At 74.0% G+C, this 45,275-nt stretch carries 38 protein-coding genes (1 of these 38 cut by a window edge); 22 read left to right on the forward strand and 16 right to left on the reverse strand.

Annotation, left to right across the window (positions count from 1 at the left end; translation table 11 throughout):
• On the forward strand, positions 1-1,126 hold the 3' portion of the coding sequence (thiC, locus tag CRP51_RS17985) for a phosphomethylpyrimidine synthase ThiC (RefSeq protein ID WP_097232262.1). 527 nt of this gene lie to the left of the window's left edge; the window shows 1,126 of its 1,653 coding nt (coding positions 528-1,653); its start codon lies beyond the left edge, outside the window; it ends in the stop codon at positions 1,124-1,126.
• Positions 1,127-1,211: 85 nt separating this feature from the next.
• Here the strand turns inward: thiC and CRP51_RS17990 are convergent, their stop codons facing one another.
• A complete protein-coding gene (locus CRP51_RS17990) occupies positions 1,212-2,798 on the reverse strand; it encodes an alpha/beta hydrolase (protein WP_097232263.1) in 1,587 nt (528 codons plus the stop codon).
• A gap of 481 nt (positions 2,799-3,279) precedes the next feature.
• Here CRP51_RS17990 and CRP51_RS17995 point away from each other — a divergent pair, with 481 nt between their 5' ends.
• The 3 genes from CRP51_RS17995 (at position 3,280) to CRP51_RS18005 (ending at position 6,676) form a co-directional block, all read left to right on the forward strand.
• Positions 3,280-5,199 carry an NAD(P)-binding protein gene (locus CRP51_RS17995; protein WP_097232299.1) on the forward strand — a complete coding sequence of 640 codons (1,920 nt, stop codon included), beginning with the start codon at positions 3,280-3,282 and terminating at the stop codon, positions 5,197-5,199.
• A 68-nt stretch (positions 5,200-5,267) separates the two neighbouring features.
• A complete protein-coding gene (locus CRP51_RS18000) occupies positions 5,268-6,065 on the forward strand; it encodes a helix-turn-helix domain-containing protein (RefSeq protein ID WP_097232264.1) in 798 nt (265 codons plus the stop codon).
• Entirely contained in the window at positions 6,062-6,676 is a 615-nt protein-coding gene (locus CRP51_RS18005; RefSeq protein ID WP_097232265.1) for a hypothetical protein, read from the forward strand. The genes CRP51_RS18000 and CRP51_RS18005 overlap by 4 nt, the downstream gene beginning before the upstream one ends.
• A 12-nt stretch (positions 6,677-6,688) precedes the next feature.
• Here CRP51_RS18005 and CRP51_RS18010 read toward each other — a convergent pair whose 3' ends face one another.
• Complete coding sequence (locus CRP51_RS18010) at positions 6,689-7,063, reverse strand: cupin domain-containing protein (RefSeq protein WP_097232266.1); 375 nt, start codon at positions 7,061-7,063, stop codon at positions 6,689-6,691.
• A gap of 151 nt (positions 7,064-7,214) precedes the next feature.
• Here CRP51_RS18010 and CRP51_RS18015 point away from each other — a divergent pair, with 151 nt between their 5' ends.
• From CRP51_RS18015 to CRP51_RS18025, 3 genes are all read left to right on the forward strand, one after another.
• On the forward strand, positions 7,215-7,637 hold the full coding sequence (locus tag CRP51_RS18015) for a MarR family winged helix-turn-helix transcriptional regulator (protein WP_439333184.1): 423 nt from the start codon (positions 7,215-7,217) through the stop codon (positions 7,635-7,637).
• A gap of 264 nt (positions 7,638-7,901) precedes the next feature.
• Positions 7,902-8,498, forward strand: a complete 597-nt coding sequence (locus CRP51_RS18020; RefSeq protein ID WP_245880651.1) for a DUF1707 and DUF4190 domain-containing protein — start codon at positions 7,902-7,904, stop codon at positions 8,496-8,498.
• A 45-nt stretch (positions 8,499-8,543) separates the two neighbouring features.
• On the forward strand, positions 8,544-9,347 hold the full coding sequence (locus CRP51_RS18025) for an Fpg/Nei family DNA glycosylase (protein ID WP_097232268.1): 804 nt from the start codon (positions 8,544-8,546) through the stop codon (positions 9,345-9,347).
• A 55-nt stretch (positions 9,348-9,402) separates the two neighbouring features.
• Here the strand turns inward: CRP51_RS18025 and CRP51_RS18030 are convergent, their stop codons facing one another.
• Positions 9,403-9,762 carry a hypothetical protein gene (locus tag CRP51_RS18030; RefSeq protein WP_097232269.1) on the reverse strand — a complete coding sequence of 120 codons (360 nt, stop codon included), beginning with the start codon at positions 9,760-9,762 and terminating at the stop codon, positions 9,403-9,405.
• A gap of 168 nt (positions 9,763-9,930) precedes the next feature.
• Here CRP51_RS18030 and CRP51_RS18035 point away from each other — a divergent pair, with 168 nt between their 5' ends.
• The 4 genes from CRP51_RS18035 (at position 9,931) to CRP51_RS18050 (ending at position 14,478) form a co-directional block, all read left to right on the forward strand.
• On the forward strand, positions 9,931-10,632 hold the full coding sequence (locus tag CRP51_RS18035) for a response regulator transcription factor (RefSeq protein ID WP_097232270.1): 702 nt from the start codon (positions 9,931-9,933) through the stop codon (positions 10,630-10,632).
• Positions 10,629-11,867 carry an ATP-binding protein gene (locus tag CRP51_RS18040; RefSeq protein ID WP_245880652.1) on the forward strand — a complete coding sequence of 413 codons (1,239 nt, stop codon included), beginning with the start codon at positions 10,629-10,631 and terminating at the stop codon, positions 11,865-11,867. The genes CRP51_RS18035 and CRP51_RS18040 overlap by 4 nt, the downstream gene beginning before the upstream one ends.
• Positions 11,868-12,136: 269 nt before the next feature.
• Positions 12,137-13,111, forward strand: coding sequence for a glycosyltransferase family 2 protein (locus tag CRP51_RS18045; RefSeq protein ID WP_097232271.1), 975 nt, complete (start codon positions 12,137-12,139; stop codon positions 13,109-13,111).
• Positions 13,108-14,478, forward strand: coding sequence for a polysialyltransferase family glycosyltransferase (locus CRP51_RS18050; RefSeq protein ID WP_097232272.1), 1,371 nt, complete (start codon positions 13,108-13,110; stop codon positions 14,476-14,478). The genes CRP51_RS18045 and CRP51_RS18050 overlap by 4 nt, the downstream gene beginning before the upstream one ends.
• A gap of 203 nt (positions 14,479-14,681) precedes the next feature.
• Here the strand turns inward: CRP51_RS18050 and CRP51_RS18055 are convergent, their stop codons facing one another.
• Positions 14,682-15,875: an acyltransferase gene (locus tag CRP51_RS18055; RefSeq protein WP_097232273.1), complete on the reverse strand. Its 1,194-nt coding sequence runs from the start codon at positions 15,873-15,875 to the stop codon at positions 14,682-14,684.
• A gap of 349 nt (positions 15,876-16,224) precedes the next feature.
• On the opposite strand from CRP51_RS18055, the gene CRP51_RS18060 reads away from it, so the two are divergent.
• Positions 16,225-16,965 (forward strand): sulfite exporter TauE/SafE family protein, encoded by a 741-nt coding sequence (locus tag CRP51_RS18060; protein ID WP_245880653.1) that lies wholly within the window; start codon positions 16,225-16,227, stop codon positions 16,963-16,965.
• A gap of 104 nt (positions 16,966-17,069) precedes the next feature.
• Here CRP51_RS18060 and CRP51_RS18065 read toward each other — a convergent pair whose 3' ends face one another.
• Entirely contained in the window at positions 17,070-18,632 is a 1,563-nt protein-coding gene (locus tag CRP51_RS18065) for a DUF6297 family protein (protein ID WP_097232274.1), read from the reverse strand.
• A complete protein-coding gene (locus tag CRP51_RS18070) occupies positions 18,629-19,279 on the reverse strand; it encodes an ABC transporter ATP-binding protein (RefSeq protein ID WP_097232275.1) in 651 nt (216 codons plus the stop codon). The genes CRP51_RS18065 and CRP51_RS18070 overlap by 4 nt, the downstream gene beginning before the upstream one ends.
• A 124-nt stretch (positions 19,280-19,403) precedes the next feature.
• On the opposite strand from CRP51_RS18070, the gene map reads away from it, so the two are divergent.
• The 4 genes from map (at position 19,404) to CRP51_RS18090 (ending at position 24,148) form a co-directional block, all read left to right on the forward strand.
• Entirely contained in the window at positions 19,404-20,177 is a 774-nt protein-coding gene (gene map, locus CRP51_RS18075; protein ID WP_097232276.1) for a type I methionyl aminopeptidase, read from the forward strand.
• Between the two features lie 70 nt (positions 20,178-20,247).
• Positions 20,248-21,783: an ATP-dependent DNA ligase gene (locus tag CRP51_RS18080; RefSeq protein WP_097232303.1), complete on the forward strand. Its 1,536-nt coding sequence runs from the start codon at positions 20,248-20,250 to the stop codon at positions 21,781-21,783.
• Positions 21,784-21,940: 157 nt separating this feature from the next.
• Positions 21,941-23,035 carry a L,D-transpeptidase family protein gene (locus tag CRP51_RS30100; protein ID WP_097232277.1) on the forward strand — a complete coding sequence of 365 codons (1,095 nt, stop codon included), beginning with the start codon at positions 21,941-21,943 and terminating at the stop codon, positions 23,033-23,035.
• A gap of 96 nt (positions 23,036-23,131) precedes the next feature.
• Positions 23,132-24,148: a ketopantoate reductase family protein gene (locus CRP51_RS18090; RefSeq protein ID WP_097232278.1), complete on the forward strand. Its 1,017-nt coding sequence runs from the start codon at positions 23,132-23,134 to the stop codon at positions 24,146-24,148.
• A gap of 94 nt (positions 24,149-24,242) precedes the next feature.
• Here the strand turns inward: CRP51_RS18090 and CRP51_RS18095 are convergent, their stop codons facing one another.
• The 3 genes from CRP51_RS18095 to CRP51_RS18105 form a co-directional block, all read right to left on the reverse strand.
• Positions 24,243-24,653, reverse strand: a complete 411-nt coding sequence (locus CRP51_RS18095) for a DNA-binding protein (protein ID WP_097232279.1) — start codon at positions 24,651-24,653, stop codon at positions 24,243-24,245.
• Positions 24,654-24,747: 94 nt separating this feature from the next.
• Positions 24,748-27,972 (reverse strand): substrate-binding domain-containing protein, encoded by a 3,225-nt coding sequence (locus CRP51_RS18100; protein WP_097232280.1) that lies wholly within the window; start codon positions 27,970-27,972, stop codon positions 24,748-24,750.
• Positions 27,973-28,175: 203 nt separating this feature from the next.
• Entirely contained in the window at positions 28,176-29,147 is a 972-nt protein-coding gene (locus tag CRP51_RS18105) for a pectate lyase family protein (protein WP_097232281.1), read from the reverse strand.
• 197 nt (positions 29,148-29,344) lie between these two features.
• Between CRP51_RS18105 and CRP51_RS18110 the strand changes: the two genes are divergently transcribed.
• Positions 29,345-29,557: a DUF2277 domain-containing protein gene (locus CRP51_RS18110; protein WP_097232282.1), complete on the forward strand. Its 213-nt coding sequence runs from the start codon at positions 29,345-29,347 to the stop codon at positions 29,555-29,557.
• 130 nt (positions 29,558-29,687) lie between these two features.
• Here the strand turns inward: CRP51_RS18110 and CRP51_RS18115 are convergent, their stop codons facing one another.
• The gene (locus tag CRP51_RS18115) at positions 29,688-31,364 is read right to left on the reverse strand and encodes a DUF885 domain-containing protein (RefSeq protein WP_097232283.1); all 1,677 of its coding nucleotides are present in this window, start codon (positions 31,362-31,364) and stop codon (positions 29,688-29,690) included.
• A gap of 42 nt (positions 31,365-31,406) precedes the next feature.
• On the opposite strand from CRP51_RS18115, the gene CRP51_RS18120 reads away from it, so the two are divergent.
• Positions 31,407-34,619, forward strand: a complete 3,213-nt coding sequence (locus tag CRP51_RS18120; protein WP_097232284.1) for an ATP-binding protein — start codon at positions 31,407-31,409, stop codon at positions 34,617-34,619.
• Positions 34,620-34,684: 65 nt separating this feature from the next.
• On the opposite strand, the gene CRP51_RS18125 is transcribed toward CRP51_RS18120, so the two are convergent.
• The 5 genes from CRP51_RS18125 to CRP51_RS28910 form a co-directional block, all read right to left on the reverse strand.
• The gene (locus CRP51_RS18125) at positions 34,685-35,569 is read right to left on the reverse strand and encodes an ABC transporter permease (RefSeq protein WP_097232285.1); all 885 of its coding nucleotides are present in this window, start codon (positions 35,567-35,569) and stop codon (positions 34,685-34,687) included.
• A complete protein-coding gene (locus CRP51_RS18130; RefSeq protein ID WP_097232286.1) occupies positions 35,566-36,621 on the reverse strand; it encodes an ATP-binding cassette domain-containing protein in 1,056 nt (351 codons plus the stop codon). Before CRP51_RS18130 ends, CRP51_RS18125 begins: the two co-directional genes overlap by 4 nt.
• 175 nt (positions 36,622-36,796) lie before the next feature.
• Complete coding sequence (locus tag CRP51_RS18135; RefSeq protein WP_097232287.1) at positions 36,797-37,363, reverse strand: NADPH-dependent FMN reductase; 567 nt, start codon at positions 37,361-37,363, stop codon at positions 36,797-36,799.
• A 137-nt stretch (positions 37,364-37,500) separates the two neighbouring features.
• Positions 37,501-40,119 (reverse strand): ATP-dependent Clp protease ATP-binding subunit, encoded by a 2,619-nt coding sequence (locus CRP51_RS30000; protein WP_170970593.1) that lies wholly within the window; start codon positions 40,117-40,119, stop codon positions 37,501-37,503.
• Positions 40,120-40,345: 226 nt separating this feature from the next.
• Positions 40,346-40,483 (reverse strand): hypothetical protein, encoded by a 138-nt coding sequence (locus CRP51_RS28910; protein ID WP_170970594.1) that lies wholly within the window; start codon positions 40,481-40,483, stop codon positions 40,346-40,348.
• 209 nt (positions 40,484-40,692) lie between these two features.
• On the opposite strand from CRP51_RS28910, the gene CRP51_RS18145 reads away from it, so the two are divergent.
• The 3 genes from CRP51_RS18145 (at position 40,693) to CRP51_RS18155 (ending at position 43,432) form a co-directional block, all read left to right on the forward strand.
• A complete protein-coding gene (locus CRP51_RS18145) occupies positions 40,693-41,643 on the forward strand; it encodes a 1-aminocyclopropane-1-carboxylate deaminase/D-cysteine desulfhydrase (RefSeq protein ID WP_097232288.1) in 951 nt (316 codons plus the stop codon).
• Positions 41,644-41,710: 67 nt separating this feature from the next.
• On the forward strand, positions 41,711-42,556 hold the full coding sequence (locus tag CRP51_RS18150; RefSeq protein WP_097232289.1) for an alpha/beta fold hydrolase: 846 nt from the start codon (positions 41,711-41,713) through the stop codon (positions 42,554-42,556).
• Positions 42,557-42,856: 300 nt separating this feature from the next.
• Positions 42,857-43,432: a DUF5919 domain-containing protein gene (locus CRP51_RS18155; protein ID WP_097232290.1), complete on the forward strand. Its 576-nt coding sequence runs from the start codon at positions 42,857-42,859 to the stop codon at positions 43,430-43,432.
• Between the two features lie 61 nt (positions 43,433-43,493).
• On the opposite strand, the gene CRP51_RS18160 is transcribed toward CRP51_RS18155, so the two are convergent.
• Positions 43,494-43,868, reverse strand: a complete 375-nt coding sequence (locus CRP51_RS18160; RefSeq protein ID WP_097232291.1) for a hypothetical protein — start codon at positions 43,866-43,868, stop codon at positions 43,494-43,496.
• A 761-nt stretch (positions 43,869-44,629) separates the two neighbouring features.
• Here CRP51_RS18160 and CRP51_RS18165 point away from each other — a divergent pair.
• Complete coding sequence (locus tag CRP51_RS18165; protein WP_245880654.1) at positions 44,630-45,058, forward strand: tellurite resistance TerB family protein; 429 nt, start codon at positions 44,630-44,632, stop codon at positions 45,056-45,058.
• The last annotated feature ends 217 nt before the right edge of the window (positions 45,059-45,275 follow it).

Consider the following 45,275-nt stretch of genomic DNA (forward strand, 5'->3'; position numbering starts at 1 on the left):
CGTGATGGACCTCTCCACCGGCCGGGAGATCCACACCACCCGCGAGTGGGTGCTGCGCAACTCACCGGTGCCGATCGGCACCGTTCCGCTCTACCAGGCCCTGGAGAAGGTCGGCGGCAAGGCCGAGGAACTCAGCTGGGAGGTCTACCGCGACACCGTCGTGGAACAGGCCGAGCAGGGCGTGGACTACATGACCGTGCACGCCGGTGTGCTGCTGCGCCATGTGCCGCTGACCGCGCGGCGAAAGACCGGCATCGTCTCCCGGGGCGGCTCGATCATGGCCGCCTGGTGTCTGGCGCACCACCGGGAGAGCTTTCTGTACACGCACTTCGCGGAGCTGTGCGAGATCCTCGCCGCCTACGACGTCACCTTCTCCCTCGGCGACGGGCTGCGCCCCGGCTGTGTCGCGGACGCCAACGACGCGGCGCAGTTCGCCGAGTTGCGCACGCTCGGCGAGCTCTGCCGGGTCGCGCGCGAACACGACGTGCAGACCATGGTCGAGGGCCCGGGGCATGTCCCGATGGACCTGATCAAGGAGAACGTGGAGCTGCAACAGGAGCTCTGCCAGGAGGCGCCGTTCTACACCCTCGGCCCGTTGACCACCGACATCGCGCCCGCCTACGACCACATCACCTCGGCCATCGGCGCGGCGATGATCGCCTGGTGGGGTACCGCGATGCTCTGCTACGTGACGCCCAAGGAGCATCTGGGGCTGCCCGACCGGGACGACGTGAAGGCCGGGGTGATCGCGTACAAGATCGCGGCGCACGCGGCGGACGTGGCCAAGGGGCACCCGGGCGCGCGGGACTGGGACGACGCGCTGTCGGAGGCGCGCTTCGAGTTCCGCTGGGAGGACCAGTTCAACCTCTCCCTCGACCCGGAGACGGCCCGCGCCTACCACGACGAGACGCTGCCGGCGGAGCCGGCCAAGACCGCTCAGTTCTGCTCGATGTGCGGACCGAAGTTCTGCTCGATGAGCATCAGCAAAACCGTCATGGACAAGTACGGCCCGGGAGGGCAGGAGGAGCTGACCGAGGAGGAGATCCAGCAGGCCATGCTCGTCAAGTCCCGGGAGTTCGCGGAGGCGCAGGGCCGCAGGGACCTGCCGTTGACCGAGGGGGAGTAGCCGGGGACGGGGGAGCCGTCCGCACGGACGGCTCCCCCCGACTCGTGTAGTCGAGCACCGTTCCGCACCGGCCGGCGCGGCGCGGTCATTCGAGGACGCAACGGGCGTCCGCGGGCGGGGAGGTGAGGTCTATGAGGTAGTCGGCAACGGTGTCGTCGACGCACGCGTTGCCGGCCAGCAGGGCGGCGCCGTGCTGCTCGCCCTCGACGGTGAGCAGGCTGCCTTCCAGCGCCTCGGCCAGGCGGCTGCCCTCCTCGTACGGGGTCACGGGGTCGCCGGTGACGGCGACGGTCAACGTGTCGGGCAGGCCCTCGATGTCCGTGGCGTAGGGGTAGCCCAGGGTCGGCTCCACCGGCCACGCCTCACACATGTTCCGGGTGTCGTCCAGCGGCCGGCCGGGGTCGAAGAACGGGGCGTCCCCGATCATCGTGTGCCTGAGCCGCGACTCCTGCTCCGGGGTGAGCCGATCCTCGTCCAGGCAGTTGATGACCTCGGTGGCTTCGAGGGCGTCGCTGTAGGTGCCGTCGGCATACCGCTGGTAGTAGGCGTCGTGCAGTCCGATCAGGGCGTCCCCGCGCCCGTCCCGCACCTCGCGGATGCCCTCGACGACCGCGGGCCAGCTCGCCTCCGAGTACAGCCCGGCGACGACCCCGTCGATCGCGTCGGAGAAGCTGAGGACTCGTCCGTCCCCGGCCGGGACCGGCTCGTCGATCAGGGGCCGGACGATCTCCTGGAATCGTTCGGTCACCGCCTCGGGGTCGGAACCGAGCGGGCAGTCCGGCAACTCCGTACACGCTGCGCCCATCAGCTCGAACGAGCGCCGCAGGCCGAGGTACTGCTGCTCACGCCGCTCCATGGTGCCCGCGTAGGGGTCCATCGGCGCGTCGAGAACGAGCGCGCGGACGTTCTCGGGGAACATCTCGGCGTAGACCGCGCCCAGCCGCGTGCCGTAACTCGTGCCGAGGTAGCTCAGCTTGTCGTCGCCCAGCACCGCCCGCAGCACGTCCATGTCACGCGCGGCGTCCCGGGTGCCCACGTGGGAGAGGAACTCCTCACTCCCGGTGCGCTCGGCGCACTGCCGCACCCACTGCCGCGTCTCCTCCTCCGTCCAGCTGCCGACGATCAGCTTCTCCGACATCTCGTCGTTCTCGCGTTCGGCGTCGGTGTAGCAGTCCAGCGCGGGGGTGGACGCGCCGACGCCGCGCGGGTCGATGCCGATCAGGTCGAACCGCTCCAGGACCGGGCTGTCGGGCGCCATCGCGGCGATCAGCGGGGCGAAGCTCATGCCCGCGAACCCCGGGCCGCCCGGGTTGGTCATCAACGACCCGATCGGCTCCCCGTCCTTCGCCGGCACCCGCAGCAGCGCGATCGACACCGTCTCGCCACCCGGGTCCTCATAGTCCATCGGCGCCTCCATGCGGGCGCACTCGAACCGCTCGTCGGCGAACAGCTCCGCATCGGTCTCGTTGCTCGCGTAGGGCTCGCACGGCTCGAAGGCCAGCTCCTGCTCGTAGAAACGCCGCAGCTCCTCCGAGGACTCCCGCGAGGACTCCTGCGACGACTCCTCCTGGGACTCGTCCGCGTTCGATGACGTGCAGGCACCGAGCATTCCCACCATCAGCAGCGGCACACCGAGCGCTGCCGTCCGACGGACGCGGGCAAGGGTACGCATACTTCTCCTTAAACGGCGAGTGCGGGCGAACGGCCCCCGCTCGCCGAGGGGTTACGTAAAAATCCATGATCCGCAGGCCCCGGGACCGTGACGAGTGACGTCCGTCATCAGTGCGAGTGACGGATGTAATGGGGAAGCGATGGGACAACGCGCCGCCGGGGCGAACGTCCGGAGCGTGTGCGAGAGGTGCCGTGCCGGTGGGGTGCTCGGCTGCCGCCGCCACCGCGAACGGGCCCGGGCGAGGGGCGGTTGCCGGCACGGCCCCGTCGGCCCGCCCTGGCTGTCTGGCGGGTCGACGGCCGCGGCACGGCGGCCGCGGCTTGACGCGATCATGGACATTGCCTTGCCCCGGGAGGGGCAGTAAGTGCGGGGGCGCCGCGCCCCGTCCCTCCCGTCGAGCCGAAGGGAATGCCACCCCGCCGTGACCGCGCTTCCTCCCCAGCCCTCCACCCCCGGCCTCAGGACCGTGGGCACCGAGCACATGATCGTCTGCGGCGACGACGCGTTAGCCGTGCGGCTCGCCGAGGAGCTGCACGACGTCTACCGGGAGCGCGTGACCCTGGTCATGCCGCCGGCGACCACCGCGGGCGAGCCCGTCGGCGGGGCCAGGCCGCGGGTCTCCGCGCTGATCGGCCGCATGTCGGCGGCCATCAACCGGCCGTCGCCCGCCCCCGCGGCCGACGACACCACCGGCGGCGGGATCCGCGTGCCGATAGGGGAGATGACCGCCGCCGAGCCGACCGACGAGGTGCTGCGCCGCGCGGGCGTCGCGCACGCCACCGCGCTCGCCCTCGTCTACGACGACGACGAGACCAACCTGCGCGGCGCCCTCGCCGCCCGCCGGCTCAACCCGCACCTGCGGCTGGTCGTGCGGCACTACAACCGCCGCCTCGGCCAGCATCTCGCCCAACTCCTCGACCAGGCCGCCGCGGTGGCGTTGCCCGACATCGACCCGAGGGAGCTGGACGCCACCACCACCGTGCTCTCCGACGCCGACACCGCCGCCCCCGCGCTGGCCGCCACGGCGGTCGCCGGCACCCGCAAGGTGGTGAGCGCCGACGGGCTGCTGCTGCGCGCCGTCGAGCGCAACCCGCCGGCCGACGGCGAGATCGCCGACCCCGGCCTGTGCACCCTGGCGCTGCTCTCGGCGACGGTCAACGACCCGGCCGGCACCGAGGGTTCGGACAACAGCGGCGGCGAGGGCCCCCAACTGCTGCCCGACGACCGGGAGGTGGGGCAGGCGACCGGACGCGGCACGGTGGTGCTGGAGACGGTCACCCACGCCGGCCCCCCGCTGCCGCCACGCCGGCTGGCGCGGCGGATGGCGCCGCTGGCGGAGATCTTCTCCCGGCGGCTGCGGCTCTCGCTGCTGGGCATCGCGCTCGCCGTGCTCGCGCTGGCGCTGGCGCTGTGGCGGGCCACCGGGGGCGACGTGGTGAACGCGGCCTATCTGACGCTGCTCGACATCTTCTCCATCGGCGACCCGGCCGTGGACGAGCCCGTGGCCCGGCAGTCCATCCAACTGGTCTCCGGGCTTGTCGGGTTGGCGCTGCTGCCGATCCTGATCGCGGCGGCGCTCCAGGCGCTGGGCGCGTTCCGCGGCACGGCGAACCTGCCGCGCCCCCCGCGCGGGCTCTCCGGCCACGTGGTGCTGCTCGGCCTCGGCAAGGTCGGCACCCGGGTGCTGGCGCAGCTGCGGGAGATGGACATCCCGGTGGTCTGCGTGGAGGAGGACCCGGAGGCCAGGGGCATCCCGCTGGCCCGGCGGCTGGGCGTGCCGGTGGTGCTCGGCGACGTCACCCAGGAGGACGTGCTGGAGTCGGCCAAGGTCCACCGGGCGCGCGCCCTGCTCGCGTTGACCAGCGTGGACGCCACCAACCTGGAGGCGGCGCTGCACGCCAGGACCGTCAAGCCGGAGCTGCGGGTGGCGCTGCGGCTGTACGACGACGACTTCGCCACCGTCGTGTACCGCACCCTGAAGGCGGCGCACCCCGAGGCGCTGACGCGGAGCCGCAGCGTCTCCACGCTCGCGGCGCCCGCGTTCGCCAGCGCGATGATGGGGCGGCAGATTCTGGGGGCGATACCCGTCGAACGGAAGGTGCTGCTCTTCGCGGCGCTGGAGGTGGACGACTTCCCCCACCTCGGCGGCCGGACGGTCGCGGAGGCCTCCCGGCCCGGCGCGTGGCGGGTGCTGGCGCTGGACCTGTCGGCGCCCGCCGAGCGGGAGCGGGACCTGGCGGCGGTCCGCGCCTCGGGCGAGGGCGTCTCCGGGGGGCTGCTGTGGGACGTGCACCCGGGGTACGTGCTGCGGGGCGGGGACCGGGTGGTGGTGGCGGCGACCCGGCGGGGGCTCGCCGAGCTGCTGGGACGCGGAACGGGCGGGGCGGGGGGCCGCCGCTGACCGGGGCCGCCGGCGCGGCGCGACGCGGCGCTTGACCCTGACGTCGCGGCAAGCTCTTCACTGGGGTCATGCGAATCGGAGAGCTGGCCGCGTTGACCGGGGTCACCCCCAGGACGGTGCGGCACTACCACCACATCGGGCTGCTGCCCGAGCCCCACCGGACCCCCGGCGGGTACCGGGTGTACGGCCTGCGCGACGCGTACCGGGTGGTGCGGGTGCGGAGGCTGACCGCGCTGGGGCTCAGCCTCGACGAGGCGCGGGACGTGCTCGACGACGAGAGCGGCGTCGAGCTGCGCGAGGTGCTCGGCGAGCTCGACGCCGAGCTGGCCCGGCAGGAGGAGGCCGTCAGGGCGCGCCGCGCGCGGGTCGCCGAGCTGCTGGCCGAGGCCGAGGGGCACCCGGGGCTGCCGACGGAGGGCCCGGTCTCGCCGGAGCTGACCGCGCTCTTCCGCCGGATGCGGGAGACGGCGGACACGCTGGGCGGGCCGGAACCGGACGCGGCGGTCAGGGAGCGCGAGCTGATGGCGCTGCTGGAGGGTGCGGCGCCGCAGGGGGGCGACCAGGGGGCCTGGCTCTCGTCGCTGGTCTCGGCGTTCGGGGACGACCCGGAGGCGATGGCGGCGGCCTACGGGGTCTACGCGGAACTGGACGCGCTCGCCGACGCCGACGCGGACGACCCCCGGGTGGGGCCGCTGGCGGCGCGCGTCGTGGAAAGCCTGCCGGAGGAGGTGGCGCGGCTGGCCGCCGGGGTCGGGCCGGGCGACCTCACCGGCGCGTTCGCCGACGCCTTCTTCGCCGACCACGGGCCGGCGCAGCTCGCGGTGGTGCGCCGGGTCGTGGAGCTGCTCGGGGAGCGTTCCCGATGAGCACCGCGGCGCGCGTCGTCCGGCGGCTGGTCGTCCATGAGCTCGTCCTGTTCGGCTGCCTGCTGCGGTGGCTGGCGCGGCGGGGCCCGCACGGCCTGGAGGCGGGGGACCGGGCGTTCGGTTACGTCGCGGGCCAGGCGGCCGTGTTCTGGATCATGCTGACCGTCTCGGTCGTGGAGACGGTGGTGCTGGCGCTGATCATCCCGTGGCCGCTGGTCCATCTGGTGCTGCTGGTGCTGGGGATCTGGGGGACGCTCTTCGCGGTCGAATTCCAGCTCTCCTGCGTGACCCGGCCCCATCTGGTCGGGGTGGACGGCTCGTTGCGGCTGCGCTACGGCGCGCTGGTCGACATCCCGCTGCCGGCGCCGCTGGTCCGCGAGGTGCGGGTCGACCGGCGCTTCCGGGACGGCGGTCTGCTGAAGGTGGACGCCGAGAGCGGCACCGTCGACCTGGGCGTGGCCGGCCAGACCAGCCTGACCGTGGAGCTCTCCGCGCCCGTCACCTTCCGCCGTCCGCTGGGCCGCGAGGCGACGGCCCGCGTCATCCACTGCCACGCGGACGACGCGGCGGCGTTCGCCGCGCACTGGCGGGCGGCCAGGGCGGAGGCGTGAGGCCGGCCCGGGTCAGCGCGCCCAGGGCAACGGGCGGGGCTCCGGGTCCGCCGGCGTGGTGACGCGACCCGCGGCGGCCATCGCGACCAGGGCGCCGGCCGGTTCCCCGCCCGGGCAGCGGATTTCGCGGGGCGTGCCGGCGCGGAGCGCCGCGCTCCGCCCCGCGGAGACGGTCAGGGTCCCGGTGTCGGCCGCGATCTCCAGGGCGCCGTGGGTCACGGTCCAGATCTGCTCGCGGTCGACGGTGTGCTCGGGGCCGACGGCGCCGGGGGCCATCTCCACGCGCCAGACGCTGAGTTCCTCGGTGCCGAGGCTGGGCGCGGCGAGCGGGGTCATGGTGGCGTTGGGGGTGGTCACCGGTTCCGGGGTGGTGGCGACGAGGCGCATCAGCGGGTCTCCCTGCGGGGTCGGGTGAGTAAAGGCGCTTTACTCGATGGGGTGAGTAAAGCACCTTTACTCGCCCCGTGTCACCATGGTCCGCGTGGAACGCGAGGGAACGGACCGGCCACCGGCGGGAGAGCTGACCTTTCTGCTGGGCATGGGGTTCCAACTGGTGGTCGCCGAGTTCGACCGCCGGGTCGCCGAGGCCGGCTACCCCGGGCTGCGCCCGCTGCACGGCATGGCCTTCCAGGCGCTGCGCGGCCCCGGCGCCACCAGCAGCGAGCTGGCCGAACGGCTCGGCGTGACCAAGCAGGCCGCCGGCCAACTGGTGAAGGAGTTGGAGCAGCGCGGCTATGTCGCGCGCCGCCCCCACCCCGCCGGCGGGCGGCGCCGGCTGGTCGTCCTCACCGACAGCGCCGAACGCCATCTGGAGGTGGCCGGCCGCGTCATCGCCGAGCTGGAGGCGGAGCTGGCCCTGCGCACCGGGCAGGCCGACCTCGGCGTGCTGCGCGCGGAGTTGACCGCCCTCGTCCACGCGATGAGCGACGGCTCGCCGCCCCCGCTGCGCCCCGTCTGGTAGCGCCGCGCGCGCCCACGCGCGCCGGTGAACACCGTGGACGCCCGGCCCCTGGTGCGCCACCATGGAGGGGACCGGGCCGGCCGCAAGCGAACGAGATCGACCGAAACCGACCGAATCTTCCGCCGCGGGGAACTTCGGTGACGACTCAGACGTCTCCCCTGGGGGGAACGGCTGGCTCCCGGCCCGTGGAGCACCGCCGGGACGCACCGTCGCCGGGGCGAAGCGGTGCCAGCGAGGTCGGGCGTGACGTGGGGAGGGTGCACGATGACGACGCAGCACTGGCAGGGCGGGGGGCCCGTCCATCCGGTTCAGATGCGCGCCTCGGACAGCGACCGGGAGCGCGCGGCCGACGTGCTCAAGGCCGGATTCGCCGAGGGCCGGCTGTCCAAGGACGAGTTGGACGACCGGGTCAGGCGCCTCCACGAGACGACGACCTACGCGCAGATCCAGCCGCTGATCGCCGACCTTCCCCAGGGCCCCGTCCCCGCGCCCGCCACCAGCCCCTACGCACCGGGCGCGCCCGGCACCTTCGGCCCCCCGGCCGTGGTGATCCAGCGCCCGCCGACCTTCGGCCCGGTCCCCGGCCCCCCGCCGCGCACGCTCCACCCCCGGCCGATGCCGTTCCCGCCGCCGCCCCAGACCAACGGCGCCGCGGTGGCCGCCATGGTCTGCGGCATCGCCTGCTTCTTCACCTACGGGCTGACCGCCATCCCCGCCGTCATCCTCGGCCACCGGGCCAAGGCCACGATCCGCCGCACCGGCGAGTCGGGCGACGGCATGGCCACCGGCGGCCTGGTCATGGGGTATCTCGCGCTGGCGCTGATGGCGGTCGGCGTCACGCTGCTGGTGATGCTCGTCTGACCGCCTCCCGTTTCGCCCCGACGGCGGCGGCTCCATGATGGAGGGGTGCCCGAGGGAGACACGGTCTGGCTGACCGCCAGCCGGCTGGACGCCGCGCTGGCCGGCCGCCGGCTGACCCGTTCCGACCTGCGCGTGCCCCGGCTGGCCACGGTCGACCTGCGGGGACGGACGGTGGCCGGGGTGGTGTCCAGGGGCAAGCACCTGCTGACCCGCGTCGAGGGCGGCCTCACGCTGCACTCGCACCTCGGGATGGAGGGAGCGTGGCGGCTCTTCGCGCCGGGCGAGCGCTGGCGCGGGGGCCCGGGACACCAGATCAGGGCCGTGCTCGCCACGGACGAGACCTCCGCCGTCGGATACCGGCTCCCCAAGCTGGAACTGCTGTGCACCGACCGGGAGTCCACGGCCGTCGGCCATCTCGGACCCGACCTGCTCGGACCCGACTGGGACCCCGCCGAGGCCCTGGCCCGGCTGACCGCCTCCCCTGCCCGCCCACTCGGCGACGCGCTGCTCGACCAGCGCAACCTGGCCGGGATCGGCAACGTCTACATGGCCGAACTGTGCTTCCTCGCGGGGGTCTCCCCCTGGACGCCGGTCGGCGAGCTGGCCGAGGGGGAGACGCTGCCCCGGCTGCTGGACCACGCCGCCCGCCTGCTGGCGCGGAACCGCGACCGCTACGACCGCACCACGACCGCGCCGGGCGACCGGCGCGCGCGGCTCCACGTCTACGGCCGGGCGCGGCGGCCGTGCCTGGTCTGCGGCACGGCGATCCGCGTCACCGCGGACCACCACGGCGAGCCGGGACGCGAACGCCCCACCTACTGGTGCCCCCACTGCCAGCCCCGGCCCTGACCCCGCGGCGGCACGAGCCCCGCCCCGGGCCCGGCGGCCCGGGGCGGGGGCGGGGTTACTCGGCGTCGGCCTCGGCGGGGACGCCGGGCTCGGCGGGGGCCGGGACGAACGAGCCCGGGGGCAGGTCCTCGACCGGGACGGTGGGCAGGGCGGGCAGTTCCTCGATCGGGTGCCCCGGAACGGAGGGGGTGCCCTCGGGGAGCTCGATGGTCTCGCCGGGCGGCAGCTCCTCGATCGGGTGCCCCGGAACGGAGGGGGTGCCCTCGGGCAGTTCGATGGTCTCGCCCGGGTGGTGGTCGGTGTCGGACCCCGTACGGGAGTCGGCCGACGCGGTGCCGGCGCCGAGCAGGGTCAGCGCCGCGACGGCGCCCACCGCCGTCATCGCGGCGCGGGTGGCGAAACGGGTCACCTTCATGGTCGGTTCCTTCCAGTCGGGAGGCGGGCAGGACGGCCCGCCTCTGGTTGTCCGGCCGGCCTGCGCGCCGGGCCGGCTGCGGACGGTTTCCGTTGTACGCGGGCCCGGCCTTTCGTTTCCTTATCGCGATGCGCCGGCCGGCCCTCGGCCCTGCGGTAGGAAGGGGACATGCGGGTACTGCTGGTTGAGGACCAGATATTCCTGGCCGAGATGGTCGCCGAAGGACTGCGGCGCGACGCCGTCCCGGTGGACGTGGCCCACGACGGGGTCGAGGCCCTCAGGAGACTCGAACTGCGTGACTACGACGTGCTGATCCTGGACCGCGACCTGCCGGGCCTGCACGGCGACGAGGTCTGCCGCCGCGTCGTGGCCCAGTCGTTGCCCACGCGGGTCCTGATGCTCACCGCCTCAGGTTCGGTGCGCGACCGGGTGGACGGGCTCGGCCTGGGGGCGGACGACTACCTGACGAAGCCGTTCGCCTACGCCGAACTCCTGGCCAGGGTCCTCGCCCTGGGCCGCCGCTCCGGCCCCGCGCTGCCGCCGGCGATCCGGCGTGGCGCTCTGCTGCTGGACAGCAGCCGCCGCAGCGTCACCCGCCACGGTCGGGCACTGGCGCTGTCGCGCAAGGAGTTCGGGGTTCTGGAGACGCTGCTGCGGGCGGACGGCGCGGTGGTGAGCAACGAGGACCTGATCGAGACGGTGTGGGAGGAGAACACCAGCTACCGCACCAACGCCGTTCGCATCACCATCAGCAAACTCCGCGCGAAGCTCGGCGATCCGCCGCTCATCGAGACCGTCACCGGCGCCGGCTACCGCGTCCTCGCCGACGCCGACGCCGACGCCGACGCCGACGGGCCGGGCGTCCCGTGAACGGCGCGGGGCTCAGGAGTCGGCTGTCCGGGGAACGGGCCCGGCTGACCGCTCTCTACGGCGGGTTGCTCGTCGCCGTCTCCGGAGTCGTCATCGCCCTGGTCTACGAGATGGCGCGGCAGAACCTCGGGGCCAGCATGACCCGGGCGGTCGTCGGCGCCCCGCTGGAACGACCCAGCCCGCTCATCGACGGCACGACGCCGAGGTACGACGAGACGACGTACCTCGGGTCCAGCGACACGCAGGCCGTCACCGATCTGGTCGACGTGGCGTCCGAGGCCGCGCTCGACCGGCTGCTGGTGATCTCGCTGATCGCGTTGGCCTGCTGCGCCGGGCTCTCGATGCTGGTGTCCTGGTGGATGGCCGGGCGGGTGCTGCGCCCGCTGCGCGTCATCACGTCCACCGCCCGCCGGCTGTCGGGGCACAGCCTGCACGAGCGCATCGCCCTGAAGGCGCCGCCCGGCGAACTGAAGGAACTGGCCGACACCTTCGACGCCATGCTCGACCGCATCGAGACGCTGCTCACCGCCCAGCAGCGTTTCACCGCCAACGCCGCGCACGAACTGCGCACCAGCCTCGCCACCCAGCGGGCCGCGGCCGAGATCGGTCTGGCCGACCCCGACCCCCACCAGGTCGAACGGATCCGCCGCAAACTCGTCGACGTGGCGGACGACAACGAGCGGCTCATCGAGGCCCTGCTGCTCCTCTCGGTGACCGACCAGGGGCTCCAGCACGCCGAACCCGTCCGGCTGGACACCGTCGCCGCCGCCGTGGCGGCCGAGTTCGAGGAGAGCGAGGAGCTGGAGGCGGAGGACGGCCGGCGGATCTCCCTGCGCACCGAGGCGCTGCCGCTGACGGTCACCGGCGAGGCCATCCTGCTGGAGCATCTCGTCCGCAACCTGGTGGGCAACGCCGTGCGTTACAACACGCCCGGCGGGAAGGTCGAGGTCCGCACCGGGGCCGAGGGGCTGCGGGTCACCAACACGGGTCCGCCGGTGCCGCCCGGCGTGGTCACCCAGTTGTTCGAGCCGTTCCGCCGGCTCCAGGCGCGGCAGCACGCGCCGGGGGAGGGCGCGGGCCTGGGGCTGTCCATCGTCGCCTCGATCGCGCGGGCGCACGGCGCGATCGTCACGGCCGAGGCCAATCCGGACGGCGGCCTCACCGTCCGCGTCGTCTTCCCGCCACCCACCGCCGCCCCCGGGCCCGCTGGAGTGAGGGGCGGTGCGGCGCGGTGATCGGCTCGTGAGCTGCCGACCGGGAAGCCGACCGCGGCATCAGCCGTCCCCGGACGGCACAGGCCCGTGCCGTGGCGACCCGGTGCGACGAACCCGCGGACCGGCGCGGGCGACCGCGGCACCGCGACAGCACACCGCTGACCAGGGGAAACGCCGGGGCTCATCGAGCGTACACACATGGTTCACCACCGGGTCATCTCCCCTTACCCTGGACCGCTGATCAGGTGTTTACCGTCGCATGGACTCTGCCTACGGCTTCTGGAAACCTGGTGCCAAAACTCTCTGTCATCGTCGCCTGCCACAACGTGCAGGACTTCTTGCCCACCACCCTGCGCGGACTAGCCAGGAACGCCGGCCCGGAGACGGAGTTCATCCTGGTGGATGACCGTTCCGTCGACGCCACGGGGGAGATCCTCGGCCGGGCGGAGGGGGAGTTGGCACGTTCCCGAGTGATCAGGCACGAGACCAACAGGGGGATCTCCCAGGCCCGCAACACGGGCATCGACGCCGCCAACGGCGAGTACCTCACCTTCCTGGACGGCGACGACTGGTACGCGCCCGGCTATCTCGACGAACTGGTCGACGCCATCGAGGAGTTGGACTGCGACGTGGTGCGCACCGACCATGTGCAGTCCACCGCCCGCCGGCGGACCGTCGTGCGCGCGCCCTCGCCCACCCGCGACCGGGCGTTCGACCCGAGGGACGCGATCGGTCCCGCCGACCGCAAGACCATGGTCGACTACCCGTTCGTCTGGGCCGGGATCTACCGGCGTGCGCTGCTGGAAGAGCGCGGGCTGCGCTTCGAGACCGGGTTGCGCACCGCCGAGGACCGGCTCTTCACCTGGCAGTTGCACCTGCGCGCCCGCACCATGGCCACCGTCGGGCTGCTCGGGGTCTTCTACCGGCGCGGCGTCACCACCTCGCTGACGCAGATCAAGGACGAGCGGCAGCTCGACTTCCTCCCGGCCCACGACCGGATACTCGCCGAGGTGGTGGACGACCCGGACGCGGACCGCTTCCTGCCGAAGATCGTCCGCACCTACTGCGCGATGATCGCCTTCCACGCCGCCAACGCCGACGGCTACGAGCCGGCGGCCGCCAGGCGGCTGAAGCGCGAGGCCGCCGCCGCCCTCCAGAGCTTTCCGCCCGAGCTGTTGGAACGCACCCTGACGGCCATGGGCGACGAACGCGGTCGGGTGCTGCGGCGCCTGGCCGGCCGGAACCGGAAGGCGGTCGTGGCGTGAGCGGCGGCACGGGACGCAGGACCCAGCTCTTCGAGGTCTCCACCCTCTACGGCGCCGCCACCCTGGCCGCCGCCCTCGACGCCGGCCTCTTCGGCGCGCGCGGCGAGACCACCCGTGTCCTGCTGGTATCCAACAACGCGGCCATCCCCGAGACCGCGACCGGCCTGCCCGAGATGGCCGGTTGGGAGGCGGTCTCCGCCCGCTTCGACCGGGTGCTGGACTGGAACGACGCGATCCGCCCGTTCCACCCCGGCGACTGGCGCCCGCTGGACCGCGACGCCCCGCTCTGGGACCGGCTGCTGCGCCGCTACTGGAACCTGGGCGAGGGCCCGGTCGAGCTGGTCGTGGAGTCGGTGCACGCGACGCCGGCCGCCGCGCTGGCCACGATCTTCGCGGACGCGGACATCCACGTGTACGCGGACGGGCTGATGAGCTACGGGCCCACCCGCGACCGGCTGCCGGTCAACACGGCCTGCCGCGTGCGGCGGTTGCTCCACCTCGACCTGGTGCCGGGACTGCGTCCGCTGCTGCTCTCCGAGTACGGGGTGCCGTCCGAGACGGTGCCCAACGGGGCCTTCCGCGCGGTGCTCGACGAGGTCACCGCCGCGGCGCCGAAGCCCCCGCACGAGCTGGGGGTGGAGCGCCCGGCCGTGCTGCTCGGCCAGTACCTGGCGGCGCTCGACATCCTCACGCAGGCCGAGGAGGAGGCGCTGCACGTGCGGATGTTGCGGGGGGCGGCCGTCGCCGGCTTCCGCGCCGTCGTCTTCAAGCCGCACCCGACGGCGCCCGCGCAGTACTCCAAGGCACTGGAGAAGGCGGCGGCCGAGGCCGGCGTCCGGCTGACCGTGCTGGACGCGCCGGTGCTGGCCGAGTCGGTCTTCGCGGGCCGGAAGCCGGGCCTGGTCGTGGGCTGCTTCTCGACGGCGTTGCTCACCGCCTCCGTCTACTACGGGCTGCCGGTCGCCCGCGTCGGCACCGAGCCGCTGCTGGAGCGGATCACGCCCTACCAGAACAGCAACCGCATCCCGCTGACCCTGGTCGACGCGCTGCTGCCCGACCTGGAGGTGGCGCAGAAGGGCGAAGTGGTCACCGACAGGCCGGAGTTGGCCGAGAGCGTGGCCCCGCTGATGCGGACCGTCGGCTTCTGTATGCAGGCCAAGGCCAACCCGGAGCTCCGGGAGCACGCGGAACGCTGGCTCGCCGCCGAGCTGGGGCCCGACACCCAGCGGTACTTCAAGCGCGCGCGGCTGACGGCGCTCGCGCTGCCCGGCGGCTTCGGCTCGCACATCGCCCGGCAACTGCCCGGCAGCGCCGCCGCGATCCGGGTGGCCAGGCGCGTCCGCAAGGCGACCCGCGCCAAGCGCTGAGGCCTCCAGGCCCACGGCGCCGGGCACACCGCGCCGAGCACTGAGGGGACCCGCGCCAAGCGCTGAGGTGACCCGCGCCGAGCGCCGGAGCACCGCCGCGACGAGAGACGCGCGCCCGCGTTCACGCCCCCGAGCGGGGAGGTGAACGCGGGCGCGCGTTGACCTTCGCGTGCGCCCGCCCGGGCGGGCGCACGCGCGGGGGGTCAGCCGAGGTAGCGGCGCAGCCCGAGGCGGCCCCAGAGCAGGCTCGCCGCGTAGGAGAGGGCGAGCGTCATCAGCAGCACGCCCGGCAGGAAGAACGCGACCTGGACGGCGGAGAAGTCCGGCTCCACGAAGCGGTCGACCAGTTCCTCGACGAAGATCACATGGATCAGATAGGCGCCGAGCGCGGCGTTGGCCAGCCGGCCGATCAGGGCGCGGCGGCGCTCCGGTACCCGGACGCGGACCAGCAGCAGGATCACGCAGACGCTCAGCACCCCGACGAACGGGTGGGCGTTGGGGATCACGTAGTGGATGTCGGTGTTGTACCAGACGATGCCGAGCACCGAGACGAGCGCGAGGCCCACCAGCGGCCAGCGCCAGCGCGCCGGCACCGGACGGGCCGCGGCCAGCAGGAAGGCGCCGCCGATCGCGTAGATCACCGAGTAGGTGCCGAAGCCCCAGCCGACGCGGGGCGTCTCCCAGCCGGTGACCTCGTGGAGCGTGGACAGCGCGGGGGCGAGCCCGGCCAGGCCGAGCAGCAGCAGCCCGAGCCCCCAGGGGCGCTGCCCGGCGCGCAGCAGCACCACGAAGCCCAGCATCACGATGATGGGCAGGTAGGCGTACATGAACCACAGGTGGTACGCGGGCTGCACGGAGTCGAAGAGCGAGTCGACGGCGAGGTCGGCGATCGGGTCCTCGTTGCGGTCCCGGGTGAAGGCCCAGACCAGGTAGATCGCGGTCCAGACGAACATCGGCAGCGTGTTGCGCGCGAGCCGCTGCCACAGCCGGCCGCTGTCCTTGGGCGGGGCGCCGACGACGACCGCCCAGCCGGCTATCGCGAAGAACACCGGCACGGCGAAGGAGGTGGAGGAGTCGCCCACGAAGCCGGCCCAGTAGACGGCCTCGCCGTTCGCGCGCTGCTGGTCGACGGCGTGGATCAGGGCGGCCGAGACATGGGTGATGATCACCGCGCAGGAGGCGACCAGCCGCAACAGGTCCACGTCGAAACGGTGCTCCCGCTCCTTCGGCCTGGGCGCCGCGTCGCCGCTCGTGGCGGCGCCGGCGGGCGGCTCCTGCCCTCGTTCGGACGCGGGCTCCGGCGTGGCTCCCGGGGCGGCTTCGGGCGCGGGCGGCCCGCCTCTCCCGTCGTCCCGCGCGGTGGTGGATGCGGTCTCGGTGGACGTGTTGGTCGGCATGTCGCTCGGATGGTTCCCATTCGTCGGTTCTCGGGGCTGCCTGGGGGGACGCCTGCCGGCGCCGGCGGTGGGCCACCGGTCCGGGGTCCCGGCGCGTGGGCCGAGAGAGCACGAAAGGCCGGAAACCGCCCGTGGTCGGCGGGGGCTGGGGCTGAAGGACACGCCCCAGGGCGGAGGCGACCGTAGCCCCGGCGCGCCAACTCCCCGCCGCGACAGGGGATACGCGAAGTGAACTCCGGGCCAAGGCACGACAACCGTCCGTTCGCGCCCCGTTCACGGCGCCGTGGGGCGCGTGACCGGGGAACGGACGGGAGGGGGCGACGGACGGGGGCTTTGCGAGGATGGTCCGATGGTCATGGGACTGGGTGGCGCGGAGCTGGCGGCATTGGTGGTGGCCGCCGTGCTGGTGGGGGTGGCGAAGACGGCGATCGGCGGCGTCGCCTCGCTCACCGTGGCGCTCTTCGCCATGGCGCTGCCGGCCAAGGAGTCCAGCGGCGCGCTGCTGCCGCTGCTGATCGTCGGCGATCTGCTGGCCGTCGCCGCCTACCGGCGCCACGCCGACTGGGGCGCGCTGCTGCGGCTCTTCCCCTCCGTGGCCGCCGGCATCCTGGTCGGGACGTGGTTCGTCTCCCAGGTCGACGACGCGGTGATGCGCCGCACCATCGGCGGGGTGCTGCTGGCCGTGGTCGTCGTCCACCTCTGGCAGCGACGCCGGGGCGAGGGCGCGGCGAAGCCGCCCGCGCTGCTCTTCGGGCTGCTCGCCGGCTTCGCCACCATGGTCGCGAACGCGGGCGGCGCGGTGATGGCCGTCTACCTGCTGGCGGCGGGCTTCCCGATGCTCACCTTCCTGGGGACGGCGGCCTGGTTCTTCCTGATCGTCAACCTCTTCAAGGTCCCGTTCAGCGCCGGGCTGGGGCTGATCACGGTCGACTCCCTCTCCCTCAACGCCCTGCTCGTCCCCGGCGTCCTGCTCGGCGCGCTGCTGGGGCGCCTGCTGATCCGCTGGCTGCAACGGGGCGACCGCCAGCGGCTCTTCCAGCGTCTGATCATCGGCTTCACGATGTTCTCCGCGGTGAATCTGCTGCGGTAGCGGGTGGTCGCCGTCGCGCCGCAGCCCGTGCCCCCTTCTATGCCGGGGACGGCTTCGGGGGCGCGGGGAACCGCGCGGTGCGGCACCGGCCAGGTGGATGGTCGTCAGGCGGACCGCGAAGCGCTGGCGCGGGTCCAGGTCAGGGCGGCGGCCCCCACCGCGAGGGACCACGCGACGGCCGGCGCGGTGGAGACACCGGACAGCAGCGTGGGCACCAGCGCGGGCAGCACCAGCAGCGGGGCCCTGGCCAGCCAGAAGGCCGCCTGGATCGGGCCCGTGTCGCCCAGCGGGGTCTGGGTGCCGAGCAGCACGGACGCCGGCATCGCCCCCCGCCGCGCGGAGACCGAGGCCGCGCCGAGCAACGCCGGCACCCACGCCGGGGCCAGGGGCGCGAACGCGACCAGGGGAGCGCTCGACAACAGCAGCAGCGCTCCGGGAAGCAGCGCGTGGCGCAACGCGAGCGCCCCACGCGGCCACGGCAGGGCGGCGCCCCGTTCGTGGTTCTCGCTCTCCAGCCGTGCGGGTTCGACCAGTTGGGCCGCCGCGAGATAGCCGGTGACCAGGGCGGCCACCCCCGCCGCCGGATGCCCGGCGGCCAGCAGTGCCACCGTCACGCCCCACAGCGCGACCCCGCTCCCGGTGCGCAGCGGCGCGCGCAGCAGCCCGAGCAGATCCCGCCAGGGCACCAGCAGCCAGCGGGCGCGCGGCACCCTCACCGTGCGCCCCGTCGCACGGCGCGTACGCCTCGGAGCGCTCAGCGCGGCCCGCGCCACCCGTGGGTCGGCCCCGTAGAGCGCCGCCGTGAACACCCCCGCGATCCGGGTCTGTTGCCGCAGCACCCGGGCCGGCAGCGCCAGCGTCGCCCGCCGGGCGACGAGCAGCGCGCCCGCCACGGCGAGCGCGGCCAACACCCCGCCGCACGCCCCCTCGGCGGCCGACACCCGGCCCGCCGTCGCCGCCCACGGCAGCGCGGCCCAGCCCCACGGCCCCGACCAGAGCGCCGCCCGCGCCCACCCGGCGCTCGACGACGCCCACGCGCTCCAGGCGTGCGCCAGCAGCGCGACCGCGAGCAGCGTCAACACCGGCCGGAGCCACGTCCGTCCGAACCACGGGTGGTGCCGCTGGGTCCACACCGCGGCGGCGACCCCCATCAGCCCGACCGCCGCCCCGCCGCCCGCCCCCGCGAGCGTCGCCGCCCAGGCCGCGCCGCCCCCGCCGACCGCGTGCACCGCCAGGGCCGCCACGGCGCCCGACAGCGCGCCGCCGACCCCGTTGACCAGCCAGGCCAGCCGCAGCCTCGGCAGCAGCAGGGCCGCGCGCGGCACCGGATGCGGCAGCAGCCAGTGCACCGCCGCCGCCGGCAGTCGCACCGGCCCGCGCCAGACGGCGAGTTGGGCCGCGCCCAGCAGCGCGAGCGCCGCCAGGGCCGGCAGCGCCGCCGGCGCCGCTTCCCGCGCCCGCTCGGCCGTGGGCCCGCGCCAGCGCTGCCCGGCCGCCGCGTCGACCAGCGCCGCGAGGTAGGGAACGGCGTAGATCGCGGTCAGCAGCAGCACGCAGTAGGCCACGTAGAGCGCCTGGCGGCGGCGCGCCGCGCGCCCCCTGGCGCGGAACCCGGCCAGCCTGACCAGCACCTCGGGCGCGGCGCCCCGGCCCGCGGACAGCCTCACTCCGCCGCCCGCAGCCGGCCGTCCACCAGCTCCAGCGGACGGGCGCCCGACCGTTCACCCAGCGTCGGGTCGTGGGTGGCCAGCAGCACGGCGCCGCCGCCGGCCGCCGTCGCGGCCAGCCGCGCCGCCAGCGCGGCGCGGGCCTCGGCGTCCAGGTGCGCCTCCGGCTCGTCCAGGATCAGCAGCGTGTGCGGCCGGACCCGGGTGGCGGCCAGCGAGAGCAGTTGGCCGAGGCCGGCGGAGAGCGCGGCGGGGAACTGCTCGGCGTGGTCGGCGAGTCGGTGCTCCCCGAGCGCCTCCGCCACCCGGGTCTCCGCCTCGGGCACCCGGTGCGCGAGCGCGACCAGCAGCAGGTGTTCGCGGACGGTCAGGTCGGGGTAGTGCGCGCCGGGCCCCAGGGCGCAGGCCACGTCGGTGCGGAACGCCGCGTCGTCCTCGTCGGCCGGCCGCCCGCGCAGGGTGACCGTTCCCGAGTCGGGCTCCTCCCGGCCGGCCGCGATCCGCAGCAGCGTCGACTTGCCGGCCCCGTTGGCCCCGAGCACGGCCACCGCGTCGCCGGCCCGCAGGGTCAACGAGACGTCCTCGAGCACCGGCCGGTCGCCGTATCCGTGCCGCACCCCGGTGAGGCGGAGGAGTTCGGTGTCCATCGGATCATCCGAACACGCCCCCTCTCCGGGCCGCCGCGCGGGTGGGCCCCGGGCCTCGGCTCCAATTCTCATACCGGTAAAGTAAGACCGGTATTGTTATTGGTCGCGTTGAGAAGGGCGCCGCATGATCGAGATCCTCAACCCCCCGCTCCTCGCCCGCGCGAGGGAGACGGGCGCCCTGGTCGCCGACATCCTCGGGACGATGCGCTCCCGCAGCACCGTCGGCACGAACCTGCTGGACATCGACCGCTGGACCCGGGAGATGATCGTCGAGGCGGGGGCGCGGTCCTGTTATGTCGACTACGCGCCGTCCTTCGGGCGGGGCCCGTTCGGCCACTACATCTGCACGGCCGTCAACGACGCGGTGCTGCACGGCCGCCCCCACGACTACCGGCTCGCCGACGGCGATCTGCTCACGCTGGACCTCGCGGTCGAGAGGGGCGGCGTCGCGGCCGACGCCGCGATCAGCTTCCTCGTGGGGCAGGCGCGGCCGGCGGCGGACGTCGCGATGATCGAGACCACGGAACGGGCGCTGGCCGCGGGCATCGCCGCCGCCGGCCCCGGCGCCCGGATCGGCGACATCTCGCACGCGATCGGCACGGTGCTCGGCGAGGCCGGCTACCCGATCAACACGGAGTTCGGCGGCCACGGCATCGGCTCGACGATGCACCAGGACCCGCACGTCTCCAACAACGGCCGCCCGGGGCGGGGTTACCAGCTGCGGCCGGGGCTGCTGCTGGCGCTGGAGCCGTGGGTGATGGCGGACACCGCGGAACTGCGCGTCGACGCGGACGGCTGGACGCTGCGCAGCGCGACGGGGTGCCGCACGGCGCACAGCGAGCACACGATCGCCATCACGGACGACGGCGCGGAGATCCTGACCCGCCCCGCCGCGTGAGGCCGCCGCCGACCACCCGGTCGGCCCTCCCGGGGCGCGGCCGCCGCCTCGGGCGAGCAGCATGGACACCATGCTGCTGGCAGAGGTGGCGGCCACCTGGCGGGAGGTCGCGGCGAGGGCGGGGCGTTCGGCGAAGGTGGCCGCGTTGGCCGGGTTGCTCCGCGCGACCGAACCGACCCTGGCCCCCGTCGTGGCGACCTGGCTGTCCGGCCGGCTGCCGCAGCGCCGACTCGGCGTCGGCCGGGGCGCGTTGGCCGACGCGCCGCCGCCGGCGGCCACCGCGGCCCTGACGGTCGCGGCGACCGACGCCACCCTCGGCGCCGTCGCCCGCGAGGCGGGCACGGGCGCCGGCGCGCGCCGGCGCGCACTGATGCGGGGCCTGCTGGCCCAGGCCACCGAGGAGGAACAGCGCTTCCTCACCGCGCTGGTCGGCGGCGAACTGCGGCAGGGCGCGCTGGACGCGCTCGTCGTCGAGGGCCTGGCCTCGGCCGTCGACACCCCGCCCGACGCGGTGCGCCGGGCGGTCATGCTGGGCGGCTCCCTCGGCGCGGTCGCCGAGGCCGTGCTGGCGCGCGGCCCGGCCGCGTTGGGCGAGTTCCGGCTGCGCGTCGGGAGCCCGGTGCTGCCGATGCTGGCGAGCGGCGCCCGCACGCTGGCCGACGCGCTGGAGAAGCTCGGGCCCTGCGCCGTCGAGGAGAAGCTGGACGGCATCCGGGTCCAGGTGCACCGGGACGGCGAGCGGGTCCGGATCTACACCAGGACGTTGGAGGAGATCACCGAGCGGCTGCCCGAGGTGCGCCGCGCCGCGCGGGAGTTGGCGGTGGAGAGCGCGGTGCTGGACGGCGAGGTGATCGCGCTGGACGCGGACGGCGTGCCGCGCCCGTTCCAGGAGACGGCCGGCCGGGTCGGCTCCCGGCTGGACGTGGCCGGGGCGCACGCGGCGCTGCCGCTCTCGCCGGTCTTCTTCGACCTGCTGGCGGTGGACGGCCGGGAGCTGCTCGACCGGCCCACCGAGGAGCGCCACGCCGAGCTGGTGCGGGTCGCGCCCGACGAACGCCGGGTGCGCCGCCGGCTGGTCGAGGACCCGGGCGACCCGGAACAGCGGGCGGCCGCCGAGGCGTTCACCCGCGAGACGCTGGCGCGCGGCCACGAGGGCGTGCTGGTCAAGGCGTTGGACGCGCCCTACAGCGCGGGCCGCAGGGGCGCGGCCTGGGTGAAGGTGAAGCCCGTGTACACCCTGGACCTGCTGGTGCTGGCCGCGGAGTGGGGCCACGGCCGGCGCGCCGGGCTGCTCTCCAACCTGCATCTGGGGGCGCGCGGCGAGGACGGCGAGCCGGTGATGGTGGGCAAGACGTTCAAGGGGCTGACCGACGCGCTGCTGGCCTGGGGGACCGAACGGCTGCGCGCCCTCGCGGTGGCCGAGGAGCCGTGGGGGGTGCGGGTGCGGCCCGAGCTGGTGGTGGAGGTCGCCGTCGACGGGGTGCAGCGTTCGACGCGGTACCCGGCCGGGGTCACGCTGCGGTTCGCCAGGGTGGTGCGCTATCGGGAGGACAAGCCCGCGGCGGCGGCCGACCCGGTGGCGGCGGTTCGTGCGCTTCTGCGGTAGTTTCCTCCCTGTTGGCGCCGCCGCGTCCCCTCGGCGGTGACAGAACCGCGACACACGTGGCCGCATTGTTATGGCCTCGCACGCAACAAAGCGCCCGGTTTCGCGCATCTTTACCTGTGAGGTCCGATGAGGTCCCGTACGTTCAGGGGGAATTCTGATGCGCTCCGCGCTCGTTCGCACGTCCGCCCGCCGAGGCCCGCGTGGCGTGCTGCTCTCCGCCGCCGCCGCGTTGACGGCCGGCGGACTGCTGTTGACCGGCTGCGCCGCCCAGGCCGACGAGACCTCGGACGAGCCGTCCGCCTCCCAGGAGGAGTCCGCGCCCGAGGAGTCCGACGACGGCTCGGGCGGTGAGTCGGAGGAGCCGGCCGAGGAGATCCTCATGGCCTTCGGCGACGACACCGACCAGGTCCGGGAGCTCCAGGCCAGGCTGGCGCAGCTGGGCCACTTCACCGCCCAGCCCACCGGGTACTACGGCGACGTGACGGTCGGCGCGGTCTCGGAGTACCAGCGGGCGGCCGACCTGGAGGTCTCCGGCGAGGTGGGCGAGTCCACCTGGGCCGCGCTGACCGAGGCCACCACCGACCCGACCGAGGACGAGCTCTTCCCGCCCCAGCAGGTCATGGGGTACGGGGACAACTCGGACCAGGTCCGGGAGTTGCAGGCCAGGCTGGCCCAGCTGGGCCACTTCGAGGAGAACCCGACGGGTTACTACGGGGACGTCACCGCGACCGCCGTCAGCGCCTTCCAGACGGCGGCCGGCCTGGAGGCCAGCGGCACGGTCTTCGACGACACCTGGGCGGCGCTCACCGGCAGCACCACCCAGCCCACCGAGGAGGAGATGTACCCGCCGCTGGAGGTGCCGGACGCCGAGCCGGAGTCGGACCTCGACGAGCGGTGCCTTGAGGGCCGCGTGCTCTGCGTCTCCAAGACGAGCAACACGCTCTCCTGGGTCGTCGACGGCGACGTTCAGCTGACCCTCGACGTGCGCTTCGGCGCCGAGGAGACCCCGACCCGCGAGGGCGAGTTCGAGGTCTACTGGAAGTCACGGAACCACCACTCGACGCTGTACGACTCCCCGATGCCCTACGCGATGTTCTTCGACGGCGGCCAGGCGGTGCACTACTCGGAGGACTTCGCCGCCAACGGGTACAACGGCGCCTCCCACGGCTGTGTCAACGTCCGCGACGAGGACGCCATCGCGGGCCTGTTCGACGAGGTGAACGAGGGCGACAAGGTCGTCGTCTACTGGTGACCCCGGTCCCCTGACGCCGGGTACCCCCGCCGCTCGTTCGTCCCGCCGGCCGACCCGCGAGGGTCGGTCTGCGGGCCCCGGGGCGAGAATGCGCCCATGAGGTACATCGTGATCGGAGCGGGCGCCGTCGGCGGCGCCATCGGCGGACGGCTGGCGCAGAGCGGAAACCAGGTGGTGCTGGTCGCCCGGGGGGCGCACGCAAGGGCGTTGCGCGCGGACGGCCTGCGCCTCGACACCCCCGACGAGTCGCTGCGGCTGCCGGTGCCGGTGGCCGAGACCCCGGACGAGGTCGAACTCACCCCGGACGACGTGCTGCTGCTGGCCGTGAAGGTCCAGGACAGTGTGGCCGCGCTCGACGCGTGGGCGCACCGCCCGGTCGCCGGCGGCGGCACGGCGGGCGAACGCCTTCCCCTGCTCTGCGTGCAGAACGGCGTGGCGGGCGACGACCTGGCGCTGCGCCGCTTCCGCCGGGTGTACTCGGTCTGCCTCTGGCTGCCCGCCCAGTACCTCACGCCCGGCCGGGTGGTCGCCCCCTGCGCCCCGCTCACCGGGATGCTCCACCTCGGCGACCACCCCGCCCGCGCGGACGGCACGCTGGACGCGGCGACGCTGCGGCCCATCGCCGAGGACCTCGCACGTTCCCGCTTTCTCGCACCGCTGGTGCCGGACGTCGCCCGCTGGAAGTACGCCAAGCTGCTGGGCAATCTCGCCAACGCGCTGGAGGCGCTGTGCGGCCCGATGGCCGACGACCCCCGGGTGGCCGAGGTCTACGGCCGGGTCCGCGCGGAGGGCGAGGCGGTGCTGCGCGCGGCCGGCATCCCCTGGACCAGCCCCGAGGACGAGGAGGCGCTGCGCGCCGACCGGATGACGATGCGCCCGGTCGCGGACGCGGAGACCGGCGGCAACTCCTCCTGGCAGAGCCTCCGCCGCGGCACCGGCTCCATCGAGGCGGACTATCTCAACGGCGAGATCGTGCTGTTGGGGCGGCGCCACGGGGTGGCCACGCCGTGGAACGAGACCCTCCAGCGCCTCGCCAACCGCGCGGCGGCCGAGGGCCACGCCCCCGGCTCCCTGCCCGTCGAGTCCCTGACCCGGTCCGTCCGCGACAACTGACCCGGACCCACCGCGCGGGGCGAGCGTCCGCCGGGGCGCGGACGACGACCCACCGGGGTGCCCGGGGCCGCGGCCCCGGGCACCCCGCTACCCGCTACGGAGTCCGTTCGCTGAGCCTCGCGTGGCGTTGCCTGGCCGCCTGGGGGGTGGCCAGGCCCAGGCCGAACGCGACCTCCTGCCAGGTCAGGCCGCGCCCCCTGGCCATCTCCAGCAGGCCCCGCTCCAACTCGTCGAACTCCGCCCGCGCGCGCGGCACCAGACTCAGCGCCGCCATGACGTCGGCGCGGTCCACCTCCGGCTCGTCCGGCTCGGCGTGCGCCGCGCCGCTCAGCAGGAACGCCACCAGCCGCACCGCCTCGTGGGGCGCGAGCACGGCGGGGTGCGCGCCCCGCGCACGTTGCTCCGGGGTGGCGGCATGGCGCTCGGCGATGCGGAAGAGCGCGGTGTACGCCCGCTGCGCCGCCTGCGCGGCGGGGTCGGGCTGGGTGAAGGGATCGTCGGTCATGCCCTCAACCCTCCGCCCCGCACCATCCATTGTCAACGAAATAAAGAAAACACATAAGATTGAACATCTTGTTCCTCCCGCCGCTCGCCCCCGCTCACTCCGCGTCCCGGAAGGCGTGCGGCGCCACCCCCGTCAGCCGGCGGAAGACCCTGCTGAAGTAGGCACGGTCGTGGAAGCCCACCGCCCGCGCCACCGTCTGCACGCTGTCGTCGCTGGCCGTCAGCCGCTCCTTGGCGCGCTGGATGCGCAGCCGCGTCAGGTACTCCCAGAGCGTCAGCCCCAGTTCGCGGTGGAAGAGCCGCCCCAGGTGGTCCTCGCTGACGCCGGCCGCCTGCGCCACCTGCCAGCGGGAGAAACGGTGCCGGTAGTGCTGCTCCAGGTAGGCCAGCGCGTACCGCACCGGCGCCGCCGCGCGCTGCGCCGCCGGGTCCTCGCGTTCCAGCATCAGCGCGAGCAGCCGCGCGGTCTCCTCCTCGGTGAGGATGTCCCGGCCGAGCAGCAGCAGTGCCGGATGCGGCTCGGCCCGCCGCGCGTCCGCGACCGTGAACCCCCGGTCGCTCAGCAGCAACGCCGGCACGCCGGGGAGCCGTTCCACCAGGTCGAGGCCGGCCATGTCGGGCAGCGCGCGCTCCACCACCACCAGCCCCGGCGCCTCGTCGGCGAGCAGCGCCAGCGCGCTGGCGCCGTCGGCCGCCGCCCGCACCGGCCGGCCGGGCAGGGTCTCGGTGAGCGTGGTCCTGGCGCGTTCCCTGCGTTCCGCCGAACCGTCCACGATCAGCACCGACTTGGCCAGCTCCGTGGGCCGCAGCGCGTGCAGCGCCTGATGCAGGTCGTCGCCGCCGAGCCGGCCGTAGAGCAGGAACGGCGTGTGCCGCAGCGCCGGGTGGTCGTGTAAGCGGCGCGCGGTCGCCCACAGCCGGGCGGCGCCTGGCGCGTCGGCGTCCCACACCACGGCGGCCGGGGCCGGCGGGCCGAGCAGCGAGGCCAGCTCCTCGTCCGGGTCGGGCACCCTCGGGACCAGCTGGTGGCGGCGGGCCAACGCGACTCCCTCCGGTGGGAGTTGTTCCCGGTCGACGGCGAGCAGCAGCAGCTCGTTCCCCGCCACCGGCTGCCCCGGCGCGTCGGCCGGGGTCGGCAGCGGGAGCGTGAGACGGAACCCCGCGCGCCCGCGCACGCGGTCCACGTTCACCGAGCCGCCGTGCAGCACCGCGAGCCGGCGCGCGATCGCCAGCCCGAGCCGGGAGCCGCGCGCCCCGCTGGCGAACGGTTGGAAGAGCCGTTCCTCCTCGCCCTCCGCCACGGTCAGCCCCGGCCGGCCCACCCGCACGTCCAGTTGGCGCGGCCCGGTGCGCGCGGTCAGCCCGAGCCCGGGGCCGGCCGCGGCGACCAGCAGGTTGAGCACGATCTGGGTGAGCCGCCCCTCGTCCGCCCGCACCACGGGCAGCCGGGGCGGCAGCCGCAGGTTCTCGGGGTGTCCCCCGGCTATTCGAAACGTTTCACTGAGAATCCGCAGCGGGTCCACCAGATGGCGCGAGAGATCAAGCGCGTCGATCTCGGAGCGCGACAGGTCCAACAGGTCGTCGATCAGCCGCAGCAGCAGGTTGGCGTGCTCGTGGGCCGGCTCGCCCGCCGCGGTGTGCCGCAGGATCGCCTCGACGGGGGAACGCAGCTCGTCCGTCGCGTTGTCCAGCAGCCGCGTCTTGAAGCGGCTGGCGCGCTCGGCCGCGTCGCGCGCGCCCCGCACCTCCGTGAAGAGCCGCACCCCCTTCAGCGCCGCGCTGACATGGTCGCCCAACGCCCGGTACAGCGCGCCGGAACCGTCGCCGCGCTGCCGGCCGGCCGCGCTCTCGAAGACCGCGTAGCCCAACTGCTCCTCGCCGATGTGCAGCGGCTCCAACACCGCCGTGAACCGCTCGCGTTCGGGCAGCATCTCCGCCAGCGGCGGGGCCGCCGGCGCCGCCGGCTCGCGCAGCGCCAGCCGGAAGCCCGGCACCCCCAGCCCCGGCAGATGCCGCTCCAACGCCCGCCGCAGCCCGGCGGTGTCGGTCACCGTCGTCAACGTCGTCGCCAACTCCCGCAGCCGCGTCGCCTGTTGCTCGTCCGTCCAGCGCTCGTACTCCAGCAGCCGCCGCGACTTCTCCGCCACCAGCAGCCGCGCCTGCCCCACCAGCCGCTCCAGCCGCGCCGGGTCCTCGTCCGGCAGGGAGCGCAGCCCCAGCAGCGCCCGGTCCCACGCCGCCGCGTCCTCGTAGCCGCGCATCCCGGTGGCGAGCCGCCGTTCCAGCCTCCGGAGGAAGTCGACCCCGCGCCCGCCCACGCCCGCCAGCAACTCGGCGTCCAGCACCCCCCGTTCCGCCGTCCCGCCGGGCGGGTGAGCCGGTGCCGCGTCGTCGAGCTGGGCGGTCAGCGGCGAGTGGCAGCCGCAGGAACGGCGGACGACCAGCGTCCCGGAGACCACCCGCCGCGCCGGCGGCGCCGTGCCGCGCAGCCGCGCCAGCAGCGTCTCGACGGCCAACCCGCCCAGCTCCCCGAACGGCAGCGCCACCGACGTCAGCGGCGGATCGCTCACCCGCGCCTCCACCGAGTCGTTGAAGCTGATCAACGCCACGTCGTCCGGCACCCGCACCCCGTGCGCGGTGAGGAACCGCAGCGCGTCGGCCGCCAGCGCGTCGCTGCACGCCACCACCGCGTCGAAGTCCCGCCCCGGGCGCAGCCCGCGCACCTCGATCAGCACCCGCATCGCCGCGGCCCCGGCGCCCGCCGCGTAGTCCAACGAGGCGGCGGTCAGCGAACGGTCCAGCGGCAGCCGGTGGCGGCGCAGCGCCTCGGTGTAGGCGCGGGCCCGGTCCAACGCCACCGGGTTGGTCAACGGCCCCCGGATGCAGGCCAGTCGACGCCGCCCGTGGTCGGTCACCAGATGGCCGACGGCCTTCCGCATCCCCGCGTGGCTGTCGAGCAGCAGCGTCTCGTGCTCGCCCAGCGCCCGGTTGAGGCTCACCACGGGCAGCCCGGCCAGTTGCCGCACCAGCCGCGAGGCCCGGTCGCCCGCCGTCGGCAGGCCGAGCGTCGAGGTCCAGCAGATCACCCCGTCGAGCCCGGCGGTGCCGACGAGTTCGTAGAGCGCGTTGCGCGGCGCGCCCTCGGCGCGGACCGCGTCGCCGGGTAACGCCACCAGGCTCGCGCCGTGGCGCTCGGCCGCGTGTCGCACGCCGGCCCAGAGGGTGGCCCCGACGCCCAGATGGATGTTGGCCGTCACCAGGCCGATCACCGGCCCCTGGGGCCTGGCCGGCCGGGCCGCCCCGAGTCCGCGTACCACCATGGCGACCGCCTCGCTCCTCGGCAACGCTGGCAACGCTTGGCGCGCGCCGCGCCGCGCGGCGCGCTGCGGTGCCCTCGGCGGCGCCGCCGAGGTGGCGAGGACGATAGCGCCGCCCGAGCACGCCGACAAGGCCGGCGTCACGGCCGCCTCGACGGCGGAACGCGTGACGCCGGCCCGGTCGGCGAGACCCGGGGACCGCCCGGTTACAGCTGGCCCACCCCGGCGCCGCCCGTCACGATCGACTTGACGTCGGCGGCCGGGTCGGGCGTGTAGCTGTAGGGGATGCCGGACACCGAACCACCGGCCTCCCCCTCACCCGAGTCGACGAAGTGGTTGTCCCTGGCCTCGATGGACCCGGGACCCGAGTCGGCCTCTCCCAGGTGGAAGGGGTCGTCGGTGTTCTCGAAGTAGTTCGCCTCCACCAGCACCCCGGCGTCCTCGGTCGAGGCGACCCCGTAGCTGCCGATGTCGTTGTAGTAGTTGTTGTACACGTGCACCGGGTCGCCGAAGCGGACGCGCGGGTTGCGCTGGTTGACGCCGTCGAACCAGTTGTGGTGGTACGTGACGTTCAACTTCCCGATGTCCTCGCCGCCGTTGCCGTCGTCGTGGCCCAGCAGCATGTTCTTGTCGGAGTCGTACGTGTGGTTCCACGACACCGTGATGTCCGTCGACGCGCGCTTGATGTCCAGCGCGCCGTCGTTCGGGTTGGTGAAGTCGTTGTGGTCGATCCAGACGTTGGTGCTGTACTGGACGTTGATGCCGTCGTCGTTCGAGTCGGCGAAGACCAGGTTCTGCACGATGACGTTGTCGGCGTCGGCGATGTTCAGGCCGCCGCCCTGGATCGTGGCGCCGGAACCGGCGCCCACGATCGACTTGTCCGAGGAGACCCGGACCATCTCGTCCACCGAGATGGTGCCGTTGACCTCGATCTCCAGCGCGCCGTCGCTGTTGGCGGCCTCGATCAGCTCGTCGGCGGAGGAGACCGAGACGGTCTCGCCACCGGCGCCGCCGGTGGTCCCGGCGCCGAAGCCCGTGGGGGAGCCGACGGCCAGTGGGGTGGCGCCGGAGGGCTCCGAGGCGGAGCCGGTGGCCGCGGTCAGACCCGCGACGGTGGTGACGGCGGCCGTCACCGCGACGGCACTGGCCAGCTTGAATCGTGCGCTCGTCCTGCGCATGAGACTCTCCGTCCGTGTGGGGGGTTCACCAGGGAGAAACCGTGCCGCGCGGCTGGCAACGCCACGATGCTAGGACGGGCGCTGTGGACGATGACGGGGGACGTGTGGACTATCGCGATCGTCGCCGGTGGTGACCGGTGGTCGCCGGCGGTGGCCGCCGGCGGGCGATTGTCAGTGGCGGGGTCCACACTGGTCGCATGTGCCGCAGTATCAAGACGCTCCGTCCCCCGGCCACGCCGGAGGCCACCGACGACGACATGCGCGCCGCAGCGCTCCAGTACGTGCGGAAGGTGAGCGGTTTCCGCGCGCCCGCCGCGCACAACCGCGAGGTCTTCGACCAGGCCGTCGACGACATCACGGCCGCGACGGCGCACCTCCTCGCCCACCTGGAGGTGCGCGGCCGGAAGTAGGCGCGTTCGTGGCGGGCCGCGGACGACTACTGCTGGCCGGACCTGGCGGGGTGTCGTCCCCGCCCCGGCGGTGGGTTGCTGGCGCGGGTTCCCCGCGCCGCTCACGTCGCTGGGCGCTCCCCGCCGGCGATCACAGCGCCGCCAGCTCCTGTTCCAGGTCGTCCAGCCCCAGGGAGCCCAGCGACAGCGCCGCCATGTGCCAGCGGCGCGCGTCGAACGCGGAGCCCGCGCGGCGCCTGGCCGCTTCGCGGCCGGCGAGCCAGGCGCGTTCGCCGAGCTTGTAGGTGATGGCCTGCCCCGGCATCCCCAGGTAGCGGACGATCTCCGACTCGGTGAACGACGCGTCGAAGCCCGTGTGCCGCCGGAAGAACTCCGTGGCCAGCTCCGGGGTCCACCGCTCGCCCGGGTGGAAGCTCTCGCCGTCGGGGACGCGCAGCCCCAGGTGCATCCCGATGTCGACGATCACCCGGACCGAGCGCATCATCTGGGCGGAGAGGTAGCCGAGCCGGTGCGCCGGGTCGGCGAGGTGGCCCAACTCGTCCATGAGGCGTTCCGCGTACAGGGCCCAGCCCTCCGTCGTGGCGCTGACGGAGCCCAGGGTCGCCTGGAACGCGGAGAGTTGGTCGGCGACGTGCACCCACTGGGCCAGTTGCAGATGGTGGCCCGGCACGCCCTCGTGGTACCAGATCGAGACCAGTTGCCAGGTGGGGAAGCGGGTCGCGCCCCTGGTCGGCAGCCAGGTGCGGCCGGGACGGCTGAAGTCCAGCGTGGGGCGCGTGTAGTAGGGCGCGGCGGCGCTGCCGGGCGGGGCGATCATGGACTCGACCCGTCGCACGGGCTCGGCCAGGTCGAAGTGGGCGCCGTCGAGTTCGGTGATCGCCCGGTCCATCAGCCCCTGGAGCCAGTCGCGTATCGCCTCCACGCCCTCGACGATCTCGCCGTGCTCCTCCAGGTGACGCGTGGCGGCCAGCGTCGACTCGCCGGGCAGCACCTGTGCGGCGACCGCGCGCATCTCCGCGCCGACGCGGTGGAACTCCGACCAGCCGTACGCGTACGCGTCCTCCACGTCGAGCGCGGCGCCGGTCCAGGTGCGGGCGCCCAGCAGATAACGTGCGCGGCCCACCGCGTCGGGGGTGCCCTCGGCGGCCGGGAGATAGGTGTCGGTGAGGTGGCGGCGCAGCCGCTCCAGCGCCTCGGCGGCCGTGTCGGCGGCCCGCGTCAACTCCTCGCCCAGCGGCTCGGGTCCCTCGGCGACCAGCGTCCGGAACCAGTCGGCGGCCAGCAGCTCGCCCAGTTGCTCGGCCATGACCCGGGCCTGCCGGGGCGCGGCCAGCAGGCCGCGCGCGACGCCGGCGTCCAGGCTCTCGGTGTAACCGGCGAGCGACCGGGGGACGTTGCGCAGCCGGGCGGCGAACGCGGCCCAGTCGTCGGGCGTCTCCCTCGGGGTCTGCAGCAGCGTCGAACGGAGTTGGGACACGGGGGAGAAGAGGTTGCTCACCTGGCGCAGACCCTCACCGGCCTCGTGGGCGTCCAGTTCCGCGGTGAGGCGTTCGCGCAGCAGCCGGGCCGCCCTGCGTTCGACGGCGGGCAGCGGCGCGCCGGTCGCCTCGTGGGCCTTCTCGGCCTCGGTCAGCCGCCCGAGGGTGACGCGGCGGGCGTCGGCGAGCGCTTCGAGACCGTCGGGTGAGTAGTCGGGGAGCGCCGTGTCGCCCGGACGGATGCCGAGCGCGGAGCCGACCGCCGGATTGAGGTCGGCCATCGTCTCGACGTGGGCGTCGGCCACGGCCCGAGGGGAGGGAGTCCGCATTGTGTCATCCTCATACAACGCGGGACGCAACGGAAGGCACAAGTGTTCGATCAGCTGATCGGTCGGGAGCACGCGTCCGGGGTGCTCGGCGCCGAGGTGGCCAGGACGGCGGCCAGTCACGGAGGGCTGGTGCTCGTCGCCGGGGAGCCGGGCATCGGGAAGACCGCCCTGGTCACGGACGCGGCACGGGAGGCGGGCGGGCGCGGTTTCCTGGTGTTGGGCGGCTCCTGCTGGGACGCGGAGAACGCCCCGGGGTACTGGCCGTGGACGCAGGTGCTGCGGTCGTTGCGTCGGCTGGTGGACCGGGAGGAGTGGGCGGAGCTGGAACGCGCCTCGGCGCACGCCCTCAGCGCGCTGCTCGCCGACTCGCGCCCCGAAGACGGCGCGGACCGCGACGACTTCGCGCTCTTCGACGCGGTGACCACCGCCCTGGTGACCGCCTCCCAGCGGCGCCCGCTGATGGTGGTCGTCGACGACCTGCACTGGGCGGACGTCGCATCGCTGCGGCTGCTCCGGTTCGCGGCCCAGCACACCTGGTTCGAACGGGTGTTGCTCGTCGGCACCTACCGCGACGCCGAGGTGGAGCCCGGCGCCGAGGACGGCGCGGGCCATCCGCTGCGCGAGGCGATGCTGCCGCTGCTGGCCAGGGCCACCACCGTGGCGCTGGAAGGGCTCGACGAGGCGGGGGTCGGCGATCTGATCGCCCGCACGGTGGGCCGGCGGGCCGAACCGGCGCTGGTCGCCGAGGCGCACCGGCGCACCGGCGGCAACCCGTTCTTCGTCGAGCAGACCGCGAGGCTCTGGCAGGGCGGCGGCGCGGTCGACACGATCCCGCCCGGCGTGCGCGACGCCGTGCGCCGGCGCGTGGCGCTGCTGGCCCCCGAGGTGGCGGAGCTGCTGCGGCAGGCGGCCGTGCTGGGGCGGGAGTTCCACCGGCAGGTGCTCGCCGCCGCGCTGGCCACCCCGCCGGCCCGCGCCGAGCGGCTGCTGGGGCAGGCCGTCACCGCCAGGCTGGTGGTCCAGCGCGGGGACGGCCGGTTCGCCTTCGGGCACGACCTGGTGCGCGAGACGCTGTACGCCGCGCTGGAGGAGCCGGAGGCGCGCCGCCGGCACGCCGCCGTGGTCCGCGCGCTCGACCGGCGTCCGGCGCTCGCCGACCGGGTGCCGCCGGCGGACCTCGCGCGCCACGCGCACCTCGCCGGCGACGAGGTCGCCCCGGCGCGCGCCCTCGAACTGCTGCGCGCCGCCGCGGCGGACGCCGGCTTCCGGCTGGCGTTCGACGAGGCGGAGGGGCATCTGCGGCGCGCCCACGAGCTGGCGGCCGTGGTCGATCCGCCCCGCGGGGTGCTGCTCGGCCTCGAACTGGCCGAGGAGCTGGCCGGCCGCTCGGAGTGGGAGGCCGCCCGGCCGTATGTGGAGCGGGCGTTGGCGGAGGCGGCCGAGCTGGCCGATCCGATGCTCTCGGCGCGGGTGGCCCTGACCCTGCACCAGTCGCGGCTGGCGCGGCACGGCCTGGCCAGGGCGGTGCTGCCGAGGCTGCTCGCCGAGGCGCACCGGGGGCTGCTGCCCGGCGGGCCCGCCGGTCCGGTGGAACCGCCGGCCGACCGCGCCGCGCTGCACCGCCTCGCCGGGGAACTGGCCGTGCGGGTGTCCGTTCTGGGCCGGCGCGGCCAGGACGACGACGCGCTGGCCTTCGGGCTCTCCGCCCGGCACGCCGCGATCTGGGGGCCCGGCTCTGCGGCCGAACGCGCCGTGCTGACGGAGGAGTTGACGGCGCTGGCCCGCCGCTCGGGGGACATCGACGCGGAGCACTTCGCGATGGCGCTGCGCTGGGTGGCGCTGGTCGAGCTGGGGGACCCGCACTATCTCGCGCAGCTGCGGGAGTTCACGATGCTGGCCGAACGGTACGACCGGCCGCGTTTCGCGCTCTCCACGCTCGTGGACCGGGCGGTGATCGCCACGCTGCACGGCGCGTTCGAGGAGTCGGAGCGTCTTCAGGCCGAGGCGTCGGCGTTGCTGCTGCCGGAGCGGCAGGACCGCTGGTACCACCGGTACGCGCACCAGCTCGCCTGGTCGCGGCTGCTGCTCCAGGGCCGGCTGGAGGAGGCGGAGGCGACGCTGTGCGAGATGGCGGAGGTCGGCTCCCACTACCCGGAGCTGCTGGAGGGGATCACGGCGGTGCACCGCGGCGATCTCGACGCGGTGCGCCGGGCGTTGACCACCGCGGGGGAGGGGGAGCGCTACCCCCGGCACGTGTGGGCGCTGTGGCTGCGGATGCGCGCGCAGGGCGCCGCCGCGCTGGGCGACCGGGAACGGTGCCGGTCGGCGGTCGCCGCGCTGACCCCGCTGGCCGACCAGTGGGGCGTCTCGTTCTACGGCTTCGACGTGGGCGGGCCGTTCGCGCTGTGGCTGGGCGAGTTGGCGGCGGCGCTGGGCGACTGGCCGGAGGCCGTGGAACGGTGCGCCGCCGCCGCGCTGTCCGCCGACCGGATGTGGGCGGAGCCCTGGGCCGTCGAGGCGAGGCTGCGACAGGCCGAGGCGGTGCTGGCGGTCGGCGGGCCCGACGCGCGGGACGAGGCCGAGGCGCTGCTGCGCCGCGTGGTCGAGGACGCCGGGCGGCTGGGGATGCGGGGGGTCGAGGAACGGGCGGCGGCCGTGCGCGAGGGCCGCGCGCGGCGGGTGGAGTGCGAGGAGGCCGAGTTCCGCAGGGAGGGCGCCGAGGGCACGGTCTGGACGCTGCGGTTCGCCGGGCGCACCGTGCGGATGCCGGACGCCAAGGGGCTGCGCGACCTGCGGGAGCTGCTGGCCAGCCCGGGGACGGATGTGCCGGCGACCCGGCTGCTGGACCCGGCGGGCGGCGCCGAGCTGGTCGCGGCGCGCTCCCTCGGCGGCGACCCGGTGCTGGACGACACCGCCAGGACCGCCTACCGCCGCCGGCTCACGGAGCTGGACGCGGAGATCGACCGCGCCGACGCGACGGGCGACGACCGGGCCGCCGCCAGGCTGGACGCCGAACGGGCCGCGCTGATCGAGGAGCTGCGCGCCGCGGCGGGCCTCGGCGGGCGGGCCAGGCGGCTGGGCGACGAGGCGGAACGGGCGCGGAAGACGGTCACCGCGCGGATCAGGGACACGCTGCGCCGGCTGGACGAGCGCCATCCCGAGCTGGCCGCGCACCTGCGGGCGGCCGTCACCACCGGCGCCACCTGCGGCTACCACCCCGGGGACGGGGAGAGGACGGTGGCCTGGCGGCTGTGACCCGCCGGCGGTCCGCGCCCCCCGCGCGGGCCGCCGACGGCGCCCGAAGCCCCGCCCCGCCGGGGCTACTTGCGGTTGTAGAGCCGCATGGTGAGGGTGCCGAAGACCCCTATCAGCACGCCGGCGGCGACGAAGACCCACAGGAGCTGGCCGGCCTCCACGTTCCCGTCCATCAGCCCGCGCACGGCCGCGACGAGCCGGGCCACCGGGTTGACGTCGACGAAGCCCTGGAGCCAGCCGGGCATGGTGTCGGGGGAGACCATGATGTTGCTCAGGAAGGTCGCCGGGAAGATCACCATCATGCTGATGCCCATCACGGACTTCTCCGAGCGCAGCAGCAGCCCGAACATGGTCCAGATCCACGAGAAGGCGAACGAGAAGCCCACCAGCAGCAGGATCGCCAGCACCACGCCGACCGGGCCGCCGTCGGGGCGGTAGCCGAGGACCAGCCCCAGGGTGAGGATGACGACCGAGGCGATGGCGTAGCGGAGCATGTCGCCCAGCAGGTAGCCGACCATCGCCGAGGGGCGCCACACCGGAAGGGTGCGGAAGCGGTCGAAGACGCCCTTGGCGATGTCCATGTTGACCGCGACACCGGTGTACATGGTGGTCATCACCACGCTCATCACCATGATCCCCGGCAGCAGGAACTGGAGGTACTCGCTGGTCGAGCCGGCCAGTGCACCGCCGAAGAGATAGGTGAACATCAGCGTCATCATGACCGGGAAGACCGTGACGTCGAACAACTGCTCCGGCACGTGCTTGATCTTCAGCATGGCCCGCCAGCCGAAGACCGTCGACGCGGTCAACGGGCTCGGCCTCGGGGGGCGTTCGCCCGGGGCGAGCACGGCGGCCAGGGTCGCGCGGTCCGGCTCGAAGCCGTCCGCGGCCTCCGCCGTGTCCGCCGCCCGCTCGGCGTCGGTCGTGGTGGTCTCCGCGGCGGTGCTCATGCCACGGTCTCCTTCCGGTCTGCGGACCGCTCGCGGTCGCTGGTCTCGGTGGTCCCGGCCGGGGCGTCGGCCGAGCGTGCTGGCTGGGCGGGCTTGCCGGTGAGGGCGAGGAACACCTCGTCCAGGCTGGGCTGGCCGAGCGAGAAGTCGTCCACGACGATCCCCGCCCCCGCCAGCTCGCCCAGCGCGGCGGCGGCGCGCTCGGCGGGACCGCCGCCCGCGTCCGCCGGCACCCGCGCCGACAGCGAGACCGGGTCGGCGTCCAGCGTCACCTCGGTCCCCAGGCGGGCGGCCAGCACCCGGCGGGCCTTCTCCCGGTCGTCGGCCTCGCGCAGCCGGACCCGCACGGAGCCCGAGCCGACCGACGACTTCAGCTGCCCCGGGGTGCCCTCCGCGATGACCCGACCCGTGTCGATCACCGCGATCCGGCCGGCCAACTGGTCGGCCTCGTCCAGATACTGCGTGGTCAGCAGCACCGTGGTGCCCTGCGCGACGACGGCCCGGACGATGTCCCACACCTGGTTGCGCGAACGGGGGTCGAGACCGGTCGTCGGCTCGTCCAGGAAGAGCAGGTCCGGAGTGTTCAGAATGCTGGCCGCGATGTCCACGCGGCGGCGCATCCCGCCCGAGTAGTTCTTCACCTGCTTGTCGGCGGCGGCCGTCAGGCCGAACGCCTCCAGCAGCGCCGCCGCCCGCTCCCTGGCCGCCGCCTTGCGGTGGCCCAGCAGTCTGGCGAGCAGTATCAGGTTCTCCGCGCCGGTCAGGTCCTCGTCGACCGAGGCGTACTGCCCGGTCAGGCTCACCCGCGAGCGCACCCGGTCCGCCTCCGCGAGCACGTCGTGGCCGAAGACCCTGGCCTCGCCGCCGTCCGGGCGCAGCAGCGTGGCCAGCATCCGCACGGTGGTGGTCTTGCCCGCGCCGTTCGGCCCGAGCACGCCGTAGACCGTGCCGGCGGGGACGGCCAGGTCCACGCCGTCGACGGCGCGCAGCTCTCCGAATGTCTTGACGAGCCCCGATGTCTCGATCGCCAACTCGTCCTTGCGCTCACTCATTCCAGTCCTCTCGCGGATCAGGGGTGTGGTGCCGTGTCGTGGTGCCTGGTGTCGGTGCCCCGCGCTGCGGTAGACCGGGGGAGCGAGCGGAACTCATCGCTCACCGACGCACCGATTCGCATATGTTTTCGATCAGGTGGCCCAGGGTAGGGGGGACCACTGACAACGGGGCCTCTCAGCTCACGTAGGGCCGCCGCGCCTTCGCCTCGCGCAGGGCGAGCCCCCACCAGAGCAGCTCGTCCAGCAGTCTGTCCGCCGCGCACTCCTGCTCCGGCCCGCCCAACGGTCCGTCCAGGTCGACGCTGACGGCGTTGCGGACCGTCACCGAGCGCAGCTCGTTGAAGACCAGCCGCAGCCCGGCCGCCGCGAGCCGGCCGCAGCCGCCGTGCCCGTAGGAGACGAGGCCGACCGGCTTGGCGTGCCACTCGTCGTAGGCGTAGTCGACGGCCTGCTTCAAGGAGGCCGGATAGCCCCCGTTGTACTCGGGGGTGACCACCACGAACCCCTCGGCGCGGTCGACCGCCGCGGCGAAGCGGTCCATCTCCTCCGTCGGCTCCTCGGGGAACCGCGCCGGGAAGGCGTAGTCGACGAGGTCGACCATCTCCACCCGCAGCCCGTCCCGCTCCGCCGCCCGCGCGCGGAACCACTCCCCCACGTCCCCGCCCACCCGGCCCTCGCGCGTGCTGCCCAGCAGCACCGCGAGCCGCAGCGGCTCCGCCGCCTCCTCCGTCGCACCCGCCACCGCCGTCCGCCTCCCCTCGTCCCGTTCCTCGGCTCGTCACCCGGCAGGCGCGAGACGGGGCGCGAGATCCGATCTGGCGACGGCGAAGGGCCGTCCCGCCCGGTGGCGGAACGGCCCGTTCGGCTCCTCCTCCCGACCTACCCCTCCCCGGCGGCCTCCGTGTCCCGCGCGCCTTCCGTGTCCCGCGCGCCCTCCCCGCCGCGCGTCGCGCGGAAGTCCAAGCGCCCGTCCGCCACGTCCACGGTCAACGCGGTGTGCGGGGCCAGCTCCCCGCGCAGCAGCCGGCGCGACAGCTCGTTGGTCACCTCGCGCTGGATGGTGCGCCGCAGCGGCCTGGCGCCGTACTCCGGCTGGTAGCCGTGCTCGGCGAGCCAGTCGACGGCGGCGGGGGTGAACGTGACCGCGACGTCCTGCGCGTGCAGTTGGTGCCGCGTCTCGTTCAACATCAGGTCGGTGACCTCGCGCAGTTGCGCGCCGGTCAGCTGGCGGAAGATCACGATCTCGTCGATCCGGTTCAGGAACTCCGGCCTGAAGTGCTCACGCAACGGCTTCAGCACCCGTTCCCTGCGCTCCTCGTCACCGCTCTCTGCGTCACCACGACCGAAACCGGCCCTCGGACCTCGTGCACTGATCGCTTCGGAGCCGAGGTTGCTCGTCATCACGATCACGGTGTTGGTGAAGTTGACCCGCCGGCCCTGCGCGTCGGTCAGCCGGCCGTCGTCCAGCACCTGGAGCAGGATGTTGAACACGTCCGGGTGCGCCTTCTCCACCTCGTCGAGCAGCAGCAGGGAGTACGGATCGCGGCGCACCGTCTCGGTCAGCTGACCCGCCTCCTCGTGCCCGACATAGCCGGGCGGCGCGCCCACCAGCCGGCTGACCGTGTGCCGCTCCTGGTACTCGCTCATGTCCAGCCGGACCATCCGCTCGTCGCTGCCGAAGAGCGCCTCCGCCAGCGCCCTGGCCAGCTCCGTCTTGCCGACGCCGGTAGGCCCGAGAAAGAGGAAGCTGCCGATCGGCCGGTTTCCGCTGGCCAGCCCCGCGCGGGAGCGCAGCACCGCGTCCGCCACCGCCGAGACCGCCTCGTCCTGGCCGATCACCCGCTCCTTCAGCCGGCTCTCCAGGCCGAGCAGCCGGTCCTTCTCCTCCTGCGTGAGGCTGCTCACCGGGATGCCGGTCCCCCGCGAGACCACTTCGGCGATGTCGTCCACCGTGACCTCGGCGATCCGGTCCCGGTCCTGCTGCCCGCGCCGGCCGCGCTCCTCGACGCGCCGCTCCAGCTCGGCCAGCCGGTCGCGCAGCTCACTCGCCCGTTCGTAGTCCTCGGCGGCGACCGCCTGGTCCTTGTCGCGGCCGACCTGCTCCTGCTCCCGCTGGAGCGCCCGCACGTCCCCGCTCGCCGTCGAGGCGCGCATCCGCACCCGGGCGCCCGCCTGGTCGATCAGGTCGATCGCCTTGTCCGGCAGGAAACGGTCGCTGAGATAACGGTCGGAGAGCTGGACCGCGGCCAGCAGCGCCTCGTCGCTGTACCGCACCTGGTGGTGCGCCTCGTAGCGGTCCCGCAGCCCGCGCAGGATCGTCACCGCGTCCTCGGTCGTCGGCTCGGGCACCAGGATCGGCTGGAAACGGCGGGCCAGTGCCGCGTCCTTCTCGATGTACCGCCGGTGCTCCTCCAGCGTGGTGGCGCCGATCACGTGCAACTCGCCCCTGGCCAGCGCCGGCTTCAGGATGTTCGCGGCGTCCATCGAGCCGCCCTCGCCGCCCCCGCCGCCGGCACCGACCACCGTGTGCAGCTCGTCGATGAAGACGATCACCTGGTCCGACTGGGCGCGGATCTCGTCGATCAGCCCCGTCAACCGCTCCTCGAAGTCGCCCCGGTAACGGGTGCCGGCGACCAGCGCCGAAAAGTTCAGCTGCACCACGCGCCGCCCCAGCAGCACGTCCGGCACGTCGCCCTCCGCCATCCGCTGCGCCAGCCCCTCCACGACCGCCGTCTTGCCGACGCCGGCCTCGCCGATCAGCACCGGGTTGTTCTTCCCGCGCCGGGCCAGCACCTCGACGGTCTGCTCGATCTCGGCCTCCCGGCCGATCACCGGGTCGATCTCGCCGTCCCGGGCGAGCACGGTCAGATCCCGTCCGTAACGGTCCAGGTTGGGCGTGCGCCCGCCCCCGCCGGGGCGCGCCCCGGCGCCCCGTTCCGCGTTCCCGCCCCCCTGCGCGCCGGGCGGCGGGCCGGCGGCCGACGCCTCCGGATCGAACCTGACGGCGTCCAACGCGCGCCCCGCCGTCGAATCCTTGTTCGCCGCCAGCGCCAGCAGCAGATGCTCGGGCCCGATGTAACGCGCGCCGGAGGCCAACGCCACCCGGTGCGCGTCCAGCAGCGCGCGCTTGGCGGCCGGACTCACCGAGATCGACGTGCGCGTCGGCCCCTCGCCCGCGTGGCTGTCGATCTCCTCGGCCAGGGTGTCCGGGTCGGCGCCCGACCGCGCCACCATCGAACGCGTCGGCTCGGCGGCGAGCGCGGCGCGCAGCAGATGCTCGGTGTCCAGGTCGTCGCTGCCGTGCTCGGCCGCGTAGGAGGCGGCGCCGGACACCAACTGCCAGGCCGGCTCGCTCATCAGCCGCAGAAAGTCGCGGCCCGCGCCGTCGCGAGGCGGGCCGGCGCCGCCGGGCGGGACGCCGGCGCCGCCGAAGAGCCGCGCCAGATACTCCCCCAGCGGATCGCGGCCGAAGTCGTCAGAACCCAAGGAACTCGTCATCGCTGCCACCTGTAGGCCGGCGCACCGGCCGAATCGCTCGCTGGAACAGTGCCAGCGCCGAGTTCCCCCAACCCGCTACCTCAACACACCGGGATCGCGTGGCTCGGGTGGTTGGTCACCCGCGCCTCGGTGGTCGGCTGGCCGCCCGGTGCATGGGTGGCGGGTCGCGGACGACCACGGTGCGGCACCGGCCGGGTGGGTGGTCGTCCCCGAAACCCCCGGAGGGCTACGCGTGGGGTGGGGAGCAGGCGCTGCTCGACTGGCAGGAGTAGCCCCTGCCCTTGCAGTGCCAGCAACGGTGGGGGGCGACGACACCCTCCGCGTCACCGTTGTTCGAGAGGTAGAACGTCTCCTTGACGTCCATCCGCTGACCGCCGCAGCCACGGCACTGCGGATGGGGGCCAGGGCATCTGAACTGCCATCTTCTGGTCACGACTCGGTGGCCTTCCGTATCGGTGGGGGCGATTCGGTGGGGCGATGCGGCGACGCGGGCCCGTGGGGGACACCGCTCGCGTCGCTCCTACCCGCTCCCGAGGCGACGGATTCCTGTCCGCACTTCGTACGCTTGTGCAGATGTTGTCGACGTCCCTCACACCGCCCTCCCCCGTGCAGCCCGTCGCGGAGCCGCTGCTGGAACGGGCGGGGGTCACGTTGCGCCTGAAGCGGGACGACCTGATCCCCCCTTCCGTTTCCGGCACCCCCCGTGTCTCCGGCAACAAGTGGCGCAAGCTCCGCCCCAACCTCCGCGCCGCCCGCGCCGCCGGCCACGACCGGCTGCTGACGTTCGGCGGCGCCTACTCCCACCATCTGACGGCCACCGCGGCCGCCGCCCGCGACGCCGGCCTGGCCAGCGTCGGACTGGTGCGCGGCGACGAACTCGCCGAACGCCCCCGCAACCCGGCCCTCGCCGCCGCCGCACGCGACGGCATGGAGCTGGTCTTCCTCAGCCGCGCCGAGTACCGCGACACGCTGCGCGCCCTGCGCGACCCGGCCACCGCGTCCGCCACCACCGCCCGCCTCACCTCCCGCTTCGGCCGCGCCCACGTGCTGCCGGAGGGCGGCTCCAACGCCCTCGCCGCGCACGGCGCCGCCGAGATCGTCACCGAACTCACCGACCTCGGCCCCCGGGACGTCGTCTGCTGCCCGGTCGGCAGCGGCGGCACCCTGGCCGGCATCGCGGCCGCGCTCCCGCCCGGTGCCCGCGCCCTCGGCGTCGCCGTGCTCAAGGGCGGCGAGGGCTATCTGGAGTCCGAGGTCACCGCACTCCACCGGGCCGGCTGGGACGGGCGGGCGTTCCCCCGTTGGGAGATCGACCACGCCCACCACGGCGGCGGCTACGGTCGGATAACGCCCGAACTCGCCGCGTTCACCGACCGGTTCGAGAACGACCACGGCCTGCGCCTGGAACGCCGCTACGTCGCCAAGGCCCTCAGCTGCCTGTACCACCGCGCGGCCGACGGGGGCTTCCCGCGCGGCACCCGCCTCACCCTCGTCGTCACCGGCGCGCCGGGCCCCTGCGACTGAACGCGCGCCCGCGGGTGTCAGGATCGAGGACGACCCGCGCCGCCGAACAGTGAGAAGAGCACCACCGATGACCCAGGGCTGGGAACTGTCCGAAACCTACGAGAGCACCTCGGGCCGGGTGCGCTGGCAACGCCTCGGCGCCGCGACCGCCCCGCCCGTCGTCCTGCTCCACGGCACGCCGTTCTCCTCCTACGTCTGGCGCGGCATCGCCCGCGCGTTCGCCGTCGACCACCGGGTGTACGTCTGGGACATGCCGGGCTACGGCGGCTCCGCCAAGTTCGAGGGCCAGGACGTCTCGCTCGCCGCCCAGGGCCGCGTCTTCCGTGAGCTGCTCGACCACTGGGAGCTGACCGAACCCCTGGTCGCCGCCCACGACTTCGGCGGCGCGGTCGCGCTGCGCGCGCACCTTCTGCACGGCGCGCGCTACCGCCGCCTGGCGCTGGTCGACCCGGTCGCGCTGGCGCCCTGGGGGTCGCCGTTCTTCCGCCTGGTCGGCGAGAACACCTCGGTCTTCGAGCAGTTGCCGCCCAACCTCCACGGCGCGCTGGTCCGCGAGTACATCACCACCGCGAGCGGCCCCGGCCTCCACCCGGCCGTTCTCGAACGCCTGGCCACCCCCTGGCTCGGCGACGAGGGCCAGCCGGCCTTCTACCGCCAGATCGCCCAGGCCGAGCAGCGCTTCACCGACGAGATCCAGGAGCGCTACCCCTCGCTCGACCTGCCGGTCCACATCTGCTGGGGCGAGGACGACACCTGGATCCCCGTGGCCCGCGCCCACGAACTCGCCTCCCTCATCCCGGCCGCCACCCTCACCCTCATCCCCGGCGCCGGCCACCTCGTCCAGGAGGACACCCCCGCCGAACTCACCGCCGCCCTCCGCACCTTCCTCACGGCGGCGGGGAACGCCGGCTGAGGACGCGGCGCTACGGCCGCCCGCGTGCCGACCTTCCCGTGCCCCTGGACGTCTCGTTCACCAGGTCGGCCCTGGCGAACGCGTCGAGCCGCATGTCGGCCTGGCGATCGAGGCGCTCATGGGCGGGCAGACTCACTACCTGGAGTCAGGCCGCCCGCTCGGACAGCCGGGCGGGCGCCCGGTCTGACGCCAACTGCCGCACGGCAGCGATACGTTGTGCCGCCTTCGGGTGGACCCGGCTTCGTTCCGCACGCGCGAAACCGCGAGGACGCCGCAGCGGCGTTGGGAGTTGAGGCAGAGATGTTGTGGCCCAGGATCGTGCGGAACAGCGTCAGGACCGGGTCCGACCGGGAGATCGTCCGCAGCTATCCCTACCGTTCGGCCTGCCCCTCGTCCGTCTGGGGGGAGTTGACGCAGGGCGCCACCGAGGACATCACCCTCGCCGGGTTCACCAACTACTTCCTGTGGCTTGACCAGCCCGCCTACGTGGACACCCTGCGCCGAAAGGCCGAGGCCGGCTGCCGCGTGCGGTTTCTGCTCGGGGACCCCGAGGGTGAGGTGACGCGCCAGCGGGAGGCCGTCGAGGACGTGGCGCTCACGGTGTCGACCCGCATCCGGATCACGCTGGAACACCTGGCCAGACTCGGCGACGTCCCGGGCGTCGAGGCCCGCTTCTCGGCCGCTTCGGACGCCACCAACCACGTCTCCCTGTCCGTCTTCCGCTTCGACCGGGACGCGTTGGTCACCCCGCACCTGGCCCGCGTCGTCGGCCACGACTCACCGATGCTGCACCTGCGCCGCCAGGAGGAACGCGGCCTGTTCGACCGGTTCGCCGACCACGTCGAGGAGCTGTGGGAGCGCGGGCGGGAGGTCTGAAGGGCAACCGTGACGCCAACCGGCGCCCCACGGCAGCTATTCGACCGCCGTGGCGCATCGGTCACCCGAAGTACTTCACGACCGTCGCGGGAGGAGAACCGTCCCGGACCCATCCGGTCCGGATGTGCACAGAGACGCGTGCGAACTCCTCCCGACTGTAGCCGTGGGTCTCACGGTCGAAGTAGTCATCGCCGTCGCCGGGTGCGATTTCCATCTTCCCGGTCTCCAGGGAAAGCTTGCAGAAGGTGTCCGGAATACCTTCAGGCGTGGTCGAAAGCGTCTCCCTTTTGTTTGTGACGAGGGTGAGATGAAATTTGCGCTCTCCGCCGTCGAGGAGAACGTGATATTGGTGTGCGTCACCCAGGCTGCTGGTCAGCATGGCGCAGAAAGACATCATGGTGAGATCCTCTTCGGTCGCGGCAGTCTCGGCCGTCACGTGCCGCAGCCTCATCGTCCCAGAACAGGCCCGCGTCGAGGGTGGCTTGGTGTGCCTCACGGTAGCTTGGATTCCCCGTCTCTCTCATGGAGTCGGATTCGTGGAGTTCATGACGGAGTAGTACGATGTCGGTCGGTTGCGGGTCGCCGTTCCTCGGGCTTTCCCAAGCTTCCGCGATCCCGGGGATGGAGTGGAATTTGGCCATTTCGGCCGGTTTCCAAATGCTCGTGTGGCCATCGAGCAGATGCTCGTCTTCGCACAGATGGTTCTTGATTCGCGTGATCCTCGTCGCGGGAGGTACGAAGCCCGCTGGCAAGCCCGCCGAGCGTGGTGATGCCCTTGAAACCTGGGATGCGGTCGAGCGCTGAGAACACGACACGAGGCGCCCGACTTCACCTCCGGCGTACTTGATGAGGGTGCCGGTGAGGGCGGCGGCGCGGACGACCCAGGCGAGGGGCCCGGTGATCACGATGACGATGCCGAGGACGGCGACGATGACCTTGCTGATCCCGATACGAGGGTGTCCCGGTTGTCGGTGAACCCACTTGCGGGGGGCGTCGGAAGCCGGGCATCGCCGAGCGGGCCTCCCACTCCCACATCCCGCCACGGCGGCCCCCTGCCCCCCACCCCGGGCGGCCGTGGTCGGTCGGCGGATGGACTACCGGGGGGTAGGCGGAATAATCGCTTCAGCGGGGGATGCGACCGCGAGGTCCGGGGCCGGGTGACGGCCCGCCGGTGCGAGGGGGTTGGGTGATCGAGGAGTGAGCAAGGAGATCCAGGACTGGCTGGCCCAGCGGAAGGCGGCGTTCCGTGGCGCGCCCTACCGGGACGCCAGCATGGCGATGTGCGCGCTGGTGGCCACGGCCGACGGCTCGGTGCATCCGGCGGAGCGCAAGCGCGTCGAGTCGCTGATCGAGGGGCACGAACGGCTGAAGCACTTCCCGCCGGACCAGCTGCTGAGGCTCTTCAACCGGCACATCGACCGGCTGAGCGGCGACTTCCGGCGGGCGAGGGGCGGGGTGCTGCGGGAGATCGCGAAGGTCAGGGACCAGCCGGCGCTGGCCAGGGCCGTGATCCGCACGGGGGTGGTGATCGCGGGCGCGGACGGGCACTACGCGCACGCGGAACGCCAGGTGATCCACGAGGTCTGCCAACTGCTCAACGTCTCCCCCACCGAGTTCGGCCCCTGACCCGCGCCGGGGCGGCGCGCCGCGCGCCACACGCCCCGACCCGAATCAGGACCCGAAGTCGAACGAGGGCGCCGGTGAACCGCAAGAGGCCCCCGGCGCGTGCGAGGCCCCCGGCACGCCTACTTGGGTTCTAGGGGTCGTCGCAACACCGCCTGGTTTCAGGTGGTGAGTAGATCACGTAGACGCTCGGCTGGGGTATCCCAGCCGAGCGTTTTGC

The organism is Streptomyces zhaozhouensis (assembly GCF_900230195.1).
GTDB classification, from domain to species: Bacteria; Actinomycetota; Actinomycetes; order Streptomycetales; family Streptomycetaceae; genus Streptomyces; species Streptomyces zhaozhouensis.

Coding starts and splice junctions, on each gene's coding strand:
- CRP51_RS18020 (WP_245880651.1), top strand. CDS start 7,902: ATGACGACGCAGCACTGGCAGGGCGGGGGGCCCGTCCATCCGGTTCAG.
- map (WP_097232276.1), top strand. CDS start 19,404: ATGATCGAGATCCTCAACCCCCCGCTCCTCGCCCGCGCGAGGGAGACG.
- CRP51_RS18150 (WP_097232289.1), top strand. CDS start 41,711: ATGACCCAGGGCTGGGAACTGTCCGAAACCTACGAGAGCACCTCGGGC.
- CRP51_RS18130 (WP_097232286.1), bottom strand. CDS start 36,621: ATGAGTGAGCGCAAGGACGAGTTGGCGATCGAGACATCGGGGCTCGTC.
- CRP51_RS30000 (WP_170970593.1), bottom strand. CDS start 40,119: ATGACGAGTTCCTTGGGTTCTGACGACTTCGGCCGCGATCCGCTGGGG.
- CRP51_RS18055 (WP_097232273.1), bottom strand. CDS start 15,875: ATGCCGACCAACACGTCCACCGAGACCGCATCCACCACCGCGCGGGAC.
- CRP51_RS18095 (WP_097232279.1), bottom strand. CDS start 24,653: ATGACCGACGATCCCTTCACCCAGCCCGACCCCGCCGCGCAGGCGGCG.
- CRP51_RS18125 (WP_097232285.1), bottom strand. CDS start 35,569: ATGAGCACCGCCGCGGAGACCACCACGACCGACGCCGAGCGGGCGGCG.
- CRP51_RS18060 (WP_245880653.1), top strand. CDS start 16,225: ATGGTCATGGGACTGGGTGGCGCGGAGCTGGCGGCATTGGTGGTGGCC.
- CRP51_RS17990 (WP_097232263.1), bottom strand. CDS start 2,798: ATGCGTACCCTTGCCCGCGTCCGTCGGACGGCAGCGCTCGGTGTGCCG.
- CRP51_RS18145 (WP_097232288.1), top strand. CDS start 40,693: ATGTTGTCGACGTCCCTCACACCGCCCTCCCCCGTGCAGCCCGTCGCG.
- CRP51_RS18035 (WP_097232270.1), top strand. CDS start 9,931: ATGCGGGTACTGCTGGTTGAGGACCAGATATTCCTGGCCGAGATGGTC.
- CRP51_RS18080 (WP_097232303.1), top strand. CDS start 20,248: ATGCTGCTGGCAGAGGTGGCGGCCACCTGGCGGGAGGTCGCGGCGAGG.
- CRP51_RS18070 (WP_097232275.1), bottom strand. CDS start 19,279: ATGGACACCGAACTCCTCCGCCTCACCGGGGTGCGGCACGGATACGGC.
- CRP51_RS18100 (WP_097232280.1), bottom strand. CDS start 27,972: ATGGTGGTACGCGGACTCGGGGCGGCCCGGCCGGCCAGGCCCCAGGGG.
- CRP51_RS18090 (WP_097232278.1), top strand. CDS start 23,132: ATGAGGTACATCGTGATCGGAGCGGGCGCCGTCGGCGGCGCCATCGGC.
- CRP51_RS18000 (WP_097232264.1), top strand. CDS start 5,268: ATGCGAATCGGAGAGCTGGCCGCGTTGACCGGGGTCACCCCCAGGACG.
- CRP51_RS28910 (WP_170970594.1), bottom strand. CDS start 40,483: ATGGACGTCAAGGAGACGTTCTACCTCTCGAACAACGGTGACGCGGAG.
- CRP51_RS18155 (WP_097232290.1), top strand. CDS start 42,857: ATGTTGTGGCCCAGGATCGTGCGGAACAGCGTCAGGACCGGGTCCGAC.
- CRP51_RS30100 (WP_097232277.1), top strand. CDS start 21,941: ATGCGCTCCGCGCTCGTTCGCACGTCCGCCCGCCGAGGCCCGCGTGGC.
- CRP51_RS18110 (WP_097232282.1), top strand. CDS start 29,345: ATGTGCCGCAGTATCAAGACGCTCCGTCCCCCGGCCACGCCGGAGGCC.
- CRP51_RS18005 (WP_097232265.1), top strand. CDS start 6,062: ATGAGCACCGCGGCGCGCGTCGTCCGGCGGCTGGTCGTCCATGAGCTC.
- CRP51_RS17995 (WP_097232299.1), top strand. CDS start 3,280: ATGATCGTCTGCGGCGACGACGCGTTAGCCGTGCGGCTCGCCGAGGAG.
- CRP51_RS18010 (WP_097232266.1), bottom strand. CDS start 7,063: ATGCGCCTCGTCGCCACCACCCCGGAACCGGTGACCACCCCCAACGCC.
- CRP51_RS18105 (WP_097232281.1), bottom strand. CDS start 29,147: ATGCGCAGGACGAGCGCACGATTCAAGCTGGCCAGTGCCGTCGCGGTG.
- CRP51_RS18115 (WP_097232283.1), bottom strand. CDS start 31,364: ATGCGGACTCCCTCCCCTCGGGCCGTGGCCGACGCCCACGTCGAGACG.
- CRP51_RS18015 (WP_439333184.1), top strand. CDS start 7,215: ATGGGGTTCCAACTGGTGGTCGCCGAGTTCGACCGCCGGGTCGCCGAG.
- CRP51_RS18030 (WP_097232269.1), bottom strand. CDS start 9,762: ATGAAGGTGACCCGTTTCGCCACCCGCGCCGCGATGACGGCGGTGGGC.